The sequence below is a fragment of the uncultured Thiohalocapsa sp. genome, from assembly GCF_913063425.1.
In the GTDB taxonomy this organism is placed as follows: Bacteria; Pseudomonadota; Gammaproteobacteria; order Chromatiales; family Chromatiaceae; genus Thiohalocapsa.
The window spans coordinates 112,054-169,724 of the sequence record NZ_CAJXYK010000004.1 but is presented as its reverse complement, the minus strand read 5'-3'; the positions used below and the strand labels follow the sequence as shown (position 1 = coordinate 169,724).

Below are 57,671 nucleotides of genomic sequence, written 5' to 3'. Positions count from 1 at the left end.
TCGATTTCGTAGTCGAGGCTGTCGCGGCGCTCGCCGATGGCGCGGTGATAGTCGATGCAGCCGTCGGCGCCCGTCACCACGCGGGACTCCGGCGAGACCCTGAGCCCCCAGTCCCTGAAGGCCGCCAGCGCGCCGCTCTGGGTCGGCCCGAGGTCGCTGCCCTCCACGGCGCCGAAGCCGTAGCAGAACATGGTGAGGGGGCGCGTGGCGGTCACCGCCGGGTCCAGCTGGCGCAGGCTGCCCGCGGCGGCATTGCGCGGGTTCTTGAAGGGGGTCTGGCCGGCGTCGAGCATCTGCTGCTTGAGCCGCTCGAAGGCCGCGAGCGGGAGGTAGACCTCGCCGCGAACCTCCAGCAGCCGCGGCCAGCCGGAGCCCTGCAGGCGCAGCGGCACGGCACCGATGGTGCGCACCTGGGCCGTCACATCCTCGCCGACGCTGCCGTCGCCGCGGGTGGCGCCACGGGTGAGAATGCCGTCCTCGTAGAGCAGGCTGATGGCGAGGCCGTCGAGCTTGGGCTCGGCCACATAGGCCACCGCATCGGCACCCAGGTCCTTGCGGATGCGGCGGTCGAAGTCGTGCACATCGCCATCGCTGCGGGCATTGCCGAGGGAGAGCATGGGCACGCGGTGGCGCGCTTCGGCAAAGCGCTCACCGGGGGCCGCCCCCACGCGCTGGGTCGGCGAGTCGGGCGTGCGCAGCTCCGGGTGCTCGGCCTCCAGGTCCTGAAGCTCGCGGAACAGCCGGTCATAGGCGGCGTCCGTGATCTCCGGGTCGTCGAGGACGTAGTAGCGGTAGTTGTGGTGGTGCAGCTGTGTGCGCAGCGCCTCGGCCCGCCGCACCGCATCGGCGGGCGCGCTCACGATGCCTCAGCGTCCTCGTCACCACCCTGAAGCAGCGCCCGCACCTGCGCGCGCAGCGCCTTGGCATCGGCGTCGCGCAGGGGCTCGCGCTGGGGTCCGCGGATGTCGCCGCCGAGCAGCTCCGCCATGACGCGGGTGGCGTCCAGCATCTCGTCGAAGACCATGAGGTCGCTCGGCTCGCCCTGGAACTGGGCGAACACCGCGAGCCCCGGGCTGCTGAAGTCTGTCATGTCCGCGAACGGGAAGGTGCCGGGCTTCACCAGGTTGGCCATGCTGAACAGCGGCTCGCCGTCCGGCGTGTCGCCACGGGTGCGGTGGAAGATCTGCATCTCGCCCGGGCGCAGCTTGCAGCGCCCGGCGGCGCTCAGGATCTCGTCGCCGGCGAAGGTGCCGCCCCGGCTCGTGACATAGAGCTGGATCAGGAGCTGATCCCCCGCGGACGCGGCGCCCGATGACGCCTCGGACGCGGCCGGGGCGGCCTGCGCGGCAGCGTCCGCGTCCATGTCGACAGCCTCGCGCCCGGCGCCTGGCGTCACCGCGGGCTCGTCCTCCAGGCCGCCGAGATTCGGCTCGTGGCGCCGGCGCTCGGCGCTGCCCGTTCGGCTGCGCCGGGGTGCGGGCTTGGACGGACGCTCGGCGCTCCGCTCTCCGCTGCCCGCGGAGTCGGCGCGCTGCTTCTCCCAAAGATAGAGCCCGATCAGGAACACGGCCCCGACGACGACCAGAATCAGGCGCAAAGTTGCGGCGTCCATTCGGTGCTCGCCCCCTCTCATGCTCGCTTATGTGTGGATGCGCGGCTGCGCATCGGCGGCGGCAGTATAGCAGCGCACCCGCCGCCGGTCGGTGTCCGCCGGCCGGCGGATTCGGGCCAGCCGGGCCGCAGGTGCCGGCACTGCGGACCGGGATGCGCGGCAGCGGCGCGGCTTCAGGACACCGCGGCCAGGCGCGCGGCCTCGTCCACGTCCACGGCCACCAGTCGCGACACCCCGGGCTCGTGCATGGTGACGCCGATGAGGTGGTCGGCGATCTCCATGGTCACCTTGTTGTGGGTGATGAAGATGAACTGCACCTGGTTCGAGAGGGAGCGTACCAGCTCGCAGAAGCGCCCGACATTGGCGTCGTCCAGCGGCGCGTCCACCTCGTCCAGCATGCAGAAGGGCGCCGGGTTGAGCTGGAAGATGGCGAACACCAGGGCCACCGCCGTCAGCGCCTTCTCGCCGCCGGAGAGCAGGTGAATGCTCGCGTTCCGCTTGCCCGGCGGGCGCGCCATGATGGCCACGCCGGTGTCCAGCAGGTCGTCGCCGGTGAGCTCCAGGTAGGCGTGACCGCCGCCGAACACCCGCGGGAAGAGCTGCTGAAGGCCCTGGTTGACGCGCTCGAAGGTGTCCTGAAAGCGCGCCCGGGTCTCGCGGTCGATCTTGCGGATGGCCGCCTCCAGCGTCTCCAGTGACTCGCTGATGTCCGCGTGCTGCTCGTCCAGATAGCGCATGCGCTCGGACTGCTCGCGGAACTCGTCGATGGCGGCGAGGTTGATGTTGCCGAGCCGCTCGACGCGGCCCTTGACCTGCGCCAGGGCCGCTTCGTGCGCCTCGCTGGTGGCGGCGGCGTCGAGGGCGGCGATGATGTCGGCCATCACCCTGCCGCGCTCGGCCAGCTGCTCTTCGAGGGTGCGCCGGCGCACCAGCCGCTCCTGGCGCTCCAGGCGCTTGGCATCCAGCTCCTGCTGGACGGACGCGATGCCTTGCTCCAGCGTCTGCCGGCGCTGCTCGGCCTCCCGCACGGATTGATCCAGCGCCTCCATGCGCGCACGGGCCTCGCCCAGCTCGTCCTCCACCGCGATGCGCGCCTCCAGCTGGGCCTCCAGCTGCTCGCGCTGCTCGGCGACGGGCTCGGCCGCCTCGCTCAGGGCTGCAAGCAGCTCGTCGCGGCGGCTGGTGAGGGTGATCAGCTGCTCGCCGGCGCGGGCGAGCTGGGCCGTCAGTGCGTCAAGCGACGCCCGCCGGGTCTGAATCGCCACCTCCAGGCGCTGACGCTGGTCGCGCAGCGCGGTCTCGGCGGCCCTGGCCTCGGCGACCCGTGCGCGCAGGGCATCGCGCCGGGCGCCCAGGGCCTCACGCTCGGCGCTCAGGCGCTCGGTCTCTTCCAGGGCCTGGTGCAGGCGCTCGCGGGCGGCCTCAATGTCCTCGGCGGCCTCCGCGCGGGCCTCGGTGAGCTCGCGCAGCTCGTCGTCCAGCGCGGCATGACGCTCGCGCATGTGCTCCAGTCGCGAGCGCCCGGCGCCGAGTTCGGCATCCAGGGCGGCCCGGTCCCGGCTCAGGCGGCTCACGCTGTCCAGCGCATCGTCGCGGGCCTGCTCCAGGGTCTGGCGGCGCTCGGCGAGGCCGTCGTGCTGCTCCACCAGCGCTTCGATGACGCCGTCCAGCTCTTCGCTTTCCGCCTGCAGGGCGCGCAGCGCCTCGGCCCGGGCCAGGGTGCCGGCAACCTTGGGGCCGTCGCCGGGGCGGGTCAGCCAGTCGCGCCCCACCTGGGCGCCGTCGCGGGTGACGATGCGCTCGCCGGGGGCGAGCTCGGCCCGCCGCGACAGTGCCTCGCCCAGGGTGTTGGTGGTGCGGATGCCGTGCAGCAGCCCGTGCAGCGGCCAGGGGCAGCGCACCCGCGCCGCGAGGCTGTCCGGGGCCGGCGACGCCTGGTCCGGGTCGCTCTTCAGGCCGGGTCCCAGCAGGCCTAGGGGGCCGCAGTCGAGCTGCGTGCCATGGGCGTCGAGATCCGCCACGCAGAGCGCCGCCAGCAGGTCGTCGAGCACGGACTCCACGGCCGGCTCCCAGCCCGCATCCACCTCGATGCTGTCCACCAGCCGCGGCACGTCGCCGAGGCCCTGGGTCTCGATCCAGACACCGACGGCATCGTCGCCCTGCTCCAGTGCGGCATCCTGCAGGGCCTCCAGCGACGCCTGCCGGCCGCGGCAGGTCTGCAGCTCCGTGCGGGCGGCATCGAGCCGGCCGGCGACGGCGCTGCGCTCCTCCTCCAGCCGGCGCAGGGCCTCGACGCTCCGGGCCTGGTCGTCGGCGGCGGCGGCGATCTGCTCGTCCAGCGCCGCGGAGCGCGCCTCCAGCTGCTCAAGCTTGGCCGCGAGCTCCGTGGTGTCGAGCTTCTCCCGGTCGTCGGCGATGCGCGCGGCGCGTTGCTCGGCGCGGGTGATGCGCTGCTCCAGGTCGTTGATGCGGCCACGCTCGGTCTGGGCGCGCTCGGTCGGCCCGCCGGGCCCCTCCTGCAGCGCATCCCAGGCCGCCTGCCAGGCGTCGAGCTGTGACTCGGCCTCGGCGAGCGCCTCGCCCGCGGCGCCGAGGCGCTCGCCGACCTCCGCGAGCGCCGGCTCGTCGTGCGCCTGCTCCGCATTCAGCTCCGCGATGCGCGCGTCGTCGCGCTCGCGATGGCCCTCGGCGGCGGCCAGCTCCTCGCGTACCCGCGTAAGCTCGCCTTCCTGGCGGGTGCGGTTTTCTTCGGCAAAGCGGATGGCCTGCTCCAGCCGTGCGATCTCCGCGCCCACGGCGTACCAGCGGCCCTGCACGGCGTTGAAGGCATCGGAGGCCTCGGTGTGGGCGTCGCGGTCCGCCTCGATCTGCGCCTCCAGCCGGCGCTGCTCCGCTCGCCGGCGCTCAAGCTCCACCTCCAGCTCCGCCAGGGCGCGCTCGCGCCCGCTGAGATCCGCATCCAGCTCCCGCCAGCGCAGCGCGATGAGCTGATCCTCCAGGCCGTGCTCCTCCTCTTTGAGCCGGCGGTACTTCTCGGCGGTCTCCGCCTGGCGCTCCAGGTGTTTCAGCTGCTTGCCCACCTCGTCGCGCAGATCGTTGAGGCGGTCCAGGTTCTCGCGGGTGTGGCGGATGCGGTTCTCGGTCTCGCGGCGGCGCTCCTTGTACTTGGAGATGCCGGCGGCCTCTTCGATGAACAGCCGCAGCTCATCGGGCTTGGCCTCGATGAAGCGCGAGATCATGCCCTGCTCGATGATGGCGTAGCTGCGCGGCCCCAGGCCCGTGCCCAGGAACAGGTCCTGGATGTCGCGGCGGCGGCAGCGGGCACCGTTCATGAAATAGGTGGACTGGCCGTCGCGGGACACCTGGCGCTTCACGGCGATCTGATTGAAGCGGGCGAATTCGCCACCGGCGCGCCCGGCGCTGTTGTCGAAGGTCAGCTCGATGCCGGCGACACCCACGGGCTTGCGGCTGGTGCTGCCGTTGAAGATGACGTCCGCCATGGACTCGCCGCGCAGCATCTTCGCGGAGCTCTCGCCCATGACCCAGCGCACGGCGTCGATGACATTGGACTTGCCGCAGCCGTTGGGGCCGACGACGCCGACGAGGTTGCTCGGAAACTGCACCGTCGTCGCATCGACAAAGGACTTGAAGCCCGTCAGCTTGATCTTTTCCAGCCGCATCGCGGAAAGATACTGAACGGGGGTGGCCCCCACAAGCGTCCGCCGACCGATGCCGCGGCGCTGGTAGACTGCGGGGTTTGTCGGAGTACGAAGTGAAGGCGTACGGAGTATGGAGGCGGCCGGGGCCGGCGAGTCCCTGCCCGTATTTCGTACTCCGGACTCCGCACCTCTTCAAGAACCTCTTTGCAGATCTCCGCCACCGCCAGAGCTCGACCGCCGATGCCGTCCCAACCCACCAAAACCCTCGAAACCTTCGACAACCCCGAGCCCGGCCGCGACTATGTCATCCGCATCCGCGTCCCGGAGTTCACCTGTCTGTGCCCCAAGACCGGCCAGCCAGACTTCGCAGAGCTCACCATCGAGTACATTCCCGAAGCCAAGTGCGTGGAGCTGAAGAGCCTGAAGCTCTACGTCTGGTCCTTCCGCGACGAGGGCGGCTTCCACGAGGCCATGACCAACCGCATCCTGGGCGACCTGGTGGCGGCGACCCAGCCGCGCTTCATGCGCCTGACGGCGGACTTCAATGTCCGCGGCGGCATCTACACCAAAGTGGTGGCGGAGCACCGTGCACCGGGGTGGCAGGCGGCGGCGCCCGTACAGCTGCCGTGAGCGCCGCCTGGGCCATGGGCATCGGCCCCGCCGGCGGCGAGCCCCGCAACGGAATGGGCGTCGGCATCGGCGTGGATGTGGGCACCAGCGGCGTGCGCGCGCTGGCGTTGGACGCCGCCGGCAACCGTCTGGGGACAGCCACCGAGCCGCTGCCGCCACCGCAGCACAGCGCCGCCGGCGGCGTGCGGCAGGCGCCTGAGCTTTGGTGGGCGGCCCTGGTGGCGGTGCTGCGGCGCCTCACCCGGGCGCTGGACCTGGATGGCCGCCGCACAGCGCTGTGCCTGGACGCCACCTCCGCCAGCGTGCTCATCGCCGACGGCGGCGGGCGTCCACTGGGCCCTGCGCTCATGTACAACGACCGCAGCGCGGTCCAGGCCGCGGCAACGGTGGCCGCAGTGGCACCGCCCGATGCACCGGCCCTCGGCGCAGGGGCCAGCCTGGCCAAGGCCTTGCACCTGCTGGGCGCGACGCATACCGATCCGAGCGCCGGCCAGGGCGCCGACGGGGGCGCTGTACGCATCCTGCATCAGGCGGACTGGCTGCTGGGGCGGCTGCTCGGGCGCTTCGGCGACAGTGACTGGAACAACGCGCTGAAGCTCGGCTTCGACCCGGTGGCCGAGCGTTGGCCGGATTGGCTCTCGGCGCTGCTGCCGGTCGGGACCTTACCGCGGGTGCACGCCCCGGGCACGGTGCTGGGCAGGATTGCAGCCGCGGCCGCCGCCGAGACGGGGCTGCCCACGGACACCCGTCTCTGCGCAGGCACCACCGACAGCACCGCCGCCGTACTCGCCACCGGCGCCGACGCGGTGGGCGATGCGGTGACCAGCCTCGGCAGTACGCTGGTGCTGAAGATCCTCGCCGAGCGGCCGGTGACCGCGCCGGCATACGGCGTCTACAGCCACCGCCTGCGGGACGGCTGGCTGGTGGGCGGGGCGTCCAACAGCGGTGGTGCGGCGCTGCGCGCCCACTTCGACGACGCGGCGCTGGCGCGGCTCAGCACCCGCATCGACCCGGGCCGTGACAGCGGACTCGACTACTATCCGCTGCCGGGGCCGGGTGAGCGCTTCCCGGTGCAGGACCCGCACATGGCGCCAAGGCTCACACCGCGTCCGGACGATGACGCCCGCTTCCTGCACGGCCTGCTGGAGGGCATCGCCCGCATCGAGCGCGACGGCTACCGGCTGCTCACCCGGCTCGGCGCGCCCGCGCCGCGGCGGGTGCTCAGCATCGGCGGCGGCGCCGCCAACTTCGTCTGGACCGCCATGCGGCGGCGGCTCCTCGGCATCGAGGTGGTAACCGCCGCGGAGCAGGAAGCCGCGGCGGGTGTGGCCCGGCTCGCACTGGCGGCGGCGGCCGGCGAGTAGTCCGGCGGCGGCGCGCTGCCCGGAGCCGCGCCGGCCGCCGCGCACCGCTGGTCCGGCCGGCGCCTCAGCCGGCCCCGCCGCCCAGCTTGTCCAGCAGCGCCTGGGCGTCGTCCGCCTGATCGGAGTTGGGGTGCTCGCGCAGCAGCCGACGCAGGATGGGCAGGGCCTCGCTGCCGCGGCCCACATCGCTCAGGGCGACGGCGGTGTGATAGGCGATCTCCGTCTGCGTCGGATAGGCCAGGTGCGCCTGCTGCAGGATGCTCAGGCCCTTGTCGCGCTCACCCGTGTTGAACAGGATCCAGCCGTAGGTGTCGGCCACCTCCGGGCGGTTCGGGTCCAGCTCATAGGCCTTGCCCGCGATCTCCAGCGCGCGCTGGTCGCCGCGCTCGTGCAGGATCCAGGCGAGGTTGTTGAGGATCAGAATATTGTTCTGCCCCGCAGCATAGAGCCGCTCGTAGATGGGCAGCGCCCGGTCTTCCATGCCCTCCCCGTGCATGAGCATCGCCAGCATGGCCTGGCTGCCCAGGTCCTGCGGCTGCTGCCGGGCCCAGTCCTCCAGCAGCGCAATGGCCTCGTCGGTGCGCTGAGCGCGGGTATAGGCCTCGGCGAGCTGGCGCGCCAGCGCGGCGGACGGTGCCAGATCCAGCGCCTTGCGCAGCGGCTCGATGGCGGCACCGTGCTTGCGCGCGGCCGTCTGCACCGTGCCCTCGATACGGTAGCCCAGGGCCTGGTCGGGATAGTCCCGCTGCAGCTCCCGGGCCACGGTCTCGGCGGCGGCGTAGTCTTCGGCCGCCACCAGCACCGAGGCCAGCGCCACGCGGGCGTCCACAAAGTCGGGCTTCAGCGCCACCGCCCGCTCGAAGGAGCCGCGGGCGGCATCCAGGGCCTCGCTCTTCCACTCGGCACCGCCCTTGAGATAGTGAATGCGCGGGTCATCGGGGCGCTGCTCCAGGATCTGATCGAAGGTGCGGATGGCGCTCGCCGGCTCGTCCGCCAGGGTCTGCGCACGGCCCAGCATCTCCAGCGCGTCCGCATTGTCCGGGAAGCGCGCGGCGAGGTCGCTGGCGGCCGTGAGCGCCTTCAGATACTCCTGCCGGTCGATGTAGTAACGGCTCATCAGCAGCCCCGGCTGGGCGGCCGTGGGGTTGGCGTCCTGGGCCTTGTTGAGCCACTCCAGGATACCGGCGTCGTCGCCGCGCAGCTCGGCGATGGCGGCCATGCCCAGCAGTGCGGCGAGGTTCTTGGGGTCGCCTTCCAGGGCACGGCGGTACTGGCCTTCGGCGGCATCCAGGTCTTCGCTTGCCACCTCGACCCGGGCCAGATTGATCAGTGCCGTCGAGAACTCGGGATCCAGCTCCAGCGCCTTCTCGAACCTGCCGCGGGCGGCGTCCAGCTTGCCCTGGGCGAGCAGCGCGAGGCCAGTGAGATTGAACGCCACCGGACTCTCCGGGCGGCGCGCTTCGAGCGCCTCGCTGGCGGCAATGGCGTCGTCATAGCGCTGCTCCTTGAGCTTGGCGAGCACCAGCAGCACATCCGCCTGCAGCACCTCCTGTCCGAGATCCACGGCGCTTTCCAGCTCATCGATGGCGCCGCCCATGTCGCCGCCGGCGATGAGCGTCAGTGCCAGCTGCGTGCGCAGCGCGGCCACGTCGGGCGCCGTCTCGACGGCCCGGCTCAGCCACGCCTGACCCTGCTCCTGATCGCCCGCCAGCATGTAGGCACTGCCCAGCAGTGCCATGACCTGCGGGTCGCTGTCGCCGGCGATGGGCTCCAGCACCTCCGCGGCGCGATCCGGCTCACGCAGCTTGAGGCGGGTGGCAGCCAGCACCTTCGCCGCCTGAAGATTGCCCGGCATCGCCGCATTGATGCGGGACAGATACTCCTCTGCGAGCTGCAGGTCATTGCGGGCGTAGCTCACGATGCCCATCAGCAACTGGCTCTGCACGTGCGCGGGCTGGGCGCTCAGCACCAGCTGCAGATGCTCGCCGGCCTGAGCCCAGTCCCGCTCGTAGAAGGCCATGACGCCGCGCAGGTAGCTCGCGACGACGATATTCGGCTGGATGGCGTCCACGCGCTCCAGGTCTGCCCGGGCCTCCTCGAAGCGCTGCAGGCTGACCTGGGTGGTGGCGCGGCCCAGCAGCGCGCGCAGGTTCTCGGGCTCCAGCGCCAGCACCTCGCCGAACAACGCGACGGCGGCCTCGGGCCGCTCGGCGCGGCGCTCCACCTCGGCGCGCAGCAGCATGACGTCCGGCTCGCTCGGGTACTGCTCCAGCAGGCGGGCGGAGGTGGCGTCGGCGGTGTCGATGTCGCCGTCGAGCAGGGCCAGCTGCACCAGGCCCGCGCCCGCCTCGCGGTCGCCCGGGTCCAGCGCCACCGCGTCCGCGAAGGCCTGCTTGGCCGCATCGATCTCCTCGAGCCCGAGGTGCGCACGCCCCCGCAACGCCAGCGCCCGAGCGCGGGCATCCGCCGGCAGCGCGTCCACGTCGAGGGACTCCAGCACCTCGGCGAAGCGCTGCTGCTGCAGCTTCGCCTCGATCAGGTCGAAGCGCAGCGCCGCCAGGTCCGCGCCGATGTCGAGCGCGCGGCGCAGCTCCTTTTCGGCCGCGGCACCATTGCCGCCGCGCAGATAGACCTGACCGAGCAGGACGCGGGCCTCGACCTGGTTGGGGTCCGCCTGGAGCAGGTTCTTGAGCTCGATCTCGGCGGCGCTGTAGTTACCCTCATCGAAAAACGCCTGCGCCTTGCCGAGCTGGGCATCGTCGGCCCACAGCGGCGGAGCCGCGAGGGCACACAGCAGTATCGGCAGACGAAATGCACGGCGCAGCGCGAGACATGGGCGTTTGGTCATGACGACCTCCGGTGGATGGTTTACGGATGCGGGATGACGAAACGCGGCGCATTCGGCCGCCACCGACGCCACTTGTCAATTCGGAATCTTGTATTTCTTCATCAGGTTGTAGAGCGTCGGCCGGGTGATGCCGAGCAGCTCCGCAGCCCGGGACAGATTGCGGTCGGCGTGGTGGACGGCCCGGTTGATGGCCTGCATCTCGGCAAGCTCGCGCACCGCGCGCAGGTCGAAGGGCGTCTCGCGCACCTCCACGTCCGCAAGCTCCAGGTCATCGGCGGTGACTTCCCGGCCATCGGCCATCACCACAGCGCGCTTGACGCGGTTTTCCAGCTCGCGGACGTTGCCCGGCCAGTTGTAGGACTCGATCACCGACAGCGCCTGCCGGGTGAAGGTTTTCACCGGCTTGCGATGCCGTGCCGCGAACCGCGTAAGAAAGGCCCGGGCGAGCACCACGGCGTCATCCTGGCGCTCCCGCAGCGGCGGTACGTTGATGGTGGCCTCGTTGATGCGGTAGTAAAGATCCTCGCGGAATCGCCCTTCCTCGATGAGCTTCGGCAGCTCCTGATGCGTCGCACAGATGACCCGCACGTCCACCGGGATCTCCTGGCGACCACCGATGCGCTCGATGACCCGCTCCTGCAGGAAGCGCAGCAGCTTGGCCTGCAACGACATGGGCAGGTCGCCGATCTCGTCCAGGAACAGGATGCCGCGGTCCGCGGTCTCGATCTTGCCGCGGGTGGTCTTGACCGCGCCGGTGAAGGCGCCCTTCTCGTAGCCGAACAGCTCGCTCTCCAGCAGGGCGTCCGGAATCGCGGCGCAGTTGATGGCCACCAACCGACGGCTGCTGCGGCTGCTCAGCGAGTGCAGGATGCGCACCAGCACCTCCTTGCCGGTGCCGCTCTCGCCAAGGATGAGCGTGGTCACGTCCGTCGGCGCGAGCTTCTCGATGCTGCGACACACCTCCAGCATCTGCGGGCTCACGGCGATGAGCTCACCGAAGGGCGACTCGGGCACGGCGGTGGCGAGCCTGCGGTATTCGCCTTCCAGGCGCGCAAGCTTCGCGGCACGCTGCACGGTCAGCGAGAGCAGATCGGGGTCGATGGGCTTCTCGAAGAAGTCATAGGCGCCGCGGCCCACCGCGCGCACGGCGTTGTCGCGGTCGTTGTGGCCTGTGACGACGATGATTTTGGTGTCCGGCGCCCGGGTCAGGATCTCGTCCAGCAGGCGAAAGCCCTCGCTGGTGCCGCCCGGGTCCGGCGGCAGCCCGAGGTCCAGGGTCACCACCGTGGGCGCGGCCTGCTCGAGCGCCTTGAGTGCAGTTTCGGCGTCGGAGGCGAGGGCGACATCGCAGCCCTCGAAGCTCCAGCGCAGCTGCCGCTGCAGGCCCGGATCATCCTCGACGATGAGAAGTCTGATGTTGTCTTCTTGCACTGAAGTCATACCACTGCGACCACGGGCGTCTGCGCCTGCGCTGCACCCGCCAACGGCAGGCGGATGGAGAAGCAGGTGCCGCGCCCCGGCTCACTGTCCACGTCCACGCGCCCGCCGGCCAGGGCGACGAGGGCCTTACATTCATACGCGCCGATGCCCATGCCGGCGAGGCCTTTGGTCGAATCGAAGGGCCGAAACAGCCGCTCGCGGATGAACTCCTCGTCCATGCCGCAACCGTCGTCTTCGATGTCGACCACCGCCATGCCGTCCGCCATACGCAGGGTCACCTGCACCTGCCCGTGCTTGTCGGTGGCATCCTGGGCGTTCTGCATGACATTGCGCAGCACGGCCTCCAGGCGCTCGGCGTCCGCGCAGACCTCGGGTGCCGCAGCATCGGCAACCCGCAGCTGTGGTGCGGGCGCCTGCACGGCCCGCGCCTTGACGGCCCGCTCCAGCAGTGGTCGAAGTGCAACGTGCTGCTGCGCACCCGTGGGCACCGCCGTCCGCAACTGCAGGAGCAGTCGGTTCATGCGCTCGACGGAGTCGCTCACCGTCTGCAGCGCGTCGTCCACGAACTCCGGCTTATCACGGTAACGCTCCGCATTGCGACTGACCAATGACAGTTGTGCAACCAGATTCTTCAGGTCGTGCACGACGAAGGCGGACAAGCGGTTGAAGCCCTCGAACTGCTGGGCCTCGGCGAGCGCGGCGGCCGCTTCCTCCAGTGCCAGATAGCTCGCCGCCTGACGCGCCGCGGTCTGCAGCAGCTGCACATTCTCCCAGCCAAGCTCCTGGGGCGCGCGCGGACGGGCGAGCAGCACGAACCCGAGGACGTTGGTCTCGTGCATCAGCGGCACCAGCAGCCAGAGCCGCTCGTTGGCGCGCAGCCAGGTCGGCAGCGCCGCAGCAACCTCCACACCGACCGCAGGCCCGGCGAGATCCACCACCGGCCCGCCGGGCTCCAGGGCCGCGCACAGCCGAGTCGGCTGCCAGCGCGTGTCCAGCTCAGACGGCGGCAGGTTCCAGCAGCGCCGGAAGGCGCAGTTGCCGTCCGCGTCCCGCACCCAGATGGCGCCGCCCGGGCTGTCCACCAGCTCGGCGAGGGCGAAGATGATGCGTTCCGGCAGGGTCGCCTGCAACACCTTGCCGGACAGCACCCGGATGAGTCTGAGCCATTCCTCACGGTAATCGTAGCGATAACTGTAGAAGTGCCGGCTCACGAACAGCTTGAGCCGCGAGCGCAGCTGCCCGGAGAACAGCAGCACCAGGAGCAGGAGCGCCGCACCGAAGAAGAACAGGGGCTGGAAGACAAGGCTCCACTCCCCGCCGTAGGCCCGGATGTAGTAGCCGGCCAGGGCCATGAACAGCAGATAGATGCCCGCCGCCATGAGCGTCGTGGAGTGGATGACGACGCTGCGGGAGACGGCAAGATCGAAGGACCACTGCGGGTTGCGTGCCACCGAAACCGCCAGCAGGGGCATGATCACCGCATTGACGCCGCCGCGGGCGAGCCAGACGCCCCTATCCAGGCGGCCGAACAGCAGCGCGTCGGCGAAGAAATAGAAGTCGTAAACGAAGACGGCACCGAGCCCGAAGCACAGGAACTTGATACCCCAGCGGTGCTGCCAGGGCGTGTTGCGGTAGAGCTGCTCGACGAGGAACAGCCCACCGACGGTCAGCAGCAATTGGCCGATGAGCCGCACATTCGCCAGCCACCCGCCCGCGCCGGGCAGCAAATCCTCGAACGGCAGCAGCAGCAGGCCGCCGCCCACGAGCATGGCCCAGCGAAACAGCCGCAGGCGCTCCGCGAGCCCCTCACGCAGCTGGCTCAGCACCCGCAGCAGGAACAGGCACCAGGCCACCATGCGGGCGGCCTCCGCGGCCCAGGTCGCCTGTACCGGCACCACCTGCCACTGCGCCTGCAGCGCGAGCAGCACGGCCCAGACGACACTCGCCAGCACCGCCAGCAGCAACAGCCCGCCCTGCAGGCGACCACGCCAGCTGGTGACCAGCAGCAGTGCAAGCACGGCCATGGCCACGGCATCGGCCGCATAGCCGAGGAAGCCGATCAGCTCCGGTGTCACGCCGGTGGGCACGTCTCACCCCGCCCAGCCCCACTCGGGCCCTCAGCGGGCCCCCTTGCCGAGCAGCACCACCTCGACGGTCTGCAGCAGGATCACCAGGTCCAGGAAAACGCCGGCATGCTTCACGTAGTAAAGGTCGTATTCCAGCTTACGCTTGGCGTCTTCTTCGTCGGAGCCATAGGGGTAGAGCAGCTGCGCCCAGCCCGTCAGCCCCGGCTTCACGCGGTGGCGCTCGGCGTAGTACGGGATGCCGGTCGCCAGGCGCTCCACGAACTCCGGGCGCTCCGGGCGCGGACCCACCAGACTCATCTGCCCCTTCAGCACGTTGAAGAGCTGCGGCAGCTCGTCGAGCCGGGTCCGCCGCAGAAAGGCGCCGAGCGCTGTGATGCGGCTGTCGTTCTTCGCCGCCCAGCGCGCGCGGCCGTCCGCCTCGGCGTCCACCCGCATGCTGCGGAACTTGTGCAGCCGAAACGGCAGTCCACCCTGACCGATGCGGATCTGGTGGTAGAGAATCGGGTCCCGGCCGCGGGATTCCACCAGGGAAGCAGCCGCCACCAGCAGCATCAGGGGGGCAGCCAAGAGCAGCATCAGCGAGCCCAGGACCAAATCCAGGAGCCGCTTTCCGTAGAGCCCGGTGACGCCCATGTTGAAGCCGTCGCGGGAGAAGAAGATCCAGCTCGGGTGCAGCAGATCGATCTTGACGCAGGCGAGCTCCTTCTCGAAGAAGCTCAGCAGATCGAGCACGGCGAAGCCGCTCAGCTTGCAGTCAAGCAGCTCGCCCACGGGCAGCTTGCGGCGACGGTCGTCCGCGGCGACGACGATCTCGTCGACATTGTTGGCGATGGCGAGCTCCAGCAGCGAGCCCCGCTGCACCAGGATCCTGTCATCCGCCAGCAGCCGCTGACTGCGGGGCAACGGCACATAGCCGACCACGTTGAACCCGAGCGTGGTGTCGCTGCCCACGAGCTCGGCGATGCGCTCGGCATTGACGCCGGCACCGAGGACCAGCACGCGGCGCTTCTGTGACTCCGCCCCGGCGATCCGATCGATCGCCACGCGCAGGGCGACGGTGCCGGCGAAGGAAAAGAGCAGCGACAGCGCCAGGATGCCGCGGCCCATGAAGATGACCGGGAACAGGTAGAACAGCAGCGCGAGGATGGCGGTGCCGATGGCGAAGGCGATGGCGAGGCGCACGATGAAGCCCGCGTCGCCATCCGTGGAACGACGCTGATAGAGGCCCATAGACGCCACGGACAACGACATCACCAATGCGAAGATGAGTCCCGTGATCCAGGGGTCGCCGGGGGCGATGTCGTGCGGCAGCGTCCAATCGAAGCGCACGCCGACGCCGAGCTGCAGGGCAGCGACGAAGAGCGCAAACTCAAGCAGGCCGAGGACGAGGTTGAGCCCGGAGACGTGGTGGCCGAAGAGCCGCATGGTTCAGGTGTTTTCGCAACAGCACCCGCCTGTGGCCCCATGCAGAGGCGCCCCGCGGCGGTGGAGGGTGGGTTCACGTGCCCGCGCCGGAAACGGAGCAACACGCCCCGTCACCGCCCCAGAGAAGCCGCGTGCGACGCCCGGTGCACAGCTTCGGCGGGAGCCCATCCGGGGCACGGCGAGACGGTGGAATCACGGCGGCGCCCGCACGGGGAGCGCCCGCACCCGATACCGCCGCCCATGGTAGCATAGGCGCCGCCCAGGCAGACCGCAGGAGGTCTGCCTCGGACGCCGCGTCGCCCCAAGGTGTCGCTTAATTGGTCCGGGGTCCCGCGGGGATGCCAAGGGATAACGACATGCCGCACTGCCGGCGAACACCCCGAGGGCCGTCCTGTCGGCGGGTGGTGCGGGAGCAGCCCCGGAGCCTGACGCCATGAGCCGGCGACCGGCTGCGCCGACGCAACAAGGGCTGCTGCAAGGCGCCCCGGCCACAGGACGCAAGACGCATCCCCCTCACACAGCCTGATCGCCACCCTGCTGGAGCCAGGATCATGTCCCTTCGACTCGACGCGAGCACCACCACCATCGGTGTCGTCGGCCTGGGCTACGTGGGCTTGCCGCTCGCCGTCGCCCTGGGCCGGCGCTACCGGACCATCGGTCTCGACATCAATGCGGCCCGCATCGCGGAGCTGCGTGCCGGCCGCGACAGCTCGCTGGAAGTGGAGCCCGAAGAGCTCGCGGCCGCCGAGCACCTGAGCTTCACCACGGCGGCGGCGGACCTGGCCCCCTGCGATGTCTACATCGTCACCGTACCGACCCCCATCACAGAGGCGAAGACACCGGACCTGAGGCCGCTCACCTCCGCCAGCGAGCTCCTCGGCGGCGTGCTCGCGCCCGGCAATGTGGTGATCTATGAGTCCACCGTCTACCCGGGCGCCACGGAAGAGGTTTGCGTGCCCTTGCTGGAGGCGGGCTCGGGGCTCAAGCTCAACACGGACTTCTTCGTCGGCTACAGCCCGGAGCGCATCAACCCGGGCGACAAGGAGCACCGGCTCACCACCATCAAGAAGGTCACCTCGGGCTCCACGCCAGAGGCGGCGGACTTCGTGGATGCGCTCTACGCGAGCATCATCACCGCCGGCACCCACCGCGCGAGCAGCATCCGCGTCGCCGAGGCGGCCAAGGTGATCGAGAACACCCAGCGCGATGTGAACATCGCGCTCATCAACGAGCTGGCGCTGATTTTCAACCGGCTCGGCATCGACACCGACGAGGTCCTCGCCGCCGCCGGCAGCAAGTGGAACTTCCTGCCCTTCCGCCCAGGCCTGGTGGGCGGCCACTGCATCGGCGTGGACCCCTACTACCTCACCCACAAGGCGCAGCAGATCGGCTATCACCCGGAGATCATCCTCGCCGGGCGGCGGCTCAACGACAGCATGGGCGCCTTCGTCGCGAGCCAGGTGGTGAAGCTCATGGCCGCGCGCAACGGCTTCCCGCACGATGCCCGGGTGCTGCTGCTGGGGCTCACTTTCAAAGAGAACTGCCCGGACCTGCGCAACACGCGGGTGGTGGACATCGCCGCGGAGCTGAAGCGCTACGGCGTCCACTGCGACGTGCACGACCCCTGGGCCAGCGCTGACGAAGCGCAGCAGGAATACGGCATCCAGCTCATCACGCCCACAGCCGGCGACGGCTATGATGCCGTGGTGCTCGCGGTGGCCCACCGCCAGTTCGCCGCGATGGGCATCGACGCCGTGCGGGCACTCGCCAAGCCCGGCGCCATTGTCTACGACGTGAAGCACCTCTTCCCGGCAGCAGCCGTGGACGGCCGGCTCTGAGGACGCGGGGCGACGCCGCCCCCACCAGCAGCCAACCGCAACCCTGACCCCGCACAGCTCAGCATCATGAAAGTCCTCGTCACCGGCAGCGCCGGCTTCATCGGCTCCGCCCTGTCCCTGCGGCTGCTGGAGCGCGGCGACAGGGTCATCGGCATCGACAACCTGAACGATTACTACGACGTGAGCCTCAAGCAGGCGCGCCTTGATCGCGTGCGCGCCCATGCCGGCTTCAAAGACCTGCGCCTCAGCCTGGAGGACCGCAACGGCGTCGCCGCGGCCTTCGCCGAGCACCGCCCGGACCGCGTGGTCAACCTCGCCGCCCAGGCCGGCGTGCGCTACTCCATCGAGAACCCGCTCGCCTACGTGGATACCAACCTGGTGGGCTTCGCGCACATCCTGGAGGGGTGCCGGCACAACGCCGTCGAGCACCTGGTGTATGCGTCCTCCAGCTCCGTCTACGGCGCCAACACCAGCATGCCCTTCTCGGTGCACGACAACGTGGACCATCCGCTGAGCCTCTACGCCGCCAGCAAGAAGGCCAACGAGCTGATGGCCCACACCTACAGCCATCTCTACCAGCTCCCGACCACGGGCCTGCGCTTCTTCACCGTGTACGGCCCCTGGGGCCGGCCCGACATGGCGCTGTTCAAGTTCACCCGCGCCATCCTCGCAGGGGAGCCCATCGAGGTGTTCAATTACGGCAGGCACCGCCGCGACTTCACCTACATCGACGACATCGTCGAGGGCGTGATCCGGGTGCTGGACAAGATCCCGGAGCCGAACCCCGACTGGTCCGGCGACGCCCCCGACTCCGCCACCAGCTCGGCGCCCTACCGGCTGTACAACATCGGCAACAACCAGCCCGTGGAGCTGATGCACTACATCGAAGTGTTGGAGCGCTGCCTGGGACGCGAGGCCGAGAAGAACCTGCTGCCGCTGCAGCCGGGCGACGTGCCGGACACCTATGCCGATGTCACGGACCTGGTGGAGCAGCTCGGCTATAAGCCCGCCACCAGCGTCGAGGACGGCGTGGCGCGGTTCGTGGACTGGTACCGGGGCTACTACGGGGTCTGAGCCCGCCCGCGACCGCGCCTGCAAAGCGGGCGCAAGCGCCAGCTTCCTTGACTGCCCGGGCCGACAGAACGTCCCAAGAGGGCGCTGAGCGGCACCGTGGCCTGGCTCGCTCATCCTTCGCAACGCGCTTGCAGAAAAGGCTTTGCCAGCAGCCGATATGCGTTGGAGAGCGGTGTCGCGCGCCCGCACGCCCCACTGCCGCGACCAACGGCCGAGTCCCGCACCCCGGGGATGCTCGGGTCTGCCATGGGGCGCCCATCACGCCGAGTAGGCTGCTCCCACCTCGATAGGCGGGCTGCGGATCGCCTCCGCACACGCGATGATCCGCCGCGATGGCCTGTGCTACGCCGAATTGAACGCTCTTCCGCTCTCGTATTGCCATGACCCACAGCGCAACGCCCGATGCACCGGTGCGTACCAAGGCGTATGCAGCCGATGATGCCGTCTCGCCGCGTTCCGAGAACGGCCGCCGCGTCCCGGAGGCGACCTACTGGGCCGAGTACTACCACGCCGCAGACATCTGCTACGAATGGAACGACGGTCGCCTGGAGGAGAAGCCGGTGTCGCGCTGGGAGACCATTGCCGTCTACAAGTGGCTCATGGGCCTGCTGGAGCACTTTCTGAAGGTCCACCCCATCGCCGATTGGGTGGTGCTGGAGATGGGGTTTCGCCTGGCGCTGGCCGACAAGACCATCATCCGCCGTCCCGATCTGGGCGTCGTCCGCCGCGACAATCCCCAGCCGCTCGGCCCCGGCATGGCGTCCTACCCGGGCATTTTCGATGTGTGCATCGAGGCCCTGTCCGACCTGAGCCAGCAGGACATTCGCCGTGACACGGTCACGCAGCACGGCGAGTACGCCGCGGGCGGCGTACCCGAATACTACATCCTCTCCCACCGCGTCGAGCACCAGGCGTTCTATACGCTGGATACAGCCGGCCACTATGTGCCGCTGCCGCTCACCGACGGCGTGGTGCGCTCACGGGTCCTGCCCGGCTTCCAGTTCCGCCCGCGCGACCTGTGCGCGCAGCCGGACTGGGACAGCCTGCGCGCCGACCCGGTGTACGCCGGCTTTGTGCTGTCCGGCTGGACCGCGGCCGAGCAGCGCGCCGAGGCCGAGGCCGCCGCGCGCCGGCAGGCGGAAGCGGAGCTGGCCCGGCTGCGCGCGGAGATCGATGCATCGAAACAGTAGGCCTCAGAACGGGGGCGCCGCATCCTCGACGCCGGTGTCGGCGGTCGCAGCCGCGCCCTGCCGCGGAGGTGCAGCCTCGCCTGCGGGCACCAGCTCGGCCTCCAGGCAGCCCAGGAGCCCCCGCAGCTGCTCGCTCATCAGCGTCATCTCCGCCTCGAAGCGCAGCGCCGGGTCCTCGTCCTCGGCCCCGTCCAGGGCCTGCTCGATAAGCTCGTCCTGGAATTTCAGGCGCTTGAGCGACAGATCGTCGGCAAGCACCAGGGACAGCGCGTCCTGCCAGTTGAGCCCGACGGCCGCCACGCGCATGCCCGTGTCGATGTGCGCGCGGACCTCCGGCGAGCCCAAGTCCACCCCGCGGCAGCGCACGACGCTGCCCTTGTCGGCGGGGTCGCGCAGCTCACACTGATCTTCCAACATCAGCCCAGCGGGCGGCTCACCGGACAGCACCCAGGCGGTGAAGCGCTCGGCGGCCGCCGGCGCGGCGAGCGGCGTCACCGGCAGCGAGCCGAGGCTCTCGCGCAGCAGGGACAGGACCTCCTCGGCCAGCTTGTCGGAGGCCGCATCCACCACCACGCGCCCGGCCTGCGGGTCGATCAGCGCCGGGATGAGCCGCGAGCGGGTGAAGGCCTGCGGCAGCATCTCCGCCAGCAGGGCATCGCGCAGCTGCGATTTCTCGCGACGCGACACGTCCCGGCCCTCGGCCTGCTCCAATTCGGCGACGCGCTCCGCCACCGCCTCGCTGACCACGGCCGCCGGCAACAGCCGCTCCTGCCGGCGCGCGGTCACCAGCAGGCAGCCGTTGGCGGCGTGCACCAGCATCTCCGCCTGCGGCCCGAGCGGCGGCGCCCAGCCGAGGGTCATGGCCTCCAGCGGCCCGCAGCCACGGAAGGTCTTCTCCGCCAGCTGCTCGTGCAGGGCGAGCTGGTCCAGCTCGAAGGGGGTGTTGAGCCGATAGGCCCGAGCGTTCTTGAACATCCGCTGCTCCCGCGCAAAAGCGGCGGATTATCCGGCTCCAGGCACAGGCGGGCAAACCCACATCGCGTTGACAGCAGGGTTGCTGGTTGTCGCGCATCAGGATTCGCACGCAACGGGCAACGATGCAACGCAAAGCGCCGACCTCGTTGCAATGGTTGCGGCATGGCGTCGTTGCGTGAACCTGTCTGAGCCGTGGCACCACGAGTCGAGAAAACAGGTTCAGGCAACCTCGGCCATCACGGACGGCGCCAGCGGCAGCCGCCGCGAGCCCCAGTGCCCGGGCTCGGCCTCGAAGACGCCCGCACATGGGGTGCCGCAGTGGCCGCAACGGCCATCTGCGGTGAGCCCCCAGTGCCCGAGCCGGTACCAGTCGCGCTCGATCAGCAGCTCGCCGCAGGCGTGGCAATAGGTGCTGCCGCCAGCGCCGTCGTGCACATTGCCGGTGTAGGCGTAGCGCACGCCATGATCCATGGCGATCTGCCGGGCGCGGCTGAGGGTGACCGCCGGCGTGGCCGGGACATCCTGCATGCGGTAGTCCGGATGGAAGGCGCTGAAGTGCATGGGCACGTCGGGGCCGACATGCTCCACCACCCAGTCCGCCATGCGCGCGAGCTCGGCGTCGCTGTCGTTGTGGCCCGGTATGATGAGCGTGGTGAGCTCCAGCCAGACGTCGGTTTCCTTGTGGACGTACTCGATGGTCTCCAGCACCGGGTCAAGGTGTGCGCTGCAGAGCTGCTTGTAGAAGTCGTCGGTGAAGGCCTTCAGGTCGATGTTGGCGGCGTCCATGCAGGAGAAGAACTTCTCCCGGGCCCCCGGGGATACATAGCCCGCCGTCACCGCCACGTTGCGGATGCCGAGCGCCCGGCAGGCCTCGGCCGTGTCACAGGCATACTCCAGAAAGATCACCGGGTCGTTGTAGGTGTAGGCGACACTGCGGCAGCCGTGGCTGGCGGCGGCGTGGGCGATGCCCGCCGGCGAGGCCTCCGCCGCGAGCGTATCCATCTGCCGGGACTTCGACACGTCCCAGTTCTGGCAGAAGCGGCAGGTGAGGTTGCAGCCGGCGGTGCCGAAGGACAGCACCGGGGTGCCGGGCAGGAAATGGTTGAGCGGCTTCTTTTCGATGGGGTCGATGCAGAAGCCGCTGGAGCGCCCGTAGGTGTACAGCACGACGGCGCCGTCCTCGCAGCCGCGCACGAAGCAGAGCCCGCGCTGGCCCTCCTTCAGCACGCAGGCACGTGGACAGACGTCGCATTGCACCCGGCCATCGTCGAGCCGGTGCCAGAATGCCGTGGGGTGGGCGGATGTCGCGCGCATGGAGGCTCTCCGGAGATCGGGCACGCGGCGCTGCAAGGGCTGCCGCGCGCGCTAGAATTCAGGTCAGGCGTCCGGCATCAGCCGCTTTACCCCGATGACCATGCTGGTATTGAACAGCGGGTGCCCGGACTTACCCTAAGTATGGTAGTCACAAATCCTGTCCGCAGCGGACATCCAGCCATGTCGAACATTCGCCGACCCGCGGTTGCAGGCCTCTTCTATCCGGGCGACGCAGCTGAGCTGCACCGCACCGTGACGGAGCTGCTCGCCGCCGCCAAGCCGTCCACCGCGACGCAGCCCAAGGCGCTCATCGCACCCCACGCCGGCTATGTCTACTCGGGCGCCATCGCCGCCAGCGCCTATGCCCGGCTGACGGAGCCCGAGCGCATCCGCCGGGTGCTCCTGCTGGGGCCGGCCCACCGGCTGCCCTTCCGCGGCATTGCGGTCCCCGAAGCCGCCGCGCTCGCCACCCCTCTCGGCGAGGTGCCGGTGGACCGCGCAGCGCTCGCCCACATCGCTGACCTGCCACAGGTGCATGCACTAGACAGGGCCTTCGACGGCGAGCATTGCCTGGAGGTGCAGCTGCCCTTCCTGCAGGAGCGCCTGACGGACTTCAGCGTCGTGCCGCTGCTGGTGGGCGATGCCGACGCCGACGCCGTGGCCGAGGTGCTGGAACGTCTGTGGGGCGGCCCGGAGACGCTCATCGTCATCAGCTCCGACCTGAGCCACTACCTGGACTACGACAGCGCCCGCAGCATCGACGCGCGCACCTCCGCCGCCATCTGCGCCCTGCGCCCCGAGGCCATCTCCACCCATCAGGCCTGCGGTCGCCATCCCATCGCCGGCCTGCTGACGGCGGCGCAGCACCACGCGCTGCACGGCGAGCAGCTCGATCTGCGCAACTCCGGCGACACCGCAGGCCCCAGGGACCGGGTGGTGGGCTATGGTGCCTATGCCTTCGGCTGACGACAGCGCGCGCGCACAGGGGCAGCCGCCGGGTGCCGACGCCGCGCCCACCGCAGGCAACGGCACCCCCGGCGATGCCAACGCGCCCGCACGGCTGCTGGACGACAGCCAACGCCGGCGCCTGCTCAGCATCGCGCGTGGGTCCATCCGCCATGGCCTGGACACGGGCCGGCCACCGGCACTCGACCTCGCCGCCGAGCCGCCGGCACTGACGCTGCCGCGGGCGGCCTTCGTGACCCTGGAGCTGCAACGCCGCCTGCGCGGCTGCATCGGCCACCTGGAGGCAACACAGCCGCTGGCGCTGGATGTCTGCGACAACGCCTTCGCCGCCGCCTTCCAGGACCCGCGCTTTCCGCCGCTGAGGGCCACCGAGCTGGACCCACTGTGCATCAAGGTCTCGGTGCTGACCCCGGCGGTGGAGCTGCGGTTCGCGGGCGAAGACGCGCTGCTGGCCCAGCTCGTGCCCGGCCATGACGGGCTGATACTCGCGGACGCCGGGCGCCGCGGCACCTTCCTGCCCTCGGTGTGGGAGCAATTACCGACACCAAGGGACTTCCTGCGCCGGCTCAAGGAAAAGGCAGGCCTGCCGCCGGATCATTGGAGCGACAGGCTGCGGGTCTGGCGCTACCGCACCGAATCCTTCGGCGAATAGCCGCCTGCGCCCACGCAGTACAGCACCAGCCGAGCGCATCAGCGACGCCGACGGCACCCCAAGACCACGCAGCTCCGGCACCGGGCCCAGGCGCCCGCGTCCGCTGCTTCCACTGCACAACCCACCGACAGCCCCACCGTGGACCAACTGCCCCTCACCGAGCTGATCTCATTGGTGGTCCTGCTGGTGCTGTCCGGGTTCTTCTCGGGCTCCGAGACGGCGCTGATGACCCTGAACCGCTACCGGCTGCGCCACCGCGCCGACAGCGGCCACCGCGGTGCCAAGCTCGCGCGCGCCCTGCTGGACCGCCCGGACCGGCTCATCGGCCTGATCCTGCTCGGCAACAATTTCGTCAACATCCTGGCGTCGTCGCTGGCCACGGTCATCGCGCTGAAGCTCGGCGGCGAGGGCGCCATCGCCATCGCGGCCGGGCTGCTGACGCTGGTGATCCTGATCTTTGCCGAGGTGACGCCCAAGACCCTGGCCGCCCTGCACCCGGAGGTGCTGGCCTACCCCGCCGCCTATGTCTATACGCCCCTGCTCAAGGTGATGCAGCCGGTGGTGTGGTCCGTGAACATCGTCACCAACAACCTGCTGCGCCTGCTCGGCGTGCAGCCGGATGCGCAGCAGGGCTCCGCCCTGAGCCGCGAGGAGCTGCGCACCGTGGTCAACGAAGCCGGCGCCATGATCCCGGAGCGCTCCCGGGACATGCTGCTCGGCATCCTGGACCTGGAGAACGCCGTGGTGGAGGACATCATGGTCCCCCGCAACGAGGTGGAGGGTATCGACCTTCAGGACCCCACCGACGAAATCGTCGCCGCCGTCAAGCGCGCCAATTACACCCGGCTGCCCCTGTTCGACGGCGGCATCGACAACGTCATCGGCATCTTCCACACCCGCCATACCATCGGCCTGCTCGACGGCGGCGAGGACGTGCGCGAGCGCCTGCGCGCCATCGCCCGCAAGCCCTACTACGTGCCCGAGGGCACCCGGCTCTACCAGCAGCTCATCGCCTTTCAGCGCGCCAAGGAGCGCGTGGCACTGGTGGTGGACGAATACGGCGACTTCCAGGGGCTGGTGACGCTCGCGGACCTGCTGGAGGAGATCGTCGGCGAGTTCACCACGGACCCCGCCGATGCCTATCCCGAGATCCACCGCGCCGACGACGGCAGCCTGCTCATCGACTGCAGCATCAACGTCCGCGAGCTGAACCGCGCCATGCGCTGGAGCCTGCCCAAGCACGGCCCCAAGACCCTGAACGGGCTCATCATCGACTACCTGGAGACCATCCCGCACCCCGGCACCAGCCTCAAGCTCTACGGCCACCCGCTGGAGATCATCCAGACGGACGAGAAGGCGGTGAAGACCGTCAAGCACCTGGGGCCCCTGCCCGCCGTCGCGGCCGTGACGGCCGGCGTGCACTGACGCACCGGGGCGCCCACCCCGGCAGATCGCGCCGTCGGTGGGCTTTCTCAGTCAGCTCGAACGGGTTCGGAGGCGGGCCGGTCGGCGGACGCCGCCTCGGCCTGGTCTCGCGCTTTGAGCTTTCTCATGTGGTTCAGCTGCGCGAAGACCAAATAGACTGCGAAGGTCCCGAATACGGTGAGCTCGGCTGCCATGAGGGCGTTCATCTGCATGATGGATCTCCGGTGGTGTGGTATTAGTGCGGTTGCGGGGTGCAGCGACCGCTGCGTCAGCAACTTGCGGGGGCCGCCGCCGCAGGGGCGTTGGTGTGGTGCAGCCGTATTTCAACCCGAGCTGCTGTGCGCCTTTTGGGCGATCACCTGCCGGCGGTGGACTGACGTCTGCCTACCCCGGGATGCCGACTGAAGGCGGCGTATCCGGGCGCCCCGCCACCTGCGCATTGGAGCACTAGGGCACTGTGGCCGGCGCGGCCAGCAGCTCGCCCAGGACGGCCGCGGCGACAGGCTTCACCAGATGGTGATGGAAGCCCGCAGCGCGGGTGCGCGCACGCACCTCGTCCTGGCTCCAACCGGTGACGGCGATCAGCAGCACGTGCCGACCCCAGTCGGTGGCGCGCAGGCGCTCGGCGGTCTCGCAGCCGTCGATCTCCGGCATGCCGATGTCGATGAGGGCGACATCCGGGCGGAAGTCCGCACCAACCCGCAGGGCGGAGAATCCGTCGTAGACGACCCGGGTGTTGTGACCGCGGAACCGCAGCATCAGGTCGAGGCAGTCGGCGGCGTCGCGATTGTCGTCGACGATGAGCACGCGGCGCCCCCCGCCGGACGCAGGGACGGGTGCCGGCGGGACGTGGCGCTGCTCGCAGACCTCAGCATCGACCAGGCAAGGCAGCCGCACGACGAAGGTGCTGCCGCGGCCCGGCCCGTCGCTGTGGGCCTCCACCTGCCCGCCATGCAGGTGCACCAGACAGCGCACCAGGTGCAGGCCGATGCCGAGGCCGCGCGCATCGGTCTGGGAGTGGTCGGAGACGAACCGCTCGAAGATCCGCGGCAGCAGCTCCGGGGCAATGCCGACGCCGTTGTCCTCGATCCGCACGACGCACTCGCCCGCGACGGCGTTGATCCGCACCACCAGCACGCCGTCGGGCTTGGTGTAGTGCGCGGCGTTGGTCAGCAGGTTGGTGAAAACCTGGCCCAGGCGCACGGGGTCGGCGTCCACAAGCAGCGGCGCCGGCGGCAGCTCCAGCGTCAGCCGGTGGCGGCGCGCGTCGAGAAGCGGGCGGCTGGTGTCCACGGCCTGCTCCAGCACCTCGGCGATGGCGACCTGCTCGCGCCGCAGCTCGATGCGCCCGCGGTCGATACGGCTCACGTCCAGCAGGTCATCCACCAGCCGCACCAGCTGCGAGAGCTGGCGCTGCATCTTCTCCACCGTCTGCTCCGCCCAGGGCAGTCCCCGGCCCTGCTCCGCCATGATGTCGAGCCCCGTGCCGAGCGGCGCGAGGGGGTTGCGCAGCTCGTGTGCCAGCGCGGCCAGGAAATCGTCCTTGCGCCGGGCCGACTCGCGCAGCGCAAGCTCGGCCTGCCGGCGCTCCGTGGTCTCTTCCACGACGATGCTGATGCCGGTGATGTCGCCCTCGACGTCGCGCACCGGCAAGGCGTGCGTCTGCCAGCTGCGCTCGACCCCGGGCCGGGACGGCGTTTCGCCAAGGGCCTCCTGGTTGTAGAGCGGTCTGCCGGTGGCGATCACCTCGCGCAGCAGCGGCTCTGTGGCATCCGCCACCGTCGGCAACAGCTCGCGCAGGGTCTTGCCGAGGTGTGCAGCCGCCGGGAAGCCGTTGATCTCGGCGAGCCGCTCGTTGATGCGCAGGTACCGCAGGTCCCGATCCAGCAGGCACAGGCCCACCGGCGCATTCCGGTAGAGATTCTCCAGCTCCGTCAGCCGTTGCTGGGCCAGCCTCTCGGCGGCGCGGGCCGCATCCTCGGCCTGTTTGCGCTCCGTCACATCCCAGACGATACCTGTCACGCGTACGGGACGACCCGCATCGAGGAGCACCCGACCTTCGCTGTGCAGCCAGCGCACCTCGCCGTTGCGGAGGATTCGGAACTCGATGTGCTGCAGGCCGTCGGCCGCCAGCGCGTGTCGGTACTCGGCCTCCACGCGGGCGCGGTCATCCGGATGGATACTTGCTATCCAGTGCTCGTGAGACGGCTTGATGCTCCGGGGCAGGCCGAACAGGTCGTAGTACGACGCGGACCAGAACCAGCGCTGGTCCGCAAGGTCGATGGCCCAGGCGCCCGCGCAGGCGCGGCGCCGGGCCGGGGTCAGCAAGGGCGCGTCCTCGCCGACGACCCAGAACGGGTCGTCGTCCGCCGGCAGCGGCACATCGGCAGGGGACACCGGAGAAGGAGATTCCGGCCGATGTCGCAGGGCAGCGCGCTCGCGCTCCAGCGCAGCGACACGCGCCTCGAGGGCATCGAGGCGCGCAGCCATGGCGTCCAGCTCGCTGGCAGGAGCGTTCGGCTTTCCGTTGTCGGCGGCGGAGTGCTGGGGCCGCGATCTGTGCCGCGTCATTCGGACCCTCTCCTGAAACCCGGTGTGCGTGCGGCAATAATCCTAGAAAGAGCAGTTGACCGCTTTCAAGCACTTGCAAATGCCTTAGCCCCGGGGACTTCAGGAGTACTTGCTGCGTCACCTGCCGGCTGAAAGCCGCTACGGCCGCCATGGCACGCCCCGCGCGGCGCCTGGCTGCGTTACAACTCCTCGGAATAGAACGACTATTCCTCGTCGTTGTGCCTTGCCAGGCACCCCGCGGGACGCACCCTGACGACCGTTCAACCGCTCCTTCTAGGATAACGCCGGGCGCGGCGCTGTCGGAAAAGCGCCGGAGCTTGAGACGCAAGGGCCGAATGCCCCGCGCTCACCAGGCAACTCTTCCTGCGGCGTCAGCCGCCGCCTGCGCTGTTCGAGGAGGTGCGGTACGCGCCTGAGCTGCTGTGGGCCATCAGGATGGCGGTGCACAGCACGGCCTTTGAGCGCTTGGGCGGCCTCGGACGGCAGCGCGGAGCGGGTGTGGTGTCTGCCCGGGTCAGTCCGATGTGCCTTTGGGCGGGGACGTGAGCGCGGTACCTGCGGGATATCTTGGATCGGAGCTGGGCCGACTGGAAGTCGGCGGCCCCAGGCGTGGGCCGACTGGACGTCGGCGGCCCCGGGTTGTCAGGCCGCGCCCTCGCCGGCCTGCGTGCCCGGGGTGTTTGCGCCTTCCGGCTGGTACGGCACCAGCAGCTCGTAGTCCACCAGCGCCCATAGGGTGCGGCCGCGGCGCTGGACGAGCCCCCTGGCGTCCGGCGTCGGGCGCACGATCAGGTGCCGGGGCTTGTGGTCCAGCACCTCCCAGCCCAGCCGGTGCAGGTCGTCCCGGGCGCCGAAGGTGAGGTCGCGCAGCTCGGCATCGCTGAGATAGCCCTGCCGATGGGCCTCTTCGGCGTCCATGCCGTCGATCCAGCGATACAGCAGGATGTACAACCGCTCCCAGTCGTAGGCCACGCGCGCGCCTTCCGCCTGCATGGCCTGGTCCTCCGCCAGCACCCGGTCGTACCACCAGCGGCGATGGCTGACGCGGCCGAGCTCCCAGTCCAGGTAGCGGGTGGCCGGGGAGTAGATGGCCAGCGGCGCCTTGGTGGGGATGCCGGCGCCGGCACTGGCGCGCAGGCGCTCCAGGTGGGCGACCTCTGCGAAGGGCGAAAGGAATTCGCTGGCAGCGATGCGGTCATGCTCGCCCCAGTCCACCGCCTCGCCGGCGGCGATGGACACGAGCGCATCCTGTGCGAAGCGGCTGAACTTCGCCACCAGCGCGAAGCGCGGGCACACCGGGTGCGGCACCGGCACCCGGTAGACGGCGCCGGTGGCACCCGCAAGCTGGCGGCCGATGCGGCTCAGGCGCTCACCCACGAACCACTGCGAGGGCAGGATGGAGGCGAGCACCGGCCAGCCGTGGCGGGTGACGTAGAGGTCCCCCGCCTGCTTGCCCCGCAGCTGCAGATAATCGACGCCGAAGACCCGCCGCCGCAGCGGGGCGGGCACGGCGTCGAAGGGCCGGTGCCGGTACAGGTGGGCACCGTGCTCGAACCGCTCCACCGGCCGGCCCCGTCAGGCGTCGTCCGGCTCCAGGAACGGCTGCTCCAGGAGCCGGCCGTAGTCCTCCAGGCCGCCGCCGTCCAGGCAGCACTCGATGATCCGCTGCCCGGTGGGCAGCAGGTCCGAGCCCAGGAAGGCCCGGAGCTCCTTTTGGAAGAACTCGGTCAGCATGGCGGCACCCTGGTCGTAGGCGTCCGGACCCACCTCGGGCTGCTGGTCCACCTCGAAGAACCAATGCCCGATGGTGCTGCCCTCCATGATGATCTTGCTCGGCGTATAGCCCAGCAGCGGGCAGCGGGACGGGCGCAGGCGATTGCCGGCGAAGCGGGCGCCGCCGCGGCGCGCGAGATACTCGCGGGTGATCCACTGCGGCATGAAGCCCACGTCCCAGGCGCCGATGTGCTGGTTGGGAATCAGCACATAGCGCACCTCCGGCGTCTCGATGATCTGGTTCAGCAGCAGGTTCGCGTGGTCCACCATGCGCCCGGTGGCGAAGGGCCAGTAGGAGCCGACGCCCTCGGCGGTCATGCCGGCGGTCTCGACGATGCTCGGATTGGCATGCCCACGCGGCGCCACCAGCCGCCACAGCCAGCCGAGCGCCGGCGGCAGCACATGGAACAGCCCGACGATGCCGTAGCTCGGCCGCGCCGCCGTGCAGGGCGGTGTGCGCACGCCCATGCTGCGCACATCCACGTCCACGCCGCCGCGGATGACTTCGGGGATGATGTTGCGCGGAATGATCACCCGCGGGTTCGGGCAGGGCTCGCCGGGGGCGTCCTCGATGTGCTCCCACAGAAGCGTGGTGGCACCTGGGCGTCCCTGGATATTCAGGAACAGCAGCGGCTCGGGGGGATGGACCGTCAGAGCCTCGATGTGCGGGTCCGTGCCGTAGCGCTCGATATGGTTGCAGCGCACGAACCAGGCCTCTTCCGCGTCCATCAGGGTCAGCTTGCCGTTACCCTTCTCGAGCGACGGGTGGCACAGGGCCATGTCGTCCGTCACCGGGCGCAGCTCGCAGCCCTGGGGCAGGGTCAGGGTGCGCTCCTCGCCGGTCTCCAGGTTGCGGCCGATGAGCAGTGTGCCGTCCGGCTGGCGGTGGGCGTACTCCAGCATCTCGCTCTTGCCGCCGCCGCTGGCGCCCTCGTGGGAGATCACGACCTTGTTCTCGTACGGCGTCACAACCTGCACCGTGGAGCAGTGCATGGTCACCCAGCGCTCCTCCTCGCCGATGTTGAGCAGCACGCCGTAGACGCCCTTCTTGGCGCTGGGCCCGGGATAGAGGTTGTAGCTGAACAGCTCGTGCAGGCCGTCGCGGCGGTTGTGCACCACCACCTGGCGACCGTCGAAGTGGGTGTGCCGGAAGGGCGGCGCGACATAGATGATCGCCTTGGGCCGGAAGTCGTCCGGCAGGTCCTCCACCGGCACGATGCCCTGCAGCAGCGCGAGCCCCAGCGCGAAGAAGCCGGCGTTGTCCGGGGCGATCACCAGCGCCTGGGTCGCCCCGCTGGACAGCCCGGCGTAGAAGGCGAACACGGCGAGCGGCTGGGTCTTGAGCCAGGCGAGGCTCGCCTCGCGCACCGGCTCGAAGGACTCGCCGAAGCGCTCCACATAGGTCGGCTTGTCGGTGGGGCGCTCGTCCCCGATGACCATGCAGTCCGGGTCGCGCCGGCGCATGTAGGGCTCGGTGTAGTTGGCGCAGATGCCGTTGCGGGTGCGGCAGACCGTGGCCTCGACCACAGGGCCGATGCCGGGCACATCGTAGGCGACCTCGTGCACCCCGTCAGGCGCATCGCGGACGGCGAGCTCCAGCAGCTCGGCGTGCGTTCCGGCCACGGTCACACTGGGCGCGGCGGTCAGCAGGTCGATGGTTTCCGGGGGCAGATCGAGATCGAGCAGGCGGCGCGGTGACAGACTCATCACTGAAAACAGCTCCGGTGAACGGAAAAACAAGGGGTGGATGAGGCGTGCCCCGCCCGTGCGCTGGTTCGGTTGGACGGCGGGGCGGCGCAGGGTTGCGCGGGGGTGGAAGCGGATGGTGTCAGGCCGCTTGCGCAGCGGCCATGGGTCGATCATATCCGCTGGAACGGCCCTGACAGCCTCCGTCACTTCGAAAAATCCGTCGAATGTGAAGGTTTCCCGATGTATTTGAGCCAAGGCAACGGATGCCGGCCGGTCAGAGCCACTCCAAGCAGCCTGAGGCCCAGGCCGGCGCCGCCGCCGGCCCGGCTTGAGGCTGAGCTCAGCGCTCGGCGTCCGCGGCAAAGAGCGCGTCCAGCTTCTGCTCGAAGCCGTGGTAGTCCAGGTGCTCGTAGAGGGCGGCGCGGGTCTGCATGCTGTCCACGACGCCCGCCTGGGTGCCGTCGCGGCGGATGGCCTCGTAGACGTTCAGCGCCGCCTGATTCATGGCGCGGAAGGCGGAGAGCGGATAGAGCACCAGGCCGACACCGACGCCCGCCAGCTCCTCGGTGGTGAACAGCGGCGTGGCACCGAACTCGGTAATGTTGGCGAGCACGGGCACGTCCAGGGCGGTCGTGAAGCGCTGGTATTGCTCAAGCGCCGTCAGCGCCTCCGGGAAGACCATGTCAGCGCCCGCCTCGACGCAGGCCGCCGCGCGCTCGAGCGCCGCATCCATGCCCTCCACCGCGAGCGCATCCGTGCGGGCCATGATCACGAAGTCATTGCTGCGCGCATCCACGGCCGCCTTGATGCGGTCCACCATCTCCGTGAGCGGCACGATGGCCTTGTTCGGCCGATGGCCGCAGCGCTTGGCGGCCACCTGATCCTCGATGTGGCAGCCGGCGGCGCCGGCGCGGGTCAGCTCGCGCACCGTACGGGCGATGTTGAAGGCGCCGCCGAAGCCCGTGTCCGCGTCCACCAGCACCGGCAGATCACAGGCGTAGGTGATGCGGCGCACGTCCACCAGCACGTCCTCCAGGCCGGTGATGCCGAGGTCCGGCACGCCGAGGGAGCCCGCGGCGACGCCGCCGCCGGAGACGTACAGCGCGCGATAGCCCGTGTGCGCCGCAAGCAGGGCGTGGTAGGCGTTGATGGCGCCCATCACCTGCAGCGGGCGCTCTTCCTGCACGGCGCGCCGCAGCAGGGCGCCTGGGGTTTGGGACATGGTGACCTCCGGTGGTTGGGATGAGGAAGTATGGTGTACGAAGTACGGGGTACGAAGTAGTTAGTACGGCGTACGCGGTACGGAGTCCGGAATGTCCAGTGCGAGGTACGAGGAGCGAGGCGCGAGGGGCGCCGTACCGATCGAGCTGACGCGAATCGATCCCCTGGTGAGCGTGAGACCCCGCACCGAGCCCCCGTACTCCGTACTCCGGACTCTTACGCACTTTATCCCGTCACCACCGCCAATGCCCCAGCACCCGACAATCGCCCCACCACCGCCTCCCGCCCCCGACTTCCGACAACAGCCGCACAATCGCCGACGGAGCAGACCGCTATACTGCTGCGGTCGCCAGCAGAGAGCCCCGCAGCATGCGCAGCCCCGCCGTCCGTCAAGCCGCCCCGCAGGATGCGCCCGCTGCCGCAGACGCGGAGGCGCTCCTCAGCGCCGGCCGCGCCGTGCATGCCCGGCTGCGGGACAACCTCGCCGCTGTGCTGCGCGGCCAGGACCAGGCCATCCGCTGGCTGCTGGCGGCGCTGGCCGTCGGTGGCCATGTGCTGCTGGAGGACGTGCCCGGCACCGGCAAGACCACGCTGGCCAAGGCCCTGGCGCGCTCCATCCACGGGCGGTTCAAGCGGGTGCAGTTCACGCCGGACCTGATGCCCTCGGACATCCTGGGCGTGTCGGTGTACGACCCCGCCGAGCACGCCTTCCACTTCCGTCCCGGCCCGGTGTTCACGCAGATCCTGCTCGCCGACGAGATCAACCGCGCCTCGCCGCGCACCCAGGCGGCGCTGCTGGAGGCCATGGGCGAGGCACAGGTGAGCGTGGACGGCGAGCTGCGCCCGCTGGACGCGCTCTTCTTCGTCATCGCCACGCAGAATCCCATCGAGCTGCACGGCACCTATCCGCTGCCGGAGGCGCAGATGGACCGCTTCGCCCTGCGCTTCGGGCTCGGCTACATCGGCGCCGAGGCCGAGGCCGCCCTGCTGCACGACCAGCGCAGCGGCCATCCCCTGGAGCAGCTCCTGCCCTGCGCGAGCGCCGATGACATCCTGGCGCTGCGGGCGGCGGTGCAGCGGGTGCGCGTCGCCGAGCCTCTGCGCCGCTACATCGTGGCGCTGGTGGCCGCCACCCGCGAGCGCGAGGGCGTGGCCCTGGGCGCGAGCCCGCGGGCCTCGCTGACCCTGATGAAGATCGGCCAGGCGCTGGCGCTGTTCGACGGCCTCGACTACCTGCCGCCGGAGCCGGTGCGCGAGGCGGCGGTGCCAGTCATCGCCCATCGCCTCGGCCTCGACCCCGCCGCCCGCTATGCCGGGCGCCAGGCCGCCGACGTGGTGCAGGAGTGCCTCGCCGAGGTGCCGCCGCCGGCCTGATGCAGCAGCGCGCCACCGAGCCCGCCACCAGCACACCGGCAGGCCGCCCGCCGGCCCGCCGGCACGGCCTCGCCGCCCGCGCCGGGCGCTGGCTCAAGGCCTGGAGCTGGCTCAACCTGCGGCTCGCCAGCAGTACGCAGGAGTGGCTGCGCCGGCACTTCACCCCGGCCGGTCAGGGGGTGCTCGCGGCGACCTTGGCCGCCGGCCTGTTCGGACTCGACACCCGGCTCACGGCGGCGCACCAGGTCTTCGCCTTCGGGCTCGCGCTGCTCGCCATCGCCTGGCTCGGCACCCGGGCGCCTATGCCGCCGCTCGCGCTGCGGCGCCGGGCGCCGTCCCGTGCCGCGGCCGGGCAGCCCTGCCGTTATCGCGTCGAGGTGCAGCACGCCGGGCGCCGGCCCGCCCGCGGCCTGACCCTGCACGAGCGTCTGCCGGACCCGCGCCCCGGCCTGGCCACCTTTCTTGACCGCCGCGCACCGGTGGAGGCGACGCTGAATCCCTTCGAGCGCCTGCTCGGCTATCCGCGCTGGGAATGGCTGTTGCAGCAGGCCCGCCGTGCCGAGGCGGCGCCGCCCGCGGCCCTGCCGTTGCTCTCACCCGGCAGCAGCGCGGTGCTGGAGCTGACGCTCACGCCTACGCGCCGGGGCTGGCTGTCGCTGGATGCATTGGTGCTGGGGCGGGAGGACCCACTCGGGCTCATGCGCCGGGAGCGGCGCGTCGCCGGCGAAGCCCGCTGCCTGGTGCTGCCCGTGCGGCATCCGGTGCCGGCGCTGCGCCCGCCCGGGCGCCGGCGGCTGCAGCCGGGCGGCGTCGAGCAGGCGTCGCGCGTCGGCGACTCGCAGGAATTCATGGGCCTGCGCGACTACCTGCCCGGCGACTCGCCCCGCCACATCCATTGGGCCGCCTGGGCGCGCTGCGGGGAGCCGGTGGTGAAGGAGTACCGGGACGAGTTCTTCAGTCGTCAGGCGCTGGTGCTGGACACCTGCCCGGCGGCGGGTGACGACCCCGGGCGCTTCGAGGCGGCGGTCAGCGCGGCCGCCTCGCTCATCGCTCCGCTGGGGGAGCGCCCGAACGGCCCGGACGGCCTGCTGGACCTGGTGCTCTGCGCGGACGGCCCCCGCATCCTCACCGCCGGTCGCGGACTCATGTCCACCGCGGCCATGCTGGAGGTGCTGGCCTGTGTGGCGCCGCAGCCGCCGGCGGCCTTCGCCGCGCTGGCCGAAACATTGACCGTCCGCGCGACCCGGCAGAGTGCCTGTCTGTGCGTGCTGCTGGGGTGGGATGCGGAGCGCCGTGCGCTGGTGGAGCAGCTGCGGCGCGTTGGGCTGCCGGTGACGGTGGTGGTGGTGGATGGTGCGGATGAGCCCGAGCCGGACGACGGCGAGGTCATAGGGTTGGATGTGCGGGATTTGGCGTCTGGGCTGGGGCGGTTGTCGTTGGGTTGATCTTTGGGTGGTGGGGGAGCGAGGTGTTGGTCGCCTGTCTCGGAGCGCCCGCCGCGGGCATTGAGCCCGCGGCGGGGGCAGCCGACTGGAAGTCGGCGCTCCCAGGGGGCTCGCGGCGGGGGCAGCCGACTGGAAGTCGGCGCTCCCAGGGAGCCTGCGGCGGGTGCGGCCGACTGGAAGTCGGCGCTCCCAGGGAGCCCGCGGCGGGGGCAGCCGACTGGAAGTCGGCGCTCCCAGGGAGCCCGCGGCGGGTGCGGCCGACTGGAAGTCGGCGCTCCCAGGGGGCTCGCGGTGGGTGCGGCCGACTGGAAGTCGGCGCTCCCAGGCGCTCCCAGGCGCCCGCAGGGCTACTCGTCGTGCAGGGCGGCCACCGGGTCCAGCGCGGCGGCGCGCAGCGCGGGCAAGACGCCGGCGGCGAGGCCGATGGCGCCGGCGGCGAGCTCCGCGAGCAGCACGAAGTCCCAGGCTAATCGTGTCGGCAGCGCCGGCACCAGCACGCCGATGAGCCAGGCGCCGCCGGCACCGACGCCGAAGCCCAGGGCGCCGCCGGCGAGCGCCAGCAGCGTCGCCTCAAGCAGGAAAAGCGCCAGGATCTGGCCGCGGCCGGCGCCGAGCGCCCGCAGCAGGCCGATCTCGGCGCGACGCTCGGCGACGGCGATGGTCATGATGGTGAGGATGCCGATGCCGCCCACCACCAGGGAAATGGCGCCCAGGGCGGCGACCACCGCGGTCAGCACGTCCAGCACCGAGCCCAGCACCTCCAGCATCTGGTCCTGGGTGGTGATGGTGAAATCCTCGCGGCCGTGTCGCTGCACCAAGAGTGCCTTCACCCGCTCGGCGACGACGGCGCTGTCCGCGGCGCGGTCGTAGAGCAGGTCGATCTCCATCAGCCCCTCGCGGTCGAACATGGCGAGCGCCCGCTGCACGGGGATGTAGACACTGTCGTCGAGGTCGAAGCCCAGCATCTGGCCCTTGGGCGCCATCACGCCGATGACCCGGAAGGGCTCACCGCCGATGCGGATGCGCGCGCCGAGCGCCGCCGCACCACCAGACGCGCTTCGCTGGAACAGCTCCCGGTGCAGCTTGGCGCCGAGCACCGCCACCGGCCGCGCGGCCCCATCCTCCGGCAGGAAGCGCCCCTGGACCGGGCGCATGCCCCAGATGGCCGGCACCTCCGGCCCGGCACCGAACACCAAGGTGCGCCGGCTGCGCCGGCCCGCCTCCACCGCAGCGTTGCCGGTCACCACACCCACCACGGCCTCCACGTCCGGCACCCGCGCAAGCGCCGCCACGTCGTCCATGGACAGGGGCCGCACGCTCGCGATCATGGCGCCGGACATGCCCATGGTGGTGGTGCGGCCCGGGGTCACGGCGATGAGGTTGGTGCCGAACTGGGTGAACTCGGCGAGCACGAAGCGGTGCACCCCCTCGCCGATGGCCGTCAGCAGCACCACCGCCGCCACCCCGATGCCGATGCCGGACAGCGTCAGCAGGCTGCGGCCGCGACGCGCGAGCACGGCGCCTGTGGTGTAGCTCAGGATGTCGCTTGCACGCATGATCGGTGCGAGTCGGCCATTTCCTCTCGGTGATGCACAGGCGGGCTGAGGGCTGAGGGCTGAGGGCTGAGGGCTGAGGGCTGAGGGCTGAGGGCTGAGGATCATGCTTTCATTGCTCGGGCAATGCTCAGATGAAACCTCGCGCCTCGCCCCTCACCCCTCAAGCTTCATTCAGCGCCCGCACCGGATCGAGCCGCGCGGCGCGCCGCGCCGGCAACAGCCCGAACAACAGCCCAGTGCCGATGGAGACCAGGGCTGCAGCGAGCGGCGCCCACACCGGCACCACCAGCTGAAAGGCCGGAAATTGGGCATTGAACAGCCAGACACCGGCGTAGGCCAGCGCGATGCCGGCGACGGTGCCGGCGCAGGCGAGCAGGAGCGCCTCGGTGAGGAAGAGCCCGAGCACGTCTCGCTGCCTTGCACCCAAAGCCTTGAGCAACCCCACCTCGGGGGTGCGCTGGGACACGGACACCAGCATGACGTTCATGATCAGCACGCCGGCCACCGCGAGGCTGATGGCGGCAATGCCGGCCACGGCGAGGGTCAGCGCCCCGAGGATGCGATCAAAGGTGCCGAGCAGCGCATCCTGGGTGATGACGGTGACGTCGTCTTCGCCCTCGTGCCGGGCGCGGATGATGGCACGGATGTCGTCTGCGGCGGTGTCCAGGGACTCGCGCCCGCCCGCCTGCACCAGCACCCGGAACAGGCCGGGATCGTCGAACAGCGCCTGGGCGCTGGCGACGGGGATGATGGCGGCGTCGGCGAGATTACTCCCGAGCGACACACCGCCCGCCGACAGCAGCCCGATGACGCGGAAACGGCGGTCGCCGATGCGCAGCCGCCGGCCGATGGGGCTCTCACCCCGGAAAAGCGCCTCTGCCAGGGTCTGCCCGAGCACAGCCACCGGCAGCGCCCGATCCGGGTCGCCGGGCGGCAGGAAGCGCCCGGCGGCGAGTGTGAGGCGGCGCACATCGATGAAATCCGCCGTGGAGCCGAGAATGGTCACCTCACGCGAGAGCGCGCCGACGGAGACCTCCGCCGCGCCGACGGTGATGGGCGCCACACGCTCCACATGCCGCGAGCGCAGCAGCGCCTGGGCGTCGCCCAGGGTCAGGTCCCGCGGCGTCTCGCCGAACAGCGGCGGCATGCCACCGGTGGTCTCGTGACGGCCGGGGACGATGATGAGCAGATGCGTGCCGAGCTGCATGAATTCGTCCAGCACATAGCGACGGGCCCCCTCCCCCAGCGCCGACAGGAGCACCACCGCGGCCGTGGCGAAGGCCATGGCCGCCAGTGTGAGCCAGGTGCGCGTCGGGTGTGCCGTCAGCGCGCGGGCAGCGCTGGTGAGGGTGTCCGTGGGCTGCATGGGGCCGGGCGCCGCGTTGCATCGTCGCCGCAGCATGCCACAGCACCGCGCACGGCGTTCGCAGCAGCCCCTCCACGCATCCCCTCGACGGGCATCTGCCGTCAATCGGCGAGAACGGCGCCGTCGTCCATGTGGATGCGCCGGCGTGCGCGCTCGCCGAGGTGCTGATCATGGGTGACCACCACGAGGGTCAGCCCCTGGGCGTTGAGAGCCTCCAGGGCCGCGATCACATCATCGCCGCTGGCGCGGTCGAGGTTGCCCGTGGGCTCGTCGGCCAGCAGCAGCCCCGGGCGGGTGACGGTGGCGCGGGCAATGGCCACGCGCTGGCGCTGGCCGCCGGAGAGCTGGTCCGGGCGGTGGTCGGCGCGGGGGGTCAGCCCCATCGCCTCCAGCGCCGCAGCGACCTGCTGGCGGCGCTCGCGGACGGGGCGGCCGGCGAGGGTCAGCGGCAGCTCGACGTTCTCGGCGGCGGTGAGCCGCGGGATCAGATGAAACGCCTGGAAGACGAAGCCGATGCGCTCGCGTCGCAGCCGTGCCCGGCGCTCTTCGGGAAGACGGGTGGTCTCGATGCCGTCCAGGCGGTAGCTGCCGGCGTCCGGGCGATCCAGCAGGCCCAGGATGTTGAGGAGCGTGCTCTTGCCCGAGCCGGACGGCCCCATCACCGCGGCATAGTCGCCGTCTGCCAGCGTGAGGTCCAGGTCGCGCAGGGCATGGACCACCTGGTCGCCCACCTGGAAGCGGCGCTCGATGCCGTGGAGCTCGATCATCCCCGCCGCCACGGCTGCTGCGCGAGTCGTCCGCGGATCATGCCGACACAGGCCGCGTGGGGCGAGGCGGCTCAGTCACCGTCGGCGTCCTCCGCCACCGCGAGCGCGCCGGCCTCGACGCCGTCACGGTCCACGGAGAGCACCACGTGCTCGCCTGCCCTGAGCCCGGCGGTCACCTCGGTGCGCTCCCAGTTGGCGAGGCCCGCCCCGATGTCGCGGGCGACGAGGACGCCGTCCGCGCCCACCACCAGCACGGCGTCGGGAACGTCCCCGAATCCCGGCGCAATGGCGGCGGTCGGGATCACCAGGGTGTCGTCGGCGACGGCGGTGACGATCTCCACATCGGCGCTGTAGCCCGCGAGCAACGGTGGGTCCTCAGGCGGATCGGCGATGACCACCTCCACCTCCACGGTACGGGCCTGCTTCTCCTGATCCAGCACATAGGGCGCAATGCGCCGGACGACGCCCGGAAACTCGCGGTCCTGGTAGGCATCCAGCGTCACCCGGGCGTCATCGCCGAGGCGCACCCGGGCGGCGTCCACCTCGTCGATGGGGGCAGAGATGTAGAAGCAGCTGTCGTCGATGAGGTCCACCGCAGGCGGGGTCGGGATGCCCGGCGGCGAGGGCGTGACATACTCGTTCAGCTCGCCGGACACCTCCGCGACAACGCCGGCGAAGGGCGCCGTGAGCCGGGTCCGCGCCAGCTCCGCCCGGGCGACACCCACCTGTGCCGCGGCCACCCGCGAGGAGGCGCGGGCGGCCTCGCACTCGGCACGGCCGGCGGCGGCGGCGGTCTGCGCCCGGTCCACGGCCTCCTCGCTGGTCATGCGCCGCGCCATCAGCTTCTCCTGGCGCGCTGCCTCCCGCTCCGCCTGGTCGGCATTCAGGCAGACGGCGCGGGCGCGGGCGCCGCCGGCCTCGGCCTCGCGCTCGGCCAGCTCAAGGCGGGCGATGAGGTCTTCATTCCAGAGCGCCAACAGCAGCTGCCCGGCCTCGACGCGATCGCCCTCGTGCACGTCCAGCGCCGCGATCTGACCACCCATGGCCGGCGCCAGCCGCGCCCGCCGGCAGGCCTTGACGGTGCCGGCGCGGGTGTTGGCAACCAGCTCCTCCACCCGGCCGCGCTCCACCTCGGCCACACGGACCTCCACCTGCAGGGGCCTTGCCACATACCACCAGGCGGCGGCGCCCCCGGCGGCGAGGCCCAGGATCAGCAGGGGGCCGATGGGCAGGCGCATGGGGTGGACAATCGCATTATCCGCAAGCGTATCCACCCGCAAGCAGGCGGATGGCATCGCGGTTGGTCCAGGAGCCCGTGAGGCGCGCGGCGGCCTCAGCGGGCAGCCAGCGGCAGCCGCTGTGCTCATCAGCGGCCAGGCGGATGCGGCGGCGCCCCGGAAGCCGCAGCGAGAACCAGTGCTCGCGGTTGAAGCAGACCCCAGGGCGATAACGGGCGCGCCAGGCCGGCTTGATGGGAAAGAGCCGACTCTGGTGCAGGTCGACAATGGCCGCGGTCCCGATCAGCCCCGTCTCCTCCCGCAGCTCCCGGAGCGCCGCGGCCCGCGGCGACTCCCCCGGGAGCAGGCTGCCGGTGACGGATTGCCAGAAGTGCGGCGGTCGCACGCGGTTCAGGAGCAGAAACTCACCGGCCTCGGTGTACACCACGACCAGGACCGAGACCGGGCGCTTTGCAGGTGCTGATTGCAGAAGATGGCCGGAAGTCACTGGGACACGCCCCAGCCCTCAGCCTCAAGCCCCTCAAGCCCGGAGCCTGATCCGCAGCGCCAGCTCGTGCAGCTGCGCCTCGTCCACCGCGGACGGGGCGTCGGTGAGCAGACAGGAGGCGGTCTGGGTCTTGGGGAAGGCCATGACGTCGCGGATGGACTGGCTGCCGGTCATGAGCATCACCAGCCGATCGAGCCCGAAGGCGATGCCGCCGTGGGGCGGGCAGCCGTACTTGAGCGCCTTGAGCAGGAAGCCGAAGCGGGCCTCGGCGTCTTCGTCGGCGATCTTGAGCAGCCGGAAGATGCGCCGCTGCACATCCTCGCGGTGGATACGGATGGAGCCGCCGCCGACCTCTGTGCCGTTCAGTACCAGGTCGTAGGCGCGGGACTCGACACCGCCGGGGTCGGACTCCAGACGCTCCAGCTGGTCCTCCTTGGGCGCCGTGAACGGATGGTGCAGCGCCACCCAGCGGCCCGTGTGCGGGTCGTGCTCGAACATCGGGAAGTCCACCACCCAGAGCGGGCGCCACTCACCGGAGGCCAGTCCGCGGTCGTGCCCGAGTCGGGTGCGCAGCGCACCGATGGATTCGTTGACGACCTCCGCCTTGTCCGCGCCGAAGAAGACCAGATCGCCGTTTTCGGCCCCCGTGCGCTCCATGATGCCGGTGACGGCGCTGTCCGGCAGGAACTTCAGGATGGGGGACTGCAGCCCCTGGCGCCCCTGCCCCGCCCAGTCGTTGACCTTGACGTAGGCGAGACCCTTGGCGCCGTAGATGCCGACGAATTTGGTGTAGTCGTCGATCTCCTTGCGGGAGAGCTCGGCACCGCCCGGCAGGCGCAGCGCCACCACCCGACCTTCCGGGTCGGCGGCGGGGCCGGCGAAGACCTTGAACTCCACCTCATCCATCAGGTCCGCCACGTCCACCAGCTCCAGCGGCACGCGCAGGTCCGGACGGTCGGAGCCGAAGCGGCGCATGGCCTCGGCGTAGGTCATGCGCGGGAAGGGGTCGGGCAGATCGACATCCAGCACCTCTTTGAACAGCGTGCGGATCATCTGCTCCATCAGGCCCGTCAGCTCGGTCTCGTCGAGGAAGGAGGTCTCGATGTCGAGCTGCGTGAACTCGGGCTGGCGGTCGGCGCGCAGGTCCTCGTCGCGGAAACAGCGGGCGATCTGATAGTAGCGGTCGAAGCCCGACATCATCAGCAGCTGCTTGAACAGCTGCGGCGACTGCGGCAGGGCGTAGAACTCGCCCGGGTGCACGCGGCTCGGCACCAGGTAGTCGCGGGCGCCTTCGGGCGTGGACTTGGTGAGGATGGGGGTCTCGATGTCGAGGAAGCCCTCGGCGTCCAGGAAGGCGCGCAGGGTTGCCGTGATGCGCGAGCGGATGCGCAGGCGCTCCTGCATCTCCGGGCGGCGCAGGTCGATGTAGCGGTAGCGCAGCCGGACCTCTTCCGACGTGTCGGAATGATAGTCCTCCAGCTGAAAGGGCGGCGTCTCGGCGCGGTTCAGCACCGTCAGCTCCAGCGCCAGCACCTCCACCTCGCCGGTGGCCATGTTCGGGTTCTCGGTGCCCTCGGGCCGGCGGCGCACCCGGCCCTCGACCGCGATCACGAACTCGCTGCGCAGCTGCTCGGCCAGCGCGAACATCTCCGGTCGGTCCGGGTCGAACACCACCTGCACCAGGCCGCCGCGGTCGCGCAGATCGACGAAGATGACGCCGCCGTGGTCGCGCCGGCGATGCACCCAGCCGGTGAGCCGGACCGTCTCGTCGATGAGCCCGGCGTGGAGGTCGCCGCAATAGTGACTGCGCATGGTGGTCGGTCCCCTTTACCGTCGACGGCTGCCGTGTCGACCTGTGGAAAATGCTTCGGGCGGCTGCTCGCCGCCCAAAATAACACGTCAAGATAGCGCCGCCCCCGAGGCGGCGCAAGCTGACCGCCGGGCCTCAGCCCGCGGCCGCCGGTTTGGGCTTGGGCTGGGCGGGCTTGCTGTCGGCAGCCGGCTTCGCGGCGGTCTGCTTGTCGCCGCCGGTCTTGCCCTGGCCGCTATCCCCGGCCTTGTCGCCGGACTTGCCGGCATCCGCGGCCTTCTCCTTGGGCTTGTCGTCGGCCTGGTGCAGGTTCTTCTTGCCGTCCTTCTTGAAGTCGGTCTCGTACCAGCCGGCGCCCTTGAGACGGAACGCGGCGGCGGTGAGCTGTTTCTTCAGCGCGGCGGCACCGCAGGCAGGGCAGTCGGTCAGGGGGGCATCGCTGATCTTCTGCAGCGCGTCCAGTTCGTGGCCACAGGCCTCGCAGCGATAGGCGTAGATGGGCATCGTCGGGTCCTCACCGGGGGAAATCGATCAACCCGCCCATGGTAGGGTTTGCGCGTGGTGATTCAAACTACGTCGTCCCCGAGCCACCACCGGAGGCAAGCATGACACTGCAACTGACCTCGCCCGCCTTCGCCGAGGGCGGGCGTATCCCCCGCGAGCACACCTGCGAGGGTGCGGACACCTCGCCGCGGCTCGACTGGCAGGGCGTACCGGACGGCACCCAAAGCCTGGCCCTGATCGTCGACGACCCGGACGCACCGGACCCGGCGGCGCCGCGCATGACCTATGTCCACTGGGTGCTCTACAATCTGCCGCCGGACAGCACCGGCCTGCCCCCGGGGGTTCGCGGTGACCAGCTCCTGCCCGGCGCCAAGGCCGGCCTCAACGACTGGGGCCAGCCGGCCTACGGCGGACCCTGCCCGCCCATCGGCCGGCATCGCTATTTCCACAAGCTCTATGCGCTGGACACCGTGCTGAGCGGCCTGGACCAGCCCACCAAGGCGCAGCTCGAGGCCGCCATGGCGGGCCATGTGCTGGCGGAGGCGCTGCTGGTAGGTACCTACCAGAAAGGTGATTCAGCCTGAGCCGGGTGCGCCTGGCCCCAGGCGCACCGCATCGCTGAAAACCGCCACGTAGCTTTGCCGAGGGGCATTTGCCGCAGGCTTCCCGAGTACGTGTCGATCCCCGTGCAGCGCCTCGTCGGCCACGTCTCAGAAGCCCGCGCGCAGCAGCTCCCCCAGCTCGCGGGTGAGCCGCTGCTGACCGTCGCGGATCGAGACATAGCGATCAGACGCCTGATCGTAGCGAACGGCGCCCAGGTCCATCAGCAGCGTCAGCAAGTTAGGGTCGTCGATATGGCGGTAGGCCGGATTCTCGACCATCTCGAAGCTCGCCTGCCGCAGCCGTGCGTTGACTCGATTCATAAAATGCGGCCACATGCCGTCGTACAGTGCGATGGCTTCGCGGAAACCCGGATAGGCCTGCACCAGAGTCAGCGCCTGCGCGTCCCGCAGCAGCTGATCGGGCGTCAGTCGCGCCGGGTCGGGCGGGTTGCCGTGCTCGATGAGAAACAGCCAGTAGTCACGGCAAGCGCCGCGTACGCTCTCATAAAGCCGGAGGTTGCCGAGCACGGCGTAGCTGAGCCCATTGGCCAGGTGCAACGCCATCTCCGGGTTGTCCAAGCACTCGGTGAGCGCCTCGGCCTGGCGCAGCGCTACCGGCGGGTCGTCCAAGCACTCTGTGGGCGCTTCACCCTGAATCCTCTTCTTCGCCTCAATCAAGGACTTCTTCACCTCACTCAAGGACCCGGACCATAGACTGGCCGGCTCCTGGGAGACAGCGCTCTGAAACAGTGGCGGCACATTGACTCGGCAGTGGAAGAGTTTCTCCAGATAGGCGGTAGGGTCGAAGCTAGGCTGCCGCCGGTAGTGCTCGTAGAGAAATTCCTCCAGCATCGCGATGTTCACTGCCCAGATGCTGCTGAGCGGCCATTTCGCCGGATCCTGCGATGAAACTGAAGCAGCTTCAGCGTCGTCCAATGCCAACGGATGACCATCTCGAGCCGCGGATCGCCCGCGCACGAACAGCCGCCGGAGCCATGAGCGCAGCCGCCGCGGCCAAGAGCGCTTGTCGATCTTCGCTTCACGCCCGGCCGGCCAGGCCTCCTCGGCGTTGCCCGCTGACTGCTTACGCTTGGGCTGGGGCAGGAACAGGTGATAGAGGCTGTCCAGCACGGCCACCGCTTCGTCGGGCCGGGCTCGGTCCAGGTCATCGACGATCAGCAGAATCCGCTCCGCACCGTGGGTGGCCGCCAGGCGCTCGAGCAGCAGCCGCATCTGCCCTCGCAATACGCGCATCTGCAGTGGCGGCAGAGCCCCCTCCGCATCGGCCCGGGAATTCTCGCGCTGCGCGTACAGCTTTGCCGTGAGCCGCGCCAGCCAGAAGGCGAGGGTGCCGCCGGGTACAGCAGCGACGGCGTCTTTGAGGTACGGCATGGCCTCAACGCCGAGATCGAGGAAGGCCTGCCAGACGTACTTGGACTCGGCGACCAATCGCTCGGGGAGCGGCTGGGATACGTCTGAAGCCGCCTCCGCCTTCGCCACCTCCAAGGCGAGGAAGCGCAGAAAGCCCGCGGCACAGTCCTGGTGTGCCGTCTCCTCCCAGGGGGAGAAGGTGAGCACCTTCCACGGCCTGCGCTGGCCTGCCGCGACATGCTCTTCAAGCTCGCGCTCAAAATCCTCTCCCTCAAGCAGGGTCGTCTTGCCCGAGCCCCAGGGCCCCGCCAGCAGGATGTTCCGCGACTCCTTCCTCAGCGCACCGCCGAGCCGCGCGACGATCTCATGCCGACAGAGAAGACTATCGGACTGCGTCGGATGGTCCGCCGCGTCAGTCATGGCCCGCCTCCCCGGGGGCGCCACAAAGCTCGGCGGCCAGCGCCATGATCCGCGGCTGCTGGTCGGCCCAAGCGGGCCAACTCGCCAGCTTGGCGAAGGTATCGCTGTCGGTCACCGGGGTGCCAATATCGTCCTGGAATACGGCGTCGCGAGCCTGCTCGATCACCGCGGGCTTCGTCGGCTTCTCACTCAGCGCTGCCAACGCGTCTTTATGCTTGTCCGACAGCGCAGCGAGGAGGCGCCTATTATCCGGCTCCCCGTCTGCCTGTATCCGCTGCCAGATGACGGCGGCACGGGCGGCATATGCCCCGCCTCCACGGCCATAGACCTGCGCCGCAAGCAGGCCGAGCGCCACACGGGATGCGATCGAGGAGCCGCGCTCCGATGCGTTCCCGGCCCAGGTCAACAGGGTCTGGGTCCAGATCTCAGCGGTGCGGTCCGGCGCCGCGGCGAGCATGTCCAGGTCCGCAAGGAGCCCGAGGTTGACCCTGAGCCCGAGCCGCTCTTCGGAGCTGTTACTCCGGCTCTGCCCCACATAATTGTTGGCGACGAACATGGCGGCGACCCAGGGCGAGGCCCGGCAGGTCTCCAGCACGGCCCAGATGACGCCCAGGATGGTCCCCTTGCGCGGCAGGTTGGTGGAATCGCGGCCGATGACCATGTCCAACATGCTGTCGAATCTGGTCAGGGAGGCATATTGCGCAATCCGGGCCTCCACCAGCAGCCGGCCCATGTGCGCATCCACGACATCCTGCACTTTTGGTATCAGCTCGGCATCCGGCAGACCCCGCGCTTTGTCCAGTTGCAGCCGCAGGGTAGCCAGGTGCAGGCGTGTGGCACCGTCCTCGGCGCTCACCGTCGCAAGCAGCGCCTCGCACCGATCGAGCATGACACCGTCATCGGGGAAGCGCGCCGGAATCAGCCGCCCACGCCTGGGCTCCTCGACATACGCCTTGGTCAGGAAATCCGCGTAGTAGAGCGGGATCGAGCCGTGCTGAGGATTGAGGTGCACGGCGGCATCGAACAGGGCATCGCACTCGGCCTCGAACGGCGCCTGATCGTCGATGAGCACCGCCAGGTTCGACAGACTGGTGGCGGTGGACTGGGCGAAGTACGGCAGGTGACGCTCCAGATAGCGATCCGCGTACTCACCGACGATGGGGAAGACATCCCGGACGCCGTTTCGATGTCTGGCGAGTGCATAGTCCTGAAAGCTCGAGACCTGCTCCGCGACGGTGGCACCCTGGGGCATACGACCGAAGTGGCCGCGCACCCAGTCCGCGAACTCGGGGTCGCGCCCGCCTTCCAGCGCCGGCGCGACGGTGCCTCGTGCAGAGACGCGCGGTGCCTGCGCACCGCGCTGCTCGGCGTGCAGGGCATCGAGCAGCCGCAGCAGCAGGACACGCTCCTCGTGGTTCTCCGGCCAGACCTCGCGCAGCCGGTCTTCGGTCAGAATGGTCGAGGACTCGATCAATGCGCGTAGCTGATCGAAGAACAAGGCCAGCTGCCGAAAGCCGACCTGCGTCTGCGAGCCCGCTGCATTGGCTGCGGCGGCAATGAACCGGAAAATCTCAGGCTCTTCCCGCTTGACGCGCCAGAACAGATGGAACTCCTGCTCCAGCAGCGTCTCCGCCGGACCGCCCTGAGTGCCGCCGCTCTGGACCAGCCGTGCCCGCAGGTAGGCCTTGAGCTGGCGCGGGGTGAGCGCTGAGGCCAGGGCTCGATAGGCTGGCCGCAAACGCAGCAGCCCACGGCGCTCATCGAGACAGACGAGCTGGCGCAGCCCCTCGGCGAGGGGGGTCAGCTTGGCCAGGAAGATTTTCTCCGCGGGCCGCGCCTTGTTCGGATCCTGAAAACTGGCCGGGTCCTCGAATGTGCCTTCTTTCGATGCCGGCGGCGCTCCAGCCGGGGTACCGGGGTGGTCGGCCCCGTGCGCTACCGACGGCGTCGGCGGCTCCTCATTGTCAGGTGCAGCCTGCGCGTCGTCATCGAGGCCCGCCACCTCAGGGGCTTGAAGCGGAGCTGGAGCGCCGGGCGGAGGCGGCGGGTCGTCGGGGTCGGACCGGCGCCACACCAGGCGATCCTCGTCCAGCCCGTCCAGGAGCCAGGTCAGCAGGTACTCAGCGAGTATGGGATCAGGATCGGGCGCTCGCCGCTCGCCACCGGGCTCGGCGCAGCGCTCCAGGACGGACTCCGGCACAGTGCCGAAGTCCTTTCGCGGCACCCTCAGCAGTTCCAGAAGGCCGGGGCGGAGACCGAGAAACCCCGCCCCCGCGGCGGCCTCAGCCGCGGGCTCACTCAACCTGGGCAGGCGCAGAATGACGTCCAGGTATTTCTCTAGCGCCGAATTGGCCGTGACATAGACATGACCGTCCGCATGGGTACCATTCTTGTCCATCCATGCGAGGACGCCCCGCTCCATCAGCTCGCGGTCGCAGGCGATGACGAAGCGCACGGCGCGACTGCTGCGAAAGCGCAGCAGCAGCTGGATTACCGCCTCGGCAACATCCAGCTTGCAGCGGTCGAGGTCGTCCAGATAGACCACCAGCGGCGTGCCCAGCCGGTCCGGTGCCCAGCCCAGGCGCCGGTCGATCATCTGCTCGATGGTGTTGCTGCGGTAGACACGGCTGACGGCCGATGCGGCCCCGGCCATGCGGTTCGGCCGCAGGGGCTCGTTGCCGCTGCCGCCGTCACACGCCGGCTCGAAGGGACCTTCACTGCGCCACAGGTCCTCCAGGGCCTGCAGGATCATTGGGTCCAGTCCTTTATTGTCCTCGGGGACGCGGTCAGGGTGCCAGCCGTCCGGGTGGACCAACGGCGCGTCCGCACAGAGATTCTCGACCATGGCACCGATCACGGCCGCCACCGCCGAGGAGCTGGTGTAGCTCGTGATGAGCGGCATGGTGAGCCAGAGCTGAAGGGGCTCCAGCGGATGGTTTTCAAGGTGAGTCAGCAGAGCACGCAGGAAGCTGGTCTTACCGACACCATAGCGACCGGAGATCAGGGCATGGCCGCTGTGCTCGCTCCCTACCACAGCCGCTGCCAAGCGCGTCAGCACCTGAGGCTCCTCGCCGTCCATGCCCCAGTACAGCTTCCAAAGCAGGGCTTCGTCGACCGGCGCCTCGTTCAGGCGCCCGGCGAGCAATTCCCGTGACTCACTCATTCCATCAGGTTCCCTTTCTTTCGCTGCCCACCCGAGAGTGGGCTGTGCCACCATGATGCAGCACAGACCGCGCCGCCAGTGGGCTGATCTCTTCGGCTACCTGAGCCCGCAACCAAAATCGCCCAAGTCGAGTGGAAATGCTACGCGGCAGTCCGGCACGGCACAAGAGCGCATTCATGACCACAGCACCGACAATTCTCATCACCGGCTGCTCCAGCGGCATCGGCTACAGCTGCGCGCACGGGCTTGCGGCGCGCGGCTGGCGGGTCATCGCCTCGGCACGGCGGGCGGCGGATGTCGCCCGGCTTCAGGGCGAGGGCCTCGACGCCGTCCAGCTGGACCTGGACGACCCCGCGAGCATCCGCTCCGGGCTGGATGCGGCCCTGGCGCTGACGGGCGGGCGTCTGGATGCACTCTTCAACAACGGCGCCTATGGCCAGCCGGGTGCGGTGGAGGACCTGACGCGCGAGGTCCTGCGCGCTCAGCTCGAGACCAATCTGCTCGGCTGGCACGACCTGACCCGGCGCGTGATCCCGCTCATGCGCGCCGAGGGGCACGGGCGCATCGTGCAGAACAGCTCCGTGCTCGGGCTCATCGCGCTGCCATACCGCGGCGCCTATGTGGCGAGCAAATTCGCGCTGGAAGGGCTCACGGACACCCTGCGGCTGGAGCTGGCGGGCAGCGGCATCCACGTGAGCCTGATCGAGCCCGGCCCCATCCTGAGCCGCTTCCGCGACAATGCCCATGCGGTCTACCGGCGCACCATCGACGCCGAGCACAGCGTGCACCGGGCCACCTATCGGCGCATGGAGGCGCGGCTCACCACCGAGGGCCCGGCCCAGCCCTTCACGCTGCCGCCGGAGGCGGTGCTGAAGAAGCTGGTGCATGCGCTGGAGAGTCCGCGGCCACGCCCGCGCTACTACGTGACCTTTCCGACCCATCTCATGGGCACACTCAGGCGCCTGCTCAACACCCGGGCGCTGGACTGGGCGCTCGCGCGCATCAGCCGCGGGGGACGGGGTTGACTGCGTAACACCTGCTCAGGGCGCTGGCGCGCCCAGTTGCTTGTGGTGGAGGCGCTTCGCTGATTCACCCCAGTTGCCCCTGCGTGCCCCGGGCTCGCTGATCAATGGATGAACGGGTCCTTACCCGACTCGGCCGGCCGCGCGCCCCGCTACCAGATGTCCGCGACGGCGATGCGCAGGCCCGGCAACAGCGCCGGCGTGATGACCTCGCTGGCGTCGGGCCGCAGCATCAGCCGGTAGCCGTCGGGACCGGGCTCCCGATAGATCTCCAGGCGCCGTTGCCGCAGATCCACCAGCCAAACCTCCGGTACTCCGTGGCCGGCATACAGCGGCACCTTCACCTCCCGGTCGTAGCGCAACGAGCTGTCGCCGATCTCGATCACCAGGAGCGTGTCCGCCGGCGTCGGGTTGGCGCCTTCGTAGAAATCCTCGCGCGGGCGCAGCAGCATCAGGTCCGGCTCGGGCTCGGAACGCGGTTGCAGCGTGAGCGGGTCCTGGACGGCCACCAGCGCGTCATCGCCCGCGCCCAGGGTCAGCAGTCGATTCAGGCGCTTGTTCTTGCCGGCATGGTCAGACTTGATGGGCGGCATCGCGCGCAGCTCTCCGTCGATCAGCTCGACCCGGTCGTCCTCGTCAAAGACCCCCGCATCGATCATGCGATGGTAGGCATCCACGCTCAAACGAAACACCGGGCGCGTCTGCGCCGCAGGGGATTGCGTTTCGGCCATCAGACCGGCGTCGGCAGGTCGACCGGCTGCGCCTCGCTCTGCGCGAAGTAGCGGCGCAGGAATTCGTCGAAGTCCATGTCGTCGGCGGCCTCGATGGCGCGCTGACGGTCGAGCGACGTGGCCGTGAGATCCGCAAGCCAGGCGTCGCGCTCCGGTGTCGGCGGTCCGGCGCGGAAGGTCTCCCGGTGCTGCTCGGTGAGGCGGCGGGCGAATTCGGCGAAGCCCTCGCCCCGGTCGCGCATCTCCGCCAGCATGCGCGCCGACGGGGTCAGCTCGGGGTCCAGCACCTTGGCGCGCTGCGCCGCGAGGCTGCGGCCATAGGCGGTGCCGCCGGCGCCGTCGAGCAGCTCAGCGAGGGGCTGCATGGCGTCCATGACGGCGAGCCCCCAATCGCGTAGGGAGTGCCCAGCCGCGTCCACCTGGAGTTTGAGGCCGGGCTCGCGACCGCGGTGGGCGGCCAGGACCTGATTAGCATCTATGGCGCGGCGCTCACGAGCGTCGATGCGCGGGCTGTCCGCGAGCAGACAGTACAGCATCAGGAGCCGCAGAAAGGCCATCTGCGTCGCGTCGATGCCGAGCGGATGGAAGGCATTCACATCCAGCGAGCGCAGCTCCACGTAGCGCACGCCGCGGCGGCGCAGCGCCAGCGTCGGCCGCTCCATCCAGTCCGTGAGCTGCTTGGGGCGGACGGTGCTGTAGTACTCGTTCTCGATCTGGAGCACGTGGTCGTTCAGCTGCTCGTAGCGGCCGTTGACCTTGATGCCGATGGTCTCGTACTGCGGACAGGGGGTCTCGATGGCCCAGGTGAGGCTCTTGATGTAGGCATCCAGGCTGTCGTAGCAGGCCTTCATGCCCGTGCCTTCTTCCTGGCGGTTCTGGTAGCCGATGTCCCCCATGCGGAGCGAGGTCGCATGCGGGTAGTAGAAGGTCTTGGCGTCGAAGGATTCGAGGTCCGTGGCCGCGTCCTGGACGAAGCTCTTGCATACTGCGGGGGAGGCGCCGAACAGGTAGGGCACGAGCCAGCCCAGGCGCTGCAGGTTGCGGACCATGCCCATGTAGCGCTCCGAGCGCAGCGCCTGCTGCCCGCCGGCGGAGACGCCGTCACCGACCTTGACAACGCTCAGGCCCGGGAGCTCGGCCAGCCTTGGCCACAGGGCCTCGTCCACGGAATAGTTGAAGTGCACGCCGGCGATGATCTGCATCACCCGGCCGTAGCGGTTGCCGAGGCCGCGGCGGTAGACGGTCTTCATGCGTGCCGCGTTGGAACTGCCGTACTGAGCGAGCGGGATCTGCGCACCGCCATGCAGTACGCAGGGCATGCTGGCTGCCCAGAGAAGCTCGTCACCGATATGGCGGTAGACGAAGCGATGCAGATCGTCCAGCAGCGCCAGCACATCGACGCCCGAGGTCATCGCAGGCGTCACCAGCTCCAGCAGCGCCTCGGAGAAGTCCGTGGTGATGCAGGGATGGGTCAGGGCCGAGCCAAGCCCGGCGGGGTGCGGGCTCGGCGCAACCGCGCCGGCGGCGGTGACCCGAAGTGCCTCCTTCTCAAGGCCGACACGGCCGCCGCCGAGGATGCGCCGTCCCTGCTCGTCGCTGAAGCCTGCCAGCACCGACGATGCAATGCCCGAGAGCACCGAGCCGCTCATGGGCAGCCGTCCAGTCCGACCCAGCACAGCCTGCTGCGCATGGGTCCGGGCACCGTGCGTGGCCATCGACCAGGCGGGCACGGCCGGCGGCTGCGGCCTTGAAACTGCTTGGGCATAGGGCTCGCTGCGCGCACACCCCCGCAAGGGGGCGGCGCCAAGAGGTCAGTCAGTCGCGCATGGCGGCACGGGGACGATCGGCGGCATCCTGCATGACGATGACGTCGGCGAGAATGCGCGCGGCCTCTTCCGCCTGGATGCGGTCGATGACCTCCTGCTGGCGCTCCAGCGCGTCTTCGTCCACTTCGTCGGCGTCCTCGTCCACCGGCTCCAGCCCGCGAGCGCGCAGGAAGCGGTTGCGCTCTTCTTTCAGAACCCGGTCGCGGCGCTCGGATTCACGCCGGCGCTCGCTCTCGCGCAGGGAGATCTCCTGCTGATTGTTGATCTCCGTGAGCAGCTGGCCCCGGGACGTGAGCATGCGGAACCCGTCGTCGTCGCGGATGCGTGCCGCCGAGCGTTGTCGCAACAGGTTGACGTCCACGGGACGGTAGGGGGCGTAGCGTGCCGGGCGGATCCGGTCCCAGGGCAGCGCGTTCTCCAGCGAGCGCTCGCCGTGGTCGGACAGATCCGGCCCCAGATCGAAGTGGATGTCCGGCTCGATGCCCTTGAGCTGGGTGCTGCCGCCGCTCACACGGAAGAATTCGGCCATGGTGAGCCGCAGCCGTCCGAGCTGTGCGGCATTGCCGGGCATGTAGCGGTCCAGATCGATGAGCGTCTGCACCGTGCCCTTGCCGAAGGTGGGCTCGCCGATGATGACGCCGCGACCATAATCCTGGATGGCGCCGGCAAAGATCTCTGACGCGGAGGCGCTGTTGCGGTCCACCAGCACGGCCAGGGGCCCGGAGTAGACCACCCCGGGATCCGGGTCCACTTCCACGTCCACCTTGCCCAGGGCGTCCTTGACCTGCACCACTGGCCCCTCGTCGATGAAGAGCCCGGTGAGAGAGGTGGCCTCGGTGAGCGAGCCGCCGCCGTTGCCGCGCAGGTCGATCACCAGGCCGTCGATGCCCTTGCCCTGCAGCTCGGCGATGAGCCGGCGCACGTCCCGGGTGGTGCTGGTGAAATCGCGACTGCCTTCGGACTCGGCGCGGAAGTCGCGGTAGAAGGCCGGGACCTCGATGACACCGATACGCAGATCCGGCGCATTCGCAGGCTTCTCGATGAGGTACGCCTTGGCCGCCTGGTCTTCGAGCCGGATCTCGTTGCGCACCAGCTCAACCTCCCGGCTGCGACCGCCGGAGCCGCCGGCCTTGGGCAGGATCTCAAGCCGCACCACGGAGCCCTTGGGCCCGCGGATCTTGTCCACGACGTCCTGCAGGCGCCAGCCGATGACGTCCTCCATGTCGCCTTGCTCGCCCTGGGCCACGCCGATGATGCGATCGCCGCTGTGCACCTGCCCCGACTGCCGCGCCGGGCCACCGGCGATGGTGCGCTGGATGACGGTATATTCATTCTCGGCGCTCAGCACGGCGCCAATGCCCTCCAGCTTGAGCCGCATGCTGATGTCGAAGTTCTCCGACGTGCTCGGCGACATGTAGCTGGTGTGCGGCTCAAGCGTGCGCGTGTAGGCGTTGACGAAGGCCTGGTAGACATCGTCGGCCGTAAACTGGTGGATGCGCCGGGAGATGCCCTCGTAGCGCTTGCGCAGCTGCTCGCGGATGTCGTCGTCGGACTCGTCGGCAAGCTTCAGGGTGAGGTAATCGTATTTGACCCGCTTGCGCCAGATATCGTCCAGCTCGGCATCGCTCTTGGCCCAGGCGGCGTCTTCGCGATCGAAGCGGTAGGTCTCGGACCGGTCGAAATCGAAGTCCTGCTCCAGCAGCTTGTTGGCGTATTCGATGCGGCTGTCCACGCGCATGCGGTAGACGCGGAAGATGTCGAAGGCGAGGTCCAGCTTGCCCTCGTCGAGGTCGTCGTCGAGGCGGTTGGCACCGCGGGTGAAGCGCTCAACATCCCGGTCCAGAAAGAAGGAGCGGTTTGGGTCCAGATCCTCGAAGTAGTTGAGGAGCGTCTGCTGCGCAAAGCCGTCGTCGAGCCGGAAGCTGCGGTAATGGAAGCGCTCCAGGACCTTGTTGATGACCAGCGTGGTCTTGCTCTGCCGGTCGGACGGGAAGAGCTCCGCCATGCCGACGGGGGTGAACTCGGCGACGGCGGCACAGGAGACGCAGAGCCAGACGGCCAGGAACACCAGCACAGTGCCCAGGCGGACGCGCCGGCGCCGGCCGGCGTCTACCCGGCCAACCTCTCCAGGGCTGCTGCGCGGGGCGTCCGCGGGCAGGGTCGGGCACGCGGGGCTGGAACAACCGGAGCGGGGGTAGATTGTAGTCATGCGCTTGTCAGCCATCGGCGGGCTCGGAAGGGCTCTGGGAACAGGGGAAAACTGCCGGCATCTGACGCAGGCAGTAACGCCAAGACAAGACAGTAACGGTACGCGACGCCAAGTTCAACGACGGACCCGGCGCGGTGATCAGCCCGCATCGACGCGCCGCGTCGCGGCGAGCCGCCACCTGCTGGGCTGAGCGCGGCGGTGGCGTGCGCGGGAGCGCGCGTCATCGCCCGCTCCGACCCAGCCAGATGAGGCTCGCCATGCGCCCGGTGCAACCGTCGCGGCGATACGAGAAGAATCGGTCCGGATCAGCGGCGGTGCAAAGCCCACCGCCGCTGACCCTGGGCACGCCGGCAATGGCGAGTCGGCGCCGCGCCAGGGCGTAGAGATCGGCAAGCCAGCGGTCGCCCGCGCCGCGCCGGAAGGCGGCGCCGGCGCCCGCGTCCTGGGCCAGAAAAGCGGCGCGCACCTCGGGCCCCACTTCGAAGCGATCCGGGCCGATGGCAGGGCCAAGCCAGGCCAGCACGCTGTCGGGCTGCACGCCGAGCCGCGCCAGCGCCGCGTCGATGACGCCGCGATGCAGACCCCGCCAGCCCGCGTGCACGGCGGCGCAGACTGAACCAGCGCGGTCGCAGAGCAGCACCGGCAGGCAATCGGCGGTGAGGACGGCGCAGACCTGTCCGGGCCGGCGGCTCAAGGCCGCGTCGGCCGCCGGCGGCCGGTCCGAGCCGGCGTCCGGGGTGTCCGCCGTGGCGACTGCGCAGCCGTGTGTCTGCGCAAGCCAGAGCGGCTCTGCGGGCAGGTCCAGGCCGGCGCGCAGCCGCCGTCTGTTGGCGGCGACGGCGGCTGGGTCGTCACCGACATGCGCGGCGAGGTTCAGCGACGCGAAGAGTCCCGTGCTGACCCCGCCCAGACGCGTGGTGGTGCAGGCGTGCACCCGCGCCGGGGCAGGCCAATCCGGCACGATGACATGGTCCCAGGTGAGTGCATCCCGCTCAGACATCGGCTGGCTGGGCCTCACGCAGGGGCTCGAGCGCTGCGAGCAGGCCCTGAAAATCCGCCGCCAGAGGGGCTTCCCAAGCCATGGACTCGCCGCTCTGTGGGTGCACCAGACCGAGTCTCAGTGCATGCAGCGCCTGGCGCGGGAAGTCCCGGACGGCCCGCGCCGCCGCCGCGGGCAGGCCCGCCCCGGCCACACGCCCACCGTACAGCGGATCACCCACCAGCGGATGGCCGATGTGGGCCATGTGCACCCGGATCTGATGGGTACGGCCCGTGCGCAGCCGCAGCGCGAGCAGCGTGTGACCCGGCCAGCGCGCCAGCACGCGGTAGTCGGTGACCGCAGGCTTGCCGGCGATGGTCACGGCCATGGCCGTGCGCCGCACCGGGTGCCGGCCGATGGGGGCATCGACGCTGCCGCCGGCGGCGGGCCGCCCCACCACCAAGGCCCGGTACTCCCGTGTCACCGTGCGCGCCTGAAGCTGCGCCACCAGGGATTTGTGTGCCCCGGGCGTCTTCGCCACAACCAGCAGGCCGCTGGTGTCCTTGTCCAGGCGATGCACGATGCCGCAGCGCGGCAGACCAGCGAGGTCCGGGGCATGGTGCAGCAGGCCGTTCAGGAGCGTGCCCTGCCAGTTGCCCGCGGCCGGATGCACCACCAGGCCCGCGGGCTTGTCGATGACCAGCAGGTGCCGGTCCTCGAACAGGATGGCCAGGTCCATCGGCTCCGGCGCATGGGTGTCGGGCTGCGGCAGCCAAGCCTCGATCCGCACCCGCTCACCGCCCACGAGCTTGGCGCTGCGTTTTGCGGGCCGCCCGTCGAGCCGGACCATGCCGGCGTCGATCCAGCCCTGGATGCGGCCCCGCGAGAAGTCCGGCAGCCGCTGTGCGAGCACCTGGTCCAGGCGGCGCCCGGCCTCGGCGGCGACGATGTCCAGCGCACGCTCGATGCGCTGATCTGGCGGATCTGGCGGATCTGGCGGGTCTGGCGGGTCTGGCGGGTCTGGCGGCGCGTCCAACAGGTCCGCGTCCTCGCGCTCCCGCCCGAAGTGTTCTGTGTCGATCACGGAAGATTCGTTACAATGCTGGGCTTTGCTTTAACCTGCAATTCGGCCTCACGATGCGCGCAGTCTTTGCCATTCTCCTGCTCGCCGTCGGGCTCGCCATGGGTCCCACCGGCTGCGGCATCATCGGCAAGGAGTTCGATGAGACCGAGGGGTGGTCCGCCGCCGAGCTGTACAACAAGGCCGCCGGCGACCTGGACGGCGCGAACTACAAGCGCGCCATCGAGCTCTACCAGAAGCTGGAGACCCGCTATCCGTTCGGGCGCTACGCCATGCAGGGTCAGCTCGACATCGCCTATGCGTATTACAAGGCGGAGGAGCCCGAGCAGGCGCTTGCGGCCGCCGACCGCTTCATCAGGCTCTATCCGCAGAACCCTTATGTGGACTATGCGTATTATCTGAAGGGCATCGTCAACTACAACCGCAGCGTCGGCTTCATCGACCGCTTCCTGCCCACGGATCAGTCCCAGCGCGACCCGGGCTCGGCGCTGGATGCCTTCGAGGACTTCGCCGAGCTGGTGCGCCGCTTCCCGGACAGTCGCTATGCGCCGGACGCCCGCCAGCGCATGCTCTACCTACGCAGCAACCTTGCGCGCAGCGAGGTGAACGTCGCCGAGTATTACATGAGGCGGGGCGCCTACCTGGCGGCGGCCAACCGGGCGCAGTACGTCATCGAGCGCTTTCAGCGCACGGCCGCCGTCGAGGACGCACTGGAGGTGCTCATCGACGCCTACGAGCGTCTGGGCAAGGAAAACCTCGCCGCCGACGCCCGCCGCGTGCTGGAGCTGAACCGCCGCGAAGGGCGCTTCATCGATGATACGCCGGCGCCGGAAGAGATCAGCCTCGGGCGGCGTATCTGGGATTACTTGGGGCTGGACGAGAACTGAGCCTCAGACGGCCGCTTCGTTCTCCTCGCCGGTGCGGATGCGCACCACCCGGTCGATGGTGCTGATGAAGATCTTGCCGTCGCCGATCTTGCCCGTGCGCGCGGCCTTGGTGACCGCATCCACACATTTGTTCAGCTGCTCGTCTGTGACCACCAGCTCGATCTTCACCTTCGGCAGGAAGTCCACCACGTACTCGGCACCGCGGTAGAGCTCCGTGTGCCCCTTCTGACGGCCGAAGCCCTTGACCTCGATGGAAGTCATGCCCGTGATGCCCGCCTCCGACAGGGCTTCACGGACGTCGTCGAGCTTGAACGGCTTGATGATGGCTTCGACCTTTTTCATGGCGTCCTCCGGTTGGGCGCTGGGCGATGATGGAATAGGGCGACGATGACGGGGAGTATAGGGGCCAGCCGACGGCGAAACCATAGCGGCGGCTGCTGCGGCAGCCGGGTCCGGGCGAGACGGCAGCGGGCGGCACGCTTCGGGTGCAGGTGTGCGCTTCAGCCCCCGCCCAGCACGGCCGCCACGGCAGCGCCCATCTCCGCCGGCGAGCGCACCGTGGTGACGCCGGCGTCGGCCAGCGCCCTGTACTTGCCCTCCGCAGTGCCGGCACCGCCGCTGACGATGGCGCCGGCGTGGCCCATGCGCTTGCCGGGCGGCGCAGTAACGCCTGCGATGTAGGCGACCACGGGCTTGCTGATGTGGGCGGCGATGTGCGCCGCCGCGCGCTCCTCGTCGTCGCCGCCGATCTCCCCCACCAGCAGCACCGCGTCGGTCTGCGGGTCCTGCTCGAACAGGTCCAGGCAGTCGATGAAGTCGAGCCCGTGGATGGGATCCCCGCCGATACCGATACAGGTGCTCTGGCCAAGGCCCGCCGCCGTGGTCTGGTGCACCGCCTCGTAGGTCAGGGTGCCGGAGCGCGAGACGATGCCGACACGCCCCGGGCTGTGGATGGCCCCCGGCATGATCCCGATCTTGCAGGCACCCGGCGTGATGATGCCCGGGCAATTGGGGCCGATCAGCACTGCGTCGGCACCGGCAAGGGCGGCTCGCACCCGCAGCATGTCCAGCACCGGGATG

Annotated in this window: 43 protein-coding genes (2 of these 43 only partly in view); 13 read left to right on the top strand and 30 right to left on the bottom strand. The window is 69.9% G+C overall.

The window, feature by feature from the left end; translation table 11 throughout:
* From ligA to smc, 3 genes are all read right to left on the bottom strand, one after another.
* Positions 1 to 860: the start of an NAD-dependent DNA ligase LigA gene (gene ligA, locus QZ607_RS03415; protein ID WP_295879661.1), read on the bottom strand. Its footprint begins 1,435 nt before the window's first position; only the first 860 of its 2,295 coding nucleotides appear in the window; it begins with the start codon at positions 858 to 860; its stop codon lies off the left edge, out of view.
* Positions 857 to 1,612 (bottom strand): cell division protein ZipA C-terminal FtsZ-binding domain-containing protein, encoded by a 756-nt coding sequence (locus tag QZ607_RS03410; RefSeq protein ID WP_295879659.1) that lies wholly within the window; start codon positions 1,610 to 1,612, stop codon positions 857 to 859. Before QZ607_RS03410 ends, ligA begins: the two co-directional genes overlap by 4 nt.
* Before the next feature lie 173 nt (positions 1,613 to 1,785).
* Entirely contained in the window at positions 1,786 to 5,292 is a 3,507-nt protein-coding gene (gene smc / locus QZ607_RS03405; RefSeq protein WP_295879657.1) for a chromosome segregation protein SMC, read from the bottom strand.
* Positions 5,293 to 5,511: 219 nt separating this feature from the next.
* Here smc and queF point away from each other — a divergent pair, with 219 nt between their 5' ends.
* Together queF and QZ607_RS03395 are read left to right on the top strand one after the other, a co-directional pair.
* A complete protein-coding gene (gene queF, locus QZ607_RS03400; RefSeq protein WP_295879656.1) occupies positions 5,512 to 5,901 on the top strand; it encodes a preQ(1) synthase in 390 nt (129 codons plus the stop codon).
* The gene (locus QZ607_RS03395) at positions 5,898 to 7,265 is read left to right on the top strand and encodes an FGGY-family carbohydrate kinase (protein ID WP_367268147.1); all 1,368 of its coding nucleotides are present in this window, start codon (positions 5,898 to 5,900) and stop codon (positions 7,263 to 7,265) included. The genes queF and QZ607_RS03395 overlap by 4 nt, the downstream gene beginning before the upstream one ends.
* 64 nt (positions 7,266 to 7,329) lie before the next feature.
* On the opposite strand, the gene prsT is transcribed toward QZ607_RS03395, so the two are convergent.
* The 4 genes from prsT to QZ607_RS03375 all read right to left on the bottom strand — a co-directional run bounded on the left by prsT (position 7,330) and on the right by QZ607_RS03375 (position 15,065).
* On the bottom strand, positions 7,330 to 10,113 hold the full coding sequence (gene prsT / locus QZ607_RS03390; protein WP_295879655.1) for an XrtA/PEP-CTERM system TPR-repeat protein PrsT: 2,784 nt from the start codon (positions 10,111 to 10,113) through the stop codon (positions 7,330 to 7,332).
* Positions 10,114 to 10,188: 75 nt separating this feature from the next.
* On the bottom strand, positions 10,189 to 11,544 hold the full coding sequence (prsR, locus tag QZ607_RS03385) for a PEP-CTERM-box response regulator transcription factor (protein ID WP_295879654.1): 1,356 nt from the start codon (positions 11,542 to 11,544) through the stop codon (positions 10,189 to 10,191).
* A gap of 5 nt (positions 11,545 to 11,549) precedes the next feature.
* Positions 11,550 to 13,628, bottom strand: coding sequence for an XrtA/PEP-CTERM system histidine kinase PrsK (gene prsK / locus QZ607_RS03380; protein WP_295879653.1), 2,079 nt, complete (start codon positions 13,626 to 13,628; stop codon positions 11,550 to 11,552).
* 42 nt (positions 13,629 to 13,670) lie between these two features.
* Positions 13,671 to 15,065: a TIGR03013 family XrtA/PEP-CTERM system glycosyltransferase gene (locus QZ607_RS03375; RefSeq protein ID WP_295879650.1), complete on the bottom strand. Its 1,395-nt coding sequence runs from the start codon at positions 15,063 to 15,065 to the stop codon at positions 13,671 to 13,673.
* A 551-nt stretch (positions 15,066 to 15,616) separates the two neighbouring features.
* Between QZ607_RS03375 and QZ607_RS03370 the strand changes: the two genes are divergently transcribed.
* From QZ607_RS03370 to QZ607_RS03360, 3 genes are all read left to right on the top strand, one after another.
* Entirely contained in the window at positions 15,617 to 16,903 is a 1,287-nt protein-coding gene (locus QZ607_RS03370) for a nucleotide sugar dehydrogenase (protein ID WP_295879648.1), read from the top strand.
* A gap of 66 nt (positions 16,904 to 16,969) precedes the next feature.
* Positions 16,970 to 17,977, top strand: a complete 1,008-nt coding sequence (locus tag QZ607_RS03365) for an NAD-dependent epimerase (protein ID WP_295879646.1) — start codon at positions 16,970 to 16,972, stop codon at positions 17,975 to 17,977.
* A gap of 380 nt (positions 17,978 to 18,357) precedes the next feature.
* Entirely contained in the window at positions 18,358 to 19,167 is an 810-nt protein-coding gene (locus QZ607_RS03360; RefSeq protein WP_295879644.1) for a Uma2 family endonuclease, read from the top strand.
* A 3-nt stretch (positions 19,168 to 19,170) separates the two neighbouring features.
* Here the strand turns inward: QZ607_RS03360 and QZ607_RS03355 are convergent, their stop codons facing one another.
* A complete protein-coding gene (locus tag QZ607_RS03355; protein WP_295879643.1) occupies positions 19,171 to 20,142 on the bottom strand; it encodes a recombination-associated protein RdgC in 972 nt (323 codons plus the stop codon).
* A 219-nt stretch (positions 20,143 to 20,361) separates the two neighbouring features.
* Entirely contained in the window at positions 20,362 to 21,456 is a 1,095-nt protein-coding gene (gene amrS, locus QZ607_RS03350; RefSeq protein ID WP_295879642.1) for an AmmeMemoRadiSam system radical SAM enzyme, read from the bottom strand.
* Between the two features lie 180 nt (positions 21,457 to 21,636).
* On the opposite strand from amrS, the gene amrB reads away from it, so the two are divergent.
* The 3 genes from amrB (at position 21,637) to QZ607_RS03335 (ending at position 24,499) form a co-directional block, all read left to right on the top strand.
* Entirely contained in the window at positions 21,637 to 22,422 is a 786-nt protein-coding gene (gene amrB, locus QZ607_RS03345) for an AmmeMemoRadiSam system protein B (RefSeq protein WP_295879640.1), read from the top strand.
* Positions 22,409 to 23,074 (top strand): AmmeMemoRadiSam system protein A, encoded by a 666-nt coding sequence (amrA, locus tag QZ607_RS03340; protein ID WP_295879638.1) that lies wholly within the window; start codon positions 22,409 to 22,411, stop codon positions 23,072 to 23,074. The genes amrB and amrA overlap by 14 nt, the downstream gene beginning before the upstream one ends.
* Before the next feature lie 138 nt (positions 23,075 to 23,212).
* Positions 23,213 to 24,499 carry an HlyC/CorC family transporter gene (locus tag QZ607_RS03335; protein ID WP_295879636.1) on the top strand — a complete coding sequence of 429 codons (1,287 nt, stop codon included), beginning with the start codon at positions 23,213 to 23,215 and terminating at the stop codon, positions 24,497 to 24,499.
* Positions 24,500 to 24,546: 47 nt separating this feature from the next.
* Here the strand turns inward: QZ607_RS03335 and QZ607_RS03330 are convergent, their stop codons facing one another.
* From QZ607_RS03330 to prpB, 5 genes are all read right to left on the bottom strand, one after another.
* Positions 24,547 to 24,711 carry a hypothetical protein gene (locus QZ607_RS03330; RefSeq protein WP_295879634.1) on the bottom strand — a complete coding sequence of 55 codons (165 nt, stop codon included), beginning with the start codon at positions 24,709 to 24,711 and terminating at the stop codon, positions 24,547 to 24,549.
* 235 nt (positions 24,712 to 24,946) lie between these two features.
* Positions 24,947 to 26,989: a PAS domain-containing protein gene (locus QZ607_RS03325; RefSeq protein ID WP_295879632.1), complete on the bottom strand. Its 2,043-nt coding sequence runs from the start codon at positions 26,987 to 26,989 to the stop codon at positions 24,947 to 24,949.
* A gap of 723 nt (positions 26,990 to 27,712) precedes the next feature.
* Positions 27,713 to 28,633: a hypothetical protein gene (locus QZ607_RS03320; RefSeq protein ID WP_295879630.1), complete on the bottom strand. Its 921-nt coding sequence runs from the start codon at positions 28,631 to 28,633 to the stop codon at positions 27,713 to 27,715.
* A gap of 12 nt (positions 28,634 to 28,645) precedes the next feature.
* The gene (locus QZ607_RS03315) at positions 28,646 to 30,550 is read right to left on the bottom strand and encodes a DUF4914 family protein (protein ID WP_295879628.1); all 1,905 of its coding nucleotides are present in this window, start codon (positions 30,548 to 30,550) and stop codon (positions 28,646 to 28,648) included.
* Positions 30,551 to 30,872: 322 nt separating this feature from the next.
* Positions 30,873 to 31,754 carry a methylisocitrate lyase gene (gene prpB / locus QZ607_RS03310; protein WP_295879626.1) on the bottom strand — a complete coding sequence of 294 codons (882 nt, stop codon included), beginning with the start codon at positions 31,752 to 31,754 and terminating at the stop codon, positions 30,873 to 30,875.
* A gap of 368 nt (positions 31,755 to 32,122) precedes the next feature.
* Here prpB and QZ607_RS03305 point away from each other — a divergent pair, with 368 nt between their 5' ends.
* Together QZ607_RS03305 and QZ607_RS03300 are read left to right on the top strand one after the other, a co-directional pair.
* Positions 32,123 to 33,127 carry a MoxR family ATPase gene (locus QZ607_RS03305; RefSeq protein WP_295879623.1) on the top strand — a complete coding sequence of 335 codons (1,005 nt, stop codon included), beginning with the start codon at positions 32,123 to 32,125 and terminating at the stop codon, positions 33,125 to 33,127.
* Positions 33,127 to 34,572, top strand: coding sequence for a DUF58 domain-containing protein (locus QZ607_RS03300; protein ID WP_295879621.1), 1,446 nt, complete (start codon positions 33,127 to 33,129; stop codon positions 34,570 to 34,572). The genes QZ607_RS03305 and QZ607_RS03300 overlap by 1 nt, the downstream gene beginning before the upstream one ends.
* 347 nt (positions 34,573 to 34,919) lie before the next feature.
* On the opposite strand, the gene QZ607_RS03295 is transcribed toward QZ607_RS03300, so the two are convergent.
* The 7 genes from QZ607_RS03295 to QZ607_RS03265 form a co-directional block, all read right to left on the bottom strand.
* Positions 34,920 to 36,128, bottom strand: a complete 1,209-nt coding sequence (locus tag QZ607_RS03295) for an ABC transporter permease (protein WP_295879619.1) — start codon at positions 36,126 to 36,128, stop codon at positions 34,920 to 34,922.
* Positions 36,129 to 36,288: 160 nt separating this feature from the next.
* A complete protein-coding gene (locus QZ607_RS03290) occupies positions 36,289 to 37,494 on the bottom strand; it encodes an ABC transporter permease (protein WP_295879618.1) in 1,206 nt (401 codons plus the stop codon).
* Between the two features lie 101 nt (positions 37,495 to 37,595).
* Complete coding sequence (locus tag QZ607_RS03285) at positions 37,596 to 38,261, bottom strand: ABC transporter ATP-binding protein (protein WP_295879617.1); 666 nt, start codon at positions 38,259 to 38,261, stop codon at positions 37,596 to 37,598.
* 71 nt (positions 38,262 to 38,332) lie between these two features.
* Positions 38,333 to 39,556: an efflux RND transporter periplasmic adaptor subunit gene (locus QZ607_RS03280; RefSeq protein ID WP_295879615.1), complete on the bottom strand. Its 1,224-nt coding sequence runs from the start codon at positions 39,554 to 39,556 to the stop codon at positions 38,333 to 38,335.
* Positions 39,516 to 39,926 (bottom strand): dihydroneopterin triphosphate diphosphatase, encoded by a 411-nt coding sequence (gene nudB / locus QZ607_RS03275; RefSeq protein ID WP_367268146.1) that lies wholly within the window; start codon positions 39,924 to 39,926, stop codon positions 39,516 to 39,518. The genes QZ607_RS03280 and nudB overlap by 41 nt, the downstream gene beginning before the upstream one ends.
* Positions 39,927 to 40,019: 93 nt before the next feature.
* Positions 40,020 to 41,798, bottom strand: coding sequence for an aspartate--tRNA ligase (gene aspS / locus QZ607_RS03270; RefSeq protein WP_295879612.1), 1,779 nt, complete (start codon positions 41,796 to 41,798; stop codon positions 40,020 to 40,022).
* Positions 41,799 to 41,931: 133 nt separating this feature from the next.
* The gene (locus tag QZ607_RS03265; protein ID WP_295879610.1) at positions 41,932 to 42,300 is read right to left on the bottom strand and encodes an FmdB family zinc ribbon protein; all 369 of its coding nucleotides are present in this window, start codon (positions 42,298 to 42,300) and stop codon (positions 41,932 to 41,934) included.
* Positions 42,301 to 42,401: 101 nt separating this feature from the next.
* On the opposite strand from QZ607_RS03265, the gene QZ607_RS03260 reads away from it, so the two are divergent.
* Positions 42,402 to 42,884, top strand: a complete 483-nt coding sequence (locus tag QZ607_RS03260) for a YbhB/YbcL family Raf kinase inhibitor-like protein (protein WP_295879607.1) — start codon at positions 42,402 to 42,404, stop codon at positions 42,882 to 42,884.
* 126 nt (positions 42,885 to 43,010) lie between these two features.
* Here the strand turns inward: QZ607_RS03260 and QZ607_RS03255 are convergent, their stop codons facing one another.
* Entirely contained in the window at positions 43,011 to 44,693 is a 1,683-nt protein-coding gene (locus QZ607_RS03255; RefSeq protein WP_295879604.1) for a P-loop NTPase fold protein, read from the bottom strand.
* On the bottom strand, positions 44,686 to 47,856 hold the full coding sequence (locus tag QZ607_RS03250) for a P-loop NTPase fold protein (RefSeq protein WP_295879601.1): 3,171 nt from the start codon (positions 47,854 to 47,856) through the stop codon (positions 44,686 to 44,688). Before QZ607_RS03250 ends, QZ607_RS03255 begins: the two co-directional genes overlap by 8 nt.
* Before the next feature lie 176 nt (positions 47,857 to 48,032).
* Between QZ607_RS03250 and QZ607_RS03245 the strand changes: the two genes are divergently transcribed.
* Positions 48,033 to 48,881: an SDR family oxidoreductase gene (locus QZ607_RS03245; protein WP_295879598.1), complete on the top strand. Its 849-nt coding sequence runs from the start codon at positions 48,033 to 48,035 to the stop codon at positions 48,879 to 48,881.
* 149 nt (positions 48,882 to 49,030) lie between these two features.
* Here QZ607_RS03245 and QZ607_RS03240 read toward each other — a convergent pair whose 3' ends face one another.
* The 5 genes from QZ607_RS03240 to rluD form a co-directional block, all read right to left on the bottom strand.
* On the bottom strand, positions 49,031 to 49,609 hold the full coding sequence (locus tag QZ607_RS03240; RefSeq protein WP_295879596.1) for a Uma2 family endonuclease: 579 nt from the start codon (positions 49,607 to 49,609) through the stop codon (positions 49,031 to 49,033).
* Positions 49,609 to 51,258: a glutamate--cysteine ligase gene (gene gshA, locus QZ607_RS03235; protein ID WP_295879594.1), complete on the bottom strand. Its 1,650-nt coding sequence runs from the start codon at positions 51,256 to 51,258 to the stop codon at positions 49,609 to 49,611. Before gshA ends, QZ607_RS03240 begins: the two co-directional genes overlap by 1 nt.
* Before the next feature lie 166 nt (positions 51,259 to 51,424).
* Positions 51,425 to 53,644 (bottom strand): carboxy terminal-processing peptidase, encoded by a 2,220-nt coding sequence (locus QZ607_RS03230; protein WP_295879591.1) that lies wholly within the window; start codon positions 53,642 to 53,644, stop codon positions 51,425 to 51,427.
* Positions 53,645 to 53,864: 220 nt separating this feature from the next.
* A complete protein-coding gene (gene pgeF / locus QZ607_RS03225) occupies positions 53,865 to 54,644 on the bottom strand; it encodes a peptidoglycan editing factor PgeF (RefSeq protein WP_295879588.1) in 780 nt (259 codons plus the stop codon).
* A complete protein-coding gene (gene rluD, locus QZ607_RS03220) occupies positions 54,637 to 55,590 on the bottom strand; it encodes a 23S rRNA pseudouridine(1911/1915/1917) synthase RluD (RefSeq protein ID WP_295879700.1) in 954 nt (317 codons plus the stop codon). The genes pgeF and rluD overlap by 8 nt, the downstream gene beginning before the upstream one ends.
* Before the next feature lie 170 nt (positions 55,591 to 55,760).
* Here rluD and QZ607_RS03215 point away from each other — a divergent pair, with 170 nt between their 5' ends.
* Positions 55,761 to 56,591, top strand: a complete 831-nt coding sequence (locus QZ607_RS03215) for an outer membrane protein assembly factor BamD (RefSeq protein WP_295879586.1) — start codon at positions 55,761 to 55,763, stop codon at positions 56,589 to 56,591.
* Positions 56,592 to 56,594: 3 nt separating this feature from the next.
* On the opposite strand, the gene QZ607_RS03210 is transcribed toward QZ607_RS03215, so the two are convergent.
* Together QZ607_RS03210 and sucD are read right to left on the bottom strand one after the other, a co-directional pair.
* Positions 56,595 to 56,933, bottom strand: coding sequence for a P-II family nitrogen regulator (locus QZ607_RS03210; protein WP_295879584.1), 339 nt, complete (start codon positions 56,931 to 56,933; stop codon positions 56,595 to 56,597).
* Between the two features lie 158 nt (positions 56,934 to 57,091).
* Positions 57,092 to 57,671: the 3' portion of a succinate--CoA ligase subunit alpha gene (gene sucD / locus QZ607_RS03205; protein ID WP_295879581.1), read on the bottom strand. Its footprint extends 296 nt past the window's final position; 580 of the gene's 876 nt are visible here — the last part of the coding sequence; its start codon lies beyond the right edge, outside the window; it ends in the stop codon at positions 57,092 to 57,094.

What these genes read in the sequence shown, in the direction of transcription:
- QZ607_RS03410 (WP_295879659.1), bottom strand. Translation starts at nt 1,612, where the DNA reads ATGGACGCCGCAACTTTGCGCCTGATTCTGGTCGTCGTCGGGGCCGTG.
- smc (WP_295879657.1), bottom strand. Translation starts at nt 5,292, where the DNA reads ATGCGGCTGGAAAAGATCAAGCTGACGGGCTTCAAGTCCTTTGTCGAT.
- queF (WP_295879656.1), top strand. Translation starts at nt 5,512, where the DNA reads ATGCCGTCCCAACCCACCAAAACCCTCGAAACCTTCGACAACCCCGAG.
- prsT (WP_295879655.1), bottom strand. Translation starts at nt 10,113, where the DNA reads ATGACCAAACGCCCATGTCTCGCGCTGCGCCGTGCATTTCGTCTGCCG.
- QZ607_RS03375 (WP_295879650.1), bottom strand. Translation starts at nt 15,065, where the DNA reads ATGCGGCTCTTCGGCCACCACGTCTCCGGGCTCAACCTCGTCCTCGGC.
- QZ607_RS03370 (WP_295879648.1), top strand. Translation starts at nt 15,617, where the DNA reads ATGTCCCTTCGACTCGACGCGAGCACCACCACCATCGGTGTCGTCGGC.
- QZ607_RS03365 (WP_295879646.1), top strand. Translation starts at nt 16,970, where the DNA reads ATGAAAGTCCTCGTCACCGGCAGCGCCGGCTTCATCGGCTCCGCCCTG.
- QZ607_RS03360 (WP_295879644.1), top strand. Translation starts at nt 18,358, where the DNA reads ATGACCCACAGCGCAACGCCCGATGCACCGGTGCGTACCAAGGCGTAT.
- QZ607_RS03355 (WP_295879643.1), bottom strand. Translation starts at nt 20,142, where the DNA reads ATGTTCAAGAACGCTCGGGCCTATCGGCTCAACACCCCCTTCGAGCTG.
- amrS (WP_295879642.1), bottom strand. Translation starts at nt 21,456, where the DNA reads ATGCGCGCGACATCCGCCCACCCCACGGCATTCTGGCACCGGCTCGAC.
- amrB (WP_295879640.1), top strand. Translation starts at nt 21,637, where the DNA reads ATGTCGAACATTCGCCGACCCGCGGTTGCAGGCCTCTTCTATCCGGGC.
- amrA (WP_295879638.1), top strand. Translation starts at nt 22,409, where the DNA reads ATGCCTTCGGCTGACGACAGCGCGCGCGCACAGGGGCAGCCGCCGGGT.
- QZ607_RS03330 (WP_295879634.1), bottom strand. Translation starts at nt 24,711, where the DNA reads ATGCAGATGAACGCCCTCATGGCAGCCGAGCTCACCGTATTCGGGACC.
- QZ607_RS03325 (WP_295879632.1), bottom strand. Translation starts at nt 26,989, where the DNA reads ATGGCTGCGCGCCTCGATGCCCTCGAGGCGCGTGTCGCTGCGCTGGAG.
- QZ607_RS03315 (WP_295879628.1), bottom strand. Translation starts at nt 30,550, where the DNA reads ATGAGTCTGTCACCGCGCCGCCTGCTCGATCTCGATCTGCCCCCGGAA.
- prpB (WP_295879626.1), bottom strand. Translation starts at nt 31,754, where the DNA reads ATGTCCCAAACCCCAGGCGCCCTGCTGCGGCGCGCCGTGCAGGAAGAG.
- QZ607_RS03305 (WP_295879623.1), top strand. Translation starts at nt 32,123, where the DNA reads ATGCGCAGCCCCGCCGTCCGTCAAGCCGCCCCGCAGGATGCGCCCGCT.
- QZ607_RS03300 (WP_295879621.1), top strand. Translation starts at nt 33,127, where the DNA reads ATGCAGCAGCGCGCCACCGAGCCCGCCACCAGCACACCGGCAGGCCGC.
- QZ607_RS03295 (WP_295879619.1), bottom strand. Translation starts at nt 36,128, where the DNA reads ATGCGTGCAAGCGACATCCTGAGCTACACCACAGGCGCCGTGCTCGCG.
- QZ607_RS03290 (WP_295879618.1), bottom strand. Translation starts at nt 37,494, where the DNA reads ATGCAGCCCACGGACACCCTCACCAGCGCTGCCCGCGCGCTGACGGCA.
- QZ607_RS03285 (WP_295879617.1), bottom strand. Translation starts at nt 38,261, where the DNA reads ATGATCGAGCTCCACGGCATCGAGCGCCGCTTCCAGGTGGGCGACCAG.
- QZ607_RS03280 (WP_295879615.1), bottom strand. Translation starts at nt 39,556, where the DNA reads ATGCCATCCGCCTGCTTGCGGGTGGATACGCTTGCGGATAATGCGATT.
- aspS (WP_295879612.1), bottom strand. Translation starts at nt 41,798, where the DNA reads ATGCGCAGTCACTATTGCGGCGACCTCCACGCCGGGCTCATCGACGAG.
- QZ607_RS03265 (WP_295879610.1), bottom strand. Translation starts at nt 42,300, where the DNA reads ATGCCCATCTACGCCTATCGCTGCGAGGCCTGTGGCCACGAACTGGAC.
- QZ607_RS03260 (WP_295879607.1), top strand. Translation starts at nt 42,402, where the DNA reads ATGACACTGCAACTGACCTCGCCCGCCTTCGCCGAGGGCGGGCGTATC.
- QZ607_RS03255 (WP_295879604.1), bottom strand. Translation starts at nt 44,693, where the DNA reads ATGACTGACGCGGCGGACCATCCGACGCAGTCCGATAGTCTTCTCTGT.
- QZ607_RS03250 (WP_295879601.1), bottom strand. Translation starts at nt 47,856, where the DNA reads ATGAGTGAGTCACGGGAATTGCTCGCCGGGCGCCTGAACGAGGCGCCG.
- QZ607_RS03245 (WP_295879598.1), top strand. Translation starts at nt 48,033, where the DNA reads ATGACCACAGCACCGACAATTCTCATCACCGGCTGCTCCAGCGGCATC.
- QZ607_RS03240 (WP_295879596.1), bottom strand. Translation starts at nt 49,609, where the DNA reads ATGGCCGAAACGCAATCCCCTGCGGCGCAGACGCGCCCGGTGTTTCGT.
- gshA (WP_295879594.1), bottom strand. Translation starts at nt 51,258, where the DNA reads ATGAGCGGCTCGGTGCTCTCGGGCATTGCATCGTCGGTGCTGGCAGGC.
- QZ607_RS03230 (WP_295879591.1), bottom strand. Translation starts at nt 53,644, where the DNA reads ATGACTACAATCTACCCCCGCTCCGGTTGTTCCAGCCCCGCGTGCCCG.
- pgeF (WP_295879588.1), bottom strand. Translation starts at nt 54,644, where the DNA reads ATGTCTGAGCGGGATGCACTCACCTGGGACCATGTCATCGTGCCGGAT.
- QZ607_RS03215 (WP_295879586.1), top strand. Translation starts at nt 55,761, where the DNA reads ATGCGCGCAGTCTTTGCCATTCTCCTGCTCGCCGTCGGGCTCGCCATG.
- QZ607_RS03210 (WP_295879584.1), bottom strand. Translation starts at nt 56,933, where the DNA reads ATGAAAAAGGTCGAAGCCATCATCAAGCCGTTCAAGCTCGACGACGTC.